Source organism: Moorena producens 3L (genome assembly GCF_000211815.1).
Classification (GTDB): Bacteria; Cyanobacteriota; Cyanobacteriia; order Cyanobacteriales; family Coleofasciculaceae; genus Moorena; species Moorena producens.
Map to the genome: position 1 here is coordinate 143,858 of NZ_GL890930.1, position 57,671 is coordinate 201,528.

The 57,671-nt window shown below is 43.0% G+C and carries 42 protein-coding genes and 5 pseudogenes (1 of these 47 cut by a window edge); 27 read left to right on the plus strand and 20 right to left on the minus strand.

From position 1 onward, the window contains the following. Window positions 1-318 precede the first annotated feature (318 nt). Complete coding sequence (locus LYNGBM3L_RS17255) at window positions 319-1,350, plus strand: glycosyltransferase family 2 protein (protein WP_048815269.1); 1,032 nt, start codon at window positions 319-321, stop codon at window positions 1,348-1,350. 495 nt (window positions 1,351-1,845) lie between these two features. Here LYNGBM3L_RS17255 and LYNGBM3L_RS17260 read toward each other — a convergent pair whose 3' ends face one another. Then, window positions 1,846-2,802, minus strand: a complete 957-nt coding sequence (locus LYNGBM3L_RS17260) for a putative 2-dehydropantoate 2-reductase (RefSeq protein WP_008185827.1) — start codon at window positions 2,800-2,802, stop codon at window positions 1,846-1,848. A 319-nt stretch (window positions 2,803-3,121) separates the two neighbouring features. Between LYNGBM3L_RS17260 and LYNGBM3L_RS17265 the strand changes: the two genes are divergently transcribed. Beyond that, entirely contained in the window at window positions 3,122-3,328 is a 207-nt protein-coding gene (locus tag LYNGBM3L_RS17265; protein ID WP_044493665.1) for an SPOR domain-containing protein, read from the plus strand. A 320-nt stretch (window positions 3,329-3,648) separates the two neighbouring features. On the opposite strand, the gene LYNGBM3L_RS17270 is transcribed toward LYNGBM3L_RS17265, so the two are convergent. Further along, entirely contained in the window at window positions 3,649-4,626 is a 978-nt protein-coding gene (locus LYNGBM3L_RS17270) for an NAD(P)-dependent alcohol dehydrogenase (protein WP_008185833.1), read from the minus strand. Between the two features lie 111 nt (window positions 4,627-4,737). Here LYNGBM3L_RS17270 and LYNGBM3L_RS38495 point away from each other — a divergent pair. From LYNGBM3L_RS38495 to LYNGBM3L_RS17290, 3 genes and pseudogenes are all read left to right on the plus strand, one after another. Next, window positions 4,738-5,871: pseudogene (locus LYNGBM3L_RS38495) on the plus strand (IS630 family transposase). Window positions 5,872-6,393: 522 nt separating this feature from the next. Next, window positions 6,394-6,618, plus strand: a complete 225-nt coding sequence (locus tag LYNGBM3L_RS17285) for an AbrB/MazE/SpoVT family DNA-binding domain-containing protein (RefSeq protein WP_008185840.1) — start codon at window positions 6,394-6,396, stop codon at window positions 6,616-6,618. Further along, window positions 6,615-6,998 (plus strand): type II toxin-antitoxin system death-on-curing family toxin, encoded by a 384-nt coding sequence (locus tag LYNGBM3L_RS17290; RefSeq protein ID WP_008185843.1) that lies wholly within the window; start codon window positions 6,615-6,617, stop codon window positions 6,996-6,998. Before LYNGBM3L_RS17285 ends, LYNGBM3L_RS17290 begins: the two co-directional genes overlap by 4 nt. Window positions 6,999-7,308: 310 nt before the next feature. Here LYNGBM3L_RS17290 and LYNGBM3L_RS17295 read toward each other — a convergent pair whose 3' ends face one another. The 5 genes and pseudogenes from LYNGBM3L_RS17295 to LYNGBM3L_RS17310 form a co-directional block, all read right to left on the minus strand. Then, window positions 7,309-10,620 carry an NACHT domain-containing protein gene (locus LYNGBM3L_RS17295; protein WP_008185849.1) on the minus strand — a complete coding sequence of 1,104 codons (3,312 nt, stop codon included), beginning with the start codon at window positions 10,618-10,620 and terminating at the stop codon, window positions 7,309-7,311. Window positions 10,621-10,643: 23 nt separating this feature from the next. Continuing rightward, window positions 10,644-10,787, minus strand: coding sequence for a hypothetical protein (locus tag LYNGBM3L_RS43785; protein ID WP_154659834.1), 144 nt, complete (start codon window positions 10,785-10,787; stop codon window positions 10,644-10,646). Between the two features lie 79 nt (window positions 10,788-10,866). Further along, window positions 10,867-11,973, minus strand: a complete 1,107-nt coding sequence (locus tag LYNGBM3L_RS17300) for an alkene reductase (RefSeq protein WP_008185851.1) — start codon at window positions 11,971-11,973, stop codon at window positions 10,867-10,869. A gap of 799 nt (window positions 11,974-12,772) precedes the next feature. After that, a pseudogene (locus LYNGBM3L_RS17305) lies at window positions 12,773-13,195 on the minus strand (Uma2 family endonuclease); the annotation flags it as partial. 242 nt (window positions 13,196-13,437) lie between these two features. Then, window positions 13,438-13,965, minus strand: a complete 528-nt coding sequence (locus tag LYNGBM3L_RS17310) for a hypothetical protein (RefSeq protein WP_008185855.1) — start codon at window positions 13,963-13,965, stop codon at window positions 13,438-13,440. Window positions 13,966-14,638: 673 nt separating this feature from the next. Between LYNGBM3L_RS17310 and LYNGBM3L_RS17315 the strand changes: the two genes are divergently transcribed. The 5 genes and pseudogenes from LYNGBM3L_RS17315 to LYNGBM3L_RS34020 all read left to right on the plus strand — a co-directional run bounded on the left by LYNGBM3L_RS17315 (window position 14,639) and on the right by LYNGBM3L_RS34020 (window position 19,465). Beyond that, window positions 14,639-14,953, plus strand: a complete 315-nt coding sequence (locus LYNGBM3L_RS17315) for a recombinase family protein (RefSeq protein ID WP_229414555.1) — start codon at window positions 14,639-14,641, stop codon at window positions 14,951-14,953. A 56-nt stretch (window positions 14,954-15,009) separates the two neighbouring features. Beyond that, window positions 15,010-15,677, plus strand: a pseudogene (locus LYNGBM3L_RS38500) (helix-turn-helix domain-containing protein); the annotation flags it as partial. 325 nt (window positions 15,678-16,002) lie between these two features. Beyond that, window positions 16,003-16,599, plus strand: a pseudogene (locus tag LYNGBM3L_RS17325) (zinc ribbon domain-containing protein); the annotation flags it as partial. A 799-nt stretch (window positions 16,600-17,398) separates the two neighbouring features. Beyond that, window positions 17,399-17,833 (plus strand): hypothetical protein, encoded by a 435-nt coding sequence (locus tag LYNGBM3L_RS17330; protein WP_008185865.1) that lies wholly within the window; start codon window positions 17,399-17,401, stop codon window positions 17,831-17,833. Window positions 17,834-18,079: 246 nt separating this feature from the next. After that, window positions 18,080-19,465, plus strand: a complete 1,386-nt coding sequence (locus LYNGBM3L_RS34020; RefSeq protein ID WP_048815270.1) for a PI-PLC domain-containing protein — start codon at window positions 18,080-18,082, stop codon at window positions 19,463-19,465. Window positions 19,466-19,766: 301 nt separating this feature from the next. Here the strand turns inward: LYNGBM3L_RS34020 and LYNGBM3L_RS17340 are convergent, their stop codons facing one another. Next, complete coding sequence (locus tag LYNGBM3L_RS17340) at window positions 19,767-21,977, minus strand: phosphoketolase family protein (RefSeq protein WP_008185869.1); 2,211 nt, start codon at window positions 21,975-21,977, stop codon at window positions 19,767-19,769. A 403-nt stretch (window positions 21,978-22,380) separates the two neighbouring features. Between LYNGBM3L_RS17340 and LYNGBM3L_RS17345 the strand changes: the two genes are divergently transcribed. Next, window positions 22,381-23,766 carry a cytochrome P450 gene (locus LYNGBM3L_RS17345; protein WP_008185871.1) on the plus strand — a complete coding sequence of 462 codons (1,386 nt, stop codon included), beginning with the start codon at window positions 22,381-22,383 and terminating at the stop codon, window positions 23,764-23,766. A gap of 96 nt (window positions 23,767-23,862) precedes the next feature. Here the strand turns inward: LYNGBM3L_RS17345 and LYNGBM3L_RS45860 are convergent, their stop codons facing one another. Next, entirely contained in the window at window positions 23,863-24,132 is a 270-nt protein-coding gene (locus LYNGBM3L_RS45860) for a hypothetical protein (protein WP_143764219.1), read from the minus strand. Window positions 24,133-24,263: 131 nt separating this feature from the next. Then, window positions 24,264-24,758, minus strand: a complete 495-nt coding sequence (locus LYNGBM3L_RS17350; protein ID WP_229414557.1) for an ATP-binding protein — start codon at window positions 24,756-24,758, stop codon at window positions 24,264-24,266. Window positions 24,759-24,929: 171 nt separating this feature from the next. On the opposite strand from LYNGBM3L_RS17350, the gene LYNGBM3L_RS41020 reads away from it, so the two are divergent. Both LYNGBM3L_RS41020 and LYNGBM3L_RS17355 read left to right on the plus strand, forming a co-directional pair. Beyond that, window positions 24,930-25,145, plus strand: a complete 216-nt coding sequence (locus LYNGBM3L_RS41020; protein WP_008185876.1) for a hypothetical protein — start codon at window positions 24,930-24,932, stop codon at window positions 25,143-25,145. A gap of 175 nt (window positions 25,146-25,320) precedes the next feature. Beyond that, window positions 25,321-26,466 (plus strand): PP2C family protein-serine/threonine phosphatase, encoded by a 1,146-nt coding sequence (locus LYNGBM3L_RS17355; RefSeq protein ID WP_008185878.1) that lies wholly within the window; start codon window positions 25,321-25,323, stop codon window positions 26,464-26,466. Window positions 26,467-27,186: 720 nt separating this feature from the next. Here LYNGBM3L_RS17355 and LYNGBM3L_RS17365 read toward each other — a convergent pair. Next, entirely contained in the window at window positions 27,187-27,513 is a 327-nt protein-coding gene (locus LYNGBM3L_RS17365) for an STAS domain-containing protein (protein WP_044493677.1), read from the minus strand. Between the two features lie 383 nt (window positions 27,514-27,896). On the opposite strand from LYNGBM3L_RS17365, the gene dapB reads away from it, so the two are divergent. Next, window positions 27,897-28,724 carry a 4-hydroxy-tetrahydrodipicolinate reductase gene (gene dapB, locus LYNGBM3L_RS17370; RefSeq protein ID WP_008185885.1) on the plus strand — a complete coding sequence of 276 codons (828 nt, stop codon included), beginning with the start codon at window positions 27,897-27,899 and terminating at the stop codon, window positions 28,722-28,724. Between the two features lie 152 nt (window positions 28,725-28,876). Beyond that, window positions 28,877-29,575, plus strand: a complete 699-nt coding sequence (locus LYNGBM3L_RS17375; protein ID WP_008185887.1) for a DUF8619 family protein — start codon at window positions 28,877-28,879, stop codon at window positions 29,573-29,575. Window positions 29,576-30,405: 830 nt separating this feature from the next. Here the strand turns inward: LYNGBM3L_RS17375 and prfC are convergent. After that, on the minus strand, window positions 30,406-32,067 hold the full coding sequence (gene prfC, locus LYNGBM3L_RS17380; RefSeq protein WP_008185889.1) for a peptide chain release factor 3: 1,662 nt from the start codon (window positions 32,065-32,067) through the stop codon (window positions 30,406-30,408). Between the two features lie 486 nt (window positions 32,068-32,553). Here prfC and LYNGBM3L_RS17385 point away from each other — a divergent pair, with 486 nt between their 5' ends. The 9 genes from LYNGBM3L_RS17385 to LYNGBM3L_RS17430 all read left to right on the plus strand — a co-directional run bounded on the left by LYNGBM3L_RS17385 (window position 32,554) and on the right by LYNGBM3L_RS17430 (window position 43,286). Continuing rightward, the gene (locus LYNGBM3L_RS17385; protein ID WP_008185891.1) at window positions 32,554-32,916 is read left to right on the plus strand and encodes a DUF4870 domain-containing protein; all 363 of its coding nucleotides are present in this window, start codon (window positions 32,554-32,556) and stop codon (window positions 32,914-32,916) included. A 172-nt stretch (window positions 32,917-33,088) separates the two neighbouring features. Continuing rightward, window positions 33,089-34,567, plus strand: coding sequence for a 15-cis-phytoene desaturase (pds, locus tag LYNGBM3L_RS17390; protein ID WP_008185893.1), 1,479 nt, complete (start codon window positions 33,089-33,091; stop codon window positions 34,565-34,567). Window positions 34,568-34,609: 42 nt separating this feature from the next. Further along, the gene (gene crtB, locus LYNGBM3L_RS17395; RefSeq protein ID WP_044493683.1) at window positions 34,610-35,539 is read left to right on the plus strand and encodes a 15-cis-phytoene synthase CrtB; all 930 of its coding nucleotides are present in this window, start codon (window positions 34,610-34,612) and stop codon (window positions 35,537-35,539) included. Window positions 35,540-36,253: 714 nt separating this feature from the next. Then, entirely contained in the window at window positions 36,254-37,009 is a 756-nt protein-coding gene (locus LYNGBM3L_RS17405) for a phosphoadenylyl-sulfate reductase (protein WP_008185900.1), read from the plus strand. Between the two features lie 270 nt (window positions 37,010-37,279). Then, window positions 37,280-37,522 carry a hypothetical protein gene (locus tag LYNGBM3L_RS17410; RefSeq protein ID WP_229414561.1) on the plus strand — a complete coding sequence of 81 codons (243 nt, stop codon included), beginning with the start codon at window positions 37,280-37,282 and terminating at the stop codon, window positions 37,520-37,522. A 187-nt stretch (window positions 37,523-37,709) separates the two neighbouring features. After that, complete coding sequence (locus LYNGBM3L_RS17415) at window positions 37,710-38,957, plus strand: NAD-dependent epimerase/dehydratase family protein (protein ID WP_008185904.1); 1,248 nt, start codon at window positions 37,710-37,712, stop codon at window positions 38,955-38,957. 224 nt (window positions 38,958-39,181) lie between these two features. Further along, window positions 39,182-40,042, plus strand: a complete 861-nt coding sequence (locus LYNGBM3L_RS17420) for a Uma2 family endonuclease (RefSeq protein ID WP_008185905.1) — start codon at window positions 39,182-39,184, stop codon at window positions 40,040-40,042. A 432-nt stretch (window positions 40,043-40,474) separates the two neighbouring features. Next, entirely contained in the window at window positions 40,475-41,623 is a 1,149-nt protein-coding gene (locus LYNGBM3L_RS17425) for an NAD(P)/FAD-dependent oxidoreductase (protein ID WP_044493687.1), read from the plus strand. Continuing rightward, complete coding sequence (locus LYNGBM3L_RS17430; RefSeq protein ID WP_008185910.1) at window positions 41,586-43,286, plus strand: nucleoside recognition domain-containing protein; 1,701 nt, start codon at window positions 41,586-41,588, stop codon at window positions 43,284-43,286. Before LYNGBM3L_RS17425 ends, LYNGBM3L_RS17430 begins: the two co-directional genes overlap by 38 nt. A gap of 156 nt (window positions 43,287-43,442) precedes the next feature. Here LYNGBM3L_RS17430 and LYNGBM3L_RS17435 read toward each other — a convergent pair whose 3' ends face one another. From LYNGBM3L_RS17435 to LYNGBM3L_RS17455, 5 genes are all read right to left on the minus strand, one after another. After that, window positions 43,443-44,324 carry a mechanosensitive ion channel family protein gene (locus tag LYNGBM3L_RS17435; protein ID WP_008185912.1) on the minus strand — a complete coding sequence of 294 codons (882 nt, stop codon included), beginning with the start codon at window positions 44,322-44,324 and terminating at the stop codon, window positions 43,443-43,445. 581 nt (window positions 44,325-44,905) lie between these two features. Further along, window positions 44,906-46,012, minus strand: a complete 1,107-nt coding sequence (locus LYNGBM3L_RS17440; protein ID WP_008185917.1) for an AI-2E family transporter — start codon at window positions 46,010-46,012, stop codon at window positions 44,906-44,908. A gap of 516 nt (window positions 46,013-46,528) precedes the next feature. Beyond that, window positions 46,529-48,220, minus strand: coding sequence for a sodium:solute symporter family protein (locus tag LYNGBM3L_RS17445; RefSeq protein ID WP_008185918.1), 1,692 nt, complete (start codon window positions 48,218-48,220; stop codon window positions 46,529-46,531). Between the two features lie 276 nt (window positions 48,221-48,496). Continuing rightward, window positions 48,497-48,745, minus strand: a complete 249-nt coding sequence (locus LYNGBM3L_RS17450) for a DUF4212 domain-containing protein (RefSeq protein WP_008185921.1) — start codon at window positions 48,743-48,745, stop codon at window positions 48,497-48,499. A 534-nt stretch (window positions 48,746-49,279) separates the two neighbouring features. Continuing rightward, window positions 49,280-50,101 carry a pentapeptide repeat-containing protein gene (locus tag LYNGBM3L_RS17455; protein ID WP_008185924.1) on the minus strand — a complete coding sequence of 274 codons (822 nt, stop codon included), beginning with the start codon at window positions 50,099-50,101 and terminating at the stop codon, window positions 49,280-49,282. 680 nt (window positions 50,102-50,781) lie between these two features. Between LYNGBM3L_RS17455 and LYNGBM3L_RS17460 the strand changes: the two genes are divergently transcribed. Next, entirely contained in the window at window positions 50,782-51,867 is a 1,086-nt protein-coding gene (locus LYNGBM3L_RS17460; RefSeq protein ID WP_008185926.1) for an FAD-dependent oxidoreductase, read from the plus strand. 90 nt (window positions 51,868-51,957) lie between these two features. Then, the gene (locus LYNGBM3L_RS17465; protein WP_131827083.1) at window positions 51,958-52,389 is read left to right on the plus strand and encodes a hypothetical protein; all 432 of its coding nucleotides are present in this window, start codon (window positions 51,958-51,960) and stop codon (window positions 52,387-52,389) included. A gap of 281 nt (window positions 52,390-52,670) precedes the next feature. Here the strand turns inward: LYNGBM3L_RS17465 and LYNGBM3L_RS17470 are convergent, their stop codons facing one another. Then, on the minus strand, window positions 52,671-53,705 hold the full coding sequence (locus LYNGBM3L_RS17470) for a methyltransferase (protein ID WP_008185931.1): 1,035 nt from the start codon (window positions 53,703-53,705) through the stop codon (window positions 52,671-52,673). A gap of 784 nt (window positions 53,706-54,489) precedes the next feature. After that, window positions 54,490-55,104, minus strand: a pseudogene (locus tag LYNGBM3L_RS17475) (DALR domain-containing protein); the annotation flags it as partial. 87 nt (window positions 55,105-55,191) lie between these two features. Between LYNGBM3L_RS17475 and LYNGBM3L_RS17480 the strand changes: the two are divergent. Further along, on the plus strand, window positions 55,192-56,067 hold the full coding sequence (locus LYNGBM3L_RS17480) for a sulfotransferase domain-containing protein (protein WP_008185935.1): 876 nt from the start codon (window positions 55,192-55,194) through the stop codon (window positions 56,065-56,067). 433 nt (window positions 56,068-56,500) lie between these two features. On the opposite strand, the gene cysS is transcribed toward LYNGBM3L_RS17480, so the two are convergent. Further along, on the minus strand, window positions 56,501-57,671 hold the 3' portion of the coding sequence (gene cysS, locus LYNGBM3L_RS17485; RefSeq protein WP_008185939.1) for a cysteine--tRNA ligase. It continues 314 nt past the right edge of the window; the window shows 1,171 of its 1,485 coding nt (coding positions 315-1,485); its start codon lies beyond the right edge, outside the window; its stop codon occupies window positions 56,501-56,503.

The following is a 57,671-nucleotide window of genomic DNA, read 5'->3' on the forward strand; positions in this document are numbered from 1 at the left end:
GTGCGCTTGACCTATTAAGAATTAAATTCGCCACGGGTCGCACCTGAAAAAGCGCTGCATCGCTTTCTTATCCCCCACACCCGGTCACCCCACACCCGGTCACCCCACACCTGAGGTCAAAGTAAAAAACCTACCCTGATGGGGAGATAGGGAGATGGGGAGTCAGAATTACTATAAGAACGGCGATAATTATCCAGAATTTCTTGATTTAGTAATACTAAAGTAGTGGGCTTTTTTTGCTTGTAACTGATACACTTTAAGCACATCATAACGTGGTTAATCTATCAGCTTATGGGTTTATCTAAGGTAACATTAATCGTGACTCAGAGGGAGCGGTTTAGTTTAACAAAGCCTTCCCTAGACAGTATTATTGCTGATTATTCCTCTTATCCTTTTGACCTAATCTATGTAGATGGTAATGCTCCATCCCAAGTGCATGAGTATCTGCAACAGCAGGCAGATAAACACGAATTCATGACTTTGATCCATCGCGGACGCTATTTGAGATCGAATGTTGCTCGTAACATAGCTCTACCGTTTGTTAAGGATGCGGATTACATTGTTTTTATTGACAATGATGTGATTGTAGAGCCTGGTTGGTTAAAACGTTTGGTTGAGTGTGCTGAACAAGAGCAAGCTGGTATTGTTGCTCCTCTAATTTTACAGGGGCAACCAGGCTCTCCGGATATTGAGGTACATGTTGCTGGGATTAAAACCAAGTTTCACCAAAGAAAGCATGGTAAAAAGTGGTTTGAGCAAAAGCAGTTGCTCTATGGTACTCAATTACGGGATGTTGAGCAGGATTTACATCGTACCCCAGTAGATTCTGTAGAGTTTCATTGTATCCTAGCTCGTCATTCTCTGATCAAGTCTATTGAACTGGATGAAATCTTTGATAGCTTGGCGAGTCATACTGATTTATGTATGCAGGCAACGGACTTAGGCGAGACAATTTTCCTGGAACCTAAATCTAGAATCACTTTCCTCAATCCTCGACAGATCACTCGGTTTGACCAGGATGATGTGCCATTTTACGTATTTAAATGGAATGAAGAATCTGTACGAGATGTGTTCAATCGTCAAGTCAAAAAGTGGAATTTGGGTAAGGATGATCCTTCAATGTGGTCGATTTGGAGGTGGGTGATTGAGAATCGTCAACTCCCGGCTAAGTGGTCAACTCAAGAGGGGAGTTTCGAGAGAAAGTTATTGGAGTTCTGTCAGCGTCGCTGGTGTCCAAGTTGGCTGCGTACATTGTTAGAATCCTATGTGATTAAGCGCGCATTTCCTGAGACTGGGATTGCTGACAATTTAGTGGAAAATGTCAGTAATAAACCTTCGGTGACTGTGTAGGTAAAAGGGAATAGGGAGTAGGGAGTAGGGAACTTCGGATCAGGGAACAGGGAACAGGGAGTAGAGATACCCTCTCCCTTAATAAGATGGGGATATGATTACTTTAAACCCCTTTGCCTATTGCCTATTGCCTATTGCCTTTTGCCTATTGCCTTTTGCCTTAATTTGTGGCCAATAGGGTGAGATTCGGTAGAGATTTTATTGATACAGTCTCTACTTTTTTTTGATTACCAAATCTAGATTAGGAATTACCTTTAACTGAGCTGTATAACCATTGTGATTCATCCTATGGTGGCCAGTGCCTATCAATCAAATGGCAAGGTTTGGAATCTATCTGATGCACTGCCCACCCTACATAAACTACTGAGCTGTATAACCATTATGATTCATCCTATGGTGGCCAGTGCCTAGCAAACCGATGGCAAGGTTTGGAATCTATCTGATGCACTGCCCACCCTACATAAACTACATAAACTATTCGCTTAGCGCATATGCTTAGCTATGGTGGCCAGTGCCTAGCCGATTCCTAACATCCAAAAACTTCAACTGTCGATAAAGCATAGAAATCATGGGCAAATCAACTCCTGCTTTCCTTGCCATCCGCAAAGGATTGCCCACAATTGCCTCAACTTCCAAGGGTCTTTTTCCATCATAATCCAGTTTCATGCTGGTTAAATAAGATTTCATGTTTTCGGTATGGTCGAGCATTTTTTGGATAAAGTAGTCGCCTAGTATCCGCCCGCAACTCTTTGCCCCTGCTAGCACTTCCCCCATTATTTGTTCTGCTAAACGCCGCGTATCGGGATTCGCCATGATTTCATCTGTTCTGGCATTTAAAATCACGGAAAGACTATTATACGGAATATTCCACACTAACTTTTTCCACCTAGCTAACAGCAAATCTTCGCTCAACTCAATAGGAATCCCTGCGCTTTCAAAATCCCTAGCAATTTGGCTCATTTGTTCTGTAATGCCAGTAGCTTGATGGTTAGGAGCATATTGTCCTAGGGTAATGATACCATAGTCGATGTGGTGAATCTGACCCTGCCCTATTTTATTAGAACAGACAAAACATAACCCACTGATTAGGGTATTTTCTCCTATAAATTTGGAAATTTCTGGTTCAACATTGATGCCGTTTTGTAAGAGCAACACTACGGTATTTTCATTTATTAATGGCGGCAATAGCTCTGGTAAATGATGATTTTGGGTCGCCTTCAATGCTACTACGATTACATCGCAATTGGGCATTTTTTTGACATCGTTGTAGGCATCGACTTCCGGCAGAGTAAAATCACCATCCACTGATTTTACAATTAAACCGTTTTCGGCGACATGGTGGTAGTCGCTACGGAGTAAAAAGCTGACTTGATGACCTGCTTTTTGCAGTTTGGCACCGTAGAATCCGCCAATAGCACCGGTGCCGATAATTCCATAGGTTCGATTGGACATTTTGAGAAGATGGGTCTGCTAGGGTGGCAAATTAGTTAGACAAGAAGAGGAGATAGGGAAGATGACTATAAATAAGTAAGCTCTCAAAAAACGATCGCATTTTTTTTATACTACCTCTAACTAGATCACAATATCACCAAAACCCAAAAAACTTCCCTACAAATTTGTTACAAAAATTTTCAAAATATGCTACAATAAAAGATTATTTGTGCTATTATAAAAGAGTGGTTGGTAAAACTTCCACCTCAAGAGCTAGCCCGGGAAACGTACAAATCTACGGGCTAGCCTTGGGTCCCCTATGACAGGAGATACTTTTATTATGACTTATTCTGAGCGCCTTCATCCATGGGTGATCATGCGGCTATTACCCAAGATGCAGCGAGTCGTTGTTGGTCGGTTCCGCAACCGGTCTGATGCCGACGGTCATTTAAAAGCTCTTAAACGGCTGATGCCGGATGCTAAATTTGTGATTGTTTTTGATGTCGGTAATCCGATAGATGAGGAATCGTTGGATGAGGAATCCTAGGGTTGTAATTTGGTAAGCGATCGCACAGGGAGCAGGGAGCAGGGAGCAGGGAGCAGGGAAGAGTTAAGAGGAAATAGGTCAAAAATCCTGTGTACCTCATAGCCATAAGAAAGGCTATAGTTGAACAATTCAGCTAATCAGCTATCAGCTTAAGCGCTACGCGCACGCGTGCGCGTTCAGCTATCAGCCAATTCTAGAAAATCTCGAACTATTAAATTCTCCCATTTCAGATTTATTTTAAGCATTAGGCTGACCGCTGACAGCTGACGGCTGAATGCTTACTCCCTACTCCCTACTCCCTACTCCCTACTCCCTACTCCCTAATCTTCCAACGTTATTACAACTTTACCTCGGGCGTGTCCTTGTTCAAGATATCTGATAGCTTCAGGCACTTTACTTAAGCTGTATCTTCTATCGATAACAGCTGCTATTTTGCCGGTTTCAAGAAGCTCCTTGATAAACACTAAATCCTTCTGGTTTGGTTCCATAAACAGGGACACAATTTTCTTACTCCCGGTCATGTAAATCCATGGTCCTAGGAACATAAGTTGGAAAAGTTGTGCCATGGAACCTCCGACAAAGACATAAATTCCGTTGGGAGTTAATATATTCTTGTAATCCAAAATGGAACGATAGGCTGCAGCATCAAGAATCAGGTCATAATGCTGACCATTTTTGGTGAAATCTTCTTGAGTGTAATCAATAACATGGTCTGCACCAATGGAGCGCACCATGTCTAAATTCCTGGTGCTGCACACCCCAGTCACTTCGGCTCCGAAGGATTGGGCAATCTGGACGGCAAAGGTACCGACACCACCAGAGGCACCATTAATCAAAACCTTTTGGCCTGGCTGAATCTGTCCTTGGTCCCGAAGACCTTGCAGGGCGGTGAGTGCGGCTGCGGGTACTGCTGCCACTTCCTCGAAGGTGATATTGGTGGGTTTCAAGACTAATGCACTTTCCCTAGCACATACATACTCGGCAAAACCCCCGAAACCACACTCGGATAGGTCCCCGAATACTTCATCACCTGGCTTAAACTGCTCTACGTTTTTGCCAACGGCTTCAACTCGCCCTGCTATGTCTGCTCCCAATATCTGGTTTTTTGGTTTTAGAAGCCCAAAGCCCATGATGCGGATCAAGAAGGGTTTTCCTCTTAGTAAATGCCAGTCACCTGCATTGGCGGATGCGCTATTAATTTTTACTAATACTTCATCCTCCTTAGGGATGGGTTTTTCTATCTCTTTGAGCTTCAGAACATCGGGTGATCCGTATTGTGTGTATAGAATTGCTTTCATAAGTATACTACTAATCTTATTATTATTTATAGCGTTTTTTATAGTAAGCTAAGCTGTTCGGCATTTAAATTGGTATAATAAAAATTAATAAATAACCCAATAATAGGAAATATGCCAGCAAAAAATTATCTGACAGCAAAAAACAATACTTCAAAAAGCCTTAAAAATAGAAGAAAATGGAAATATTAGAGAACGTATTTTAATTTTGCTGTTGTTGAATAGTGGAAAAACACAGTTAGAAATTGCTGAAGTTTTGGGTTGTTCAAAGAACACAGTCTGTTATTGGTGTGTCCACGGAGATCCAGATGACTTAGAGAGTCTTAAAGATAAAAGAATGAAAGGCAATCACCAAAAAGCAACAAAACAATATATAGAAGTATTATTAGAATTAGTCGAAAAAGAACCCGAAGAATTAGGATATGAATTTGGTCGATGGACAGCTCAAAAATTAGCCGTTCATTTAGAAGATACAACAGGCATCAAGTTAAGTGGGTCTCAAGTTCGTAGGATACTAGTCAAGAAAAAATATGTTTACCTTTGGTCAAAGTATAGCTTAGATTCTAAAAAAGACCCTAAAAAAAGGGAAGCATTTAAAAAGAAACTAGATGAGTATTTAAAAATAGAAAAAGAAAGCCCAGAGCGTCTTCAGGTATGGTTTTGGGATGAAAGCGGATTTAGTTTGAGAGTCATCAGAAGAAAAAACTGGTGTAAAAGAGGAAAGCGAAAAAAAGTTAGAGGAGACCGTTCGCGCAGCGTCGGGCTTTGCCCGAAAGGCAAGGGAGAGTTAATGTGATGGGAGCTTTGCGATATTCAGAGAAAAAAAGATTTGTAGATTTCCTCAAAAAAAGCAATAGTCAAACTTTTTATGAAGTTTTAAAAACCTTTTATAAAGAGCTAGAAAATGAATGGATGGAAGCGGGTAATCAACTAGAAGACTTTGCTAATAAAGGACCGAAAATCGTCATTATTTTAGACAATGCTAGTTTTCACAAAAAAGCCGAATATATTCATAAAATAGAAGAAGATATGCCGAATATTTATTTAGAATATCTTCCCGAGTATAGTCCTGATTATAACTTAATTGAATTGGTTTGGCATTCAGCAAAAGAATATATTGCCAATCGAGTTTTCAAATCAATTGAAGAATTAGAATGTTTGTTAAATCATCTTTTAAATGAAGGAGGGTTAATTATAAAATGGGTACGAAAAATAAAAAACAAAGGCAATGCTGTTATCACAGTTTAAATGCGCAACAGCTTATCAGTTATCAGCTATCAGCTATCAGCTTTAGCAAAGGGAACAGGAAACAGGGAACAGAATTGTATTTAACAGCTATTCCCTAGAGCAACTCAGAACAAAAATGTTTACGGATAAGTATTTGTTGACATCCAATGAGTTGAATGTTTTGAATTTGATTTTGTATCGTTGATAGGGAGTAGGGAGTAGGGGGAAGAGTTTGGGGCGGGGGCGCGGGAAGTGTGGGAAGTGTGGGGAGAAAGAATAGGGAATATTATATAGCGGTTTTTATAGTAATGATATATATATAATATAGCAATTTTCATAGCTATGAGGTACACAATTTCTGGATTTTAGGGAACAGGGAACAGGGAACAGGGAACAGAGAAGATGGAAGATGGAATAAGGAATAGGGATGTGCTGCATCAAGAAAGGGAATTAAAGTCAAAGAATACTGTATGTACCTCATAACTGCGAAAAACGCTATAATAGAATATAGGATTTTTACCGACTCCCGACTCCCTTTACAATATGTACAAGCTCACAATTAATAAAATTGGGAATTCCCTAGGCATAACTCTACCTGAAGAGATCCTACAACAGCTGAATGTTGTTGAAGGAGATACTGTATTTATCACACAAACCGCTGATGGTGTTGAAATCACCACGAAAGATCCTGAGTTTGAAAAGGTAATGGCAGCTTATCAGAAAGTCAGCAAGAGGTATGAAAATGCCTTGAGGGAGCTGGCTAAGTGAGGGAACCGCTGTGGATATCGGAAGCTATAACTAGAGCTATTCATGCTGATCAAATTGCACAACATGGGGGAAGTCCAGGGATTCGGGACGAAAATCTGCTATCGGCTAGTTTAGCCAGACCTAGACATCTATTTGTCTATGGTCAACCAACCTTATTTGATTTAGCAGCAGCCTATGGATATGGTTTGGCAAAAAACCATCCCTTTATAGATGGCAATAAAAGGGTCGCTTTCGCCGTGATGGCAACTTTCCTTGAAGTAAATGGATATTCTCTAGATGTCCCAGAAATGGATGTTGTGGTAATGATGGAAAGGTTAGCAACAGACCAAGAAAGCCAAAATGCCATTGCTAAGTGGCTAGAAGCAAATGTCGGTACTTAATTTGATGATCCATACTAATCAAATACCGATGCTAGACTGGGTTGAATATAACCTAAAATGACCCTCCCAAGGTTTTTGACGTTGGGAGTTTTTTACTGTCTGTTAACCATAACTCTGGTATATATATAGCGTTTCCATTTGAGATGTAAACGAATACAGTCTTTTTTTAGTTTACTAAAAAACTCTGGATATCTTGCCCCTCTTGCCTCTTGCCTCTTGCCTCTTGCCTTTTTCGACCATCGATGAATTTACAACTCGTTTGAAAACCTTCTACAGCGTTTTTCATAACTATTAGGTACACAGGATTTTTTCACTCTTGCCTCTTGCCTCTTGCCTCTTGCCTCAATTTGGCTAATTCGTCCTGAGCAAACTCCCGCAGTTTAGGATCGGAGTCATGGTCTGCTCTATCCTGCAATAAGGATTGGATTTGGGAATGGTTAGGATAATATTCCAGGATGGCCTTAAGGGCTGCTTGTCGAGGATTGTCATCCCATAATTTCTTACGCTCAAAAGGGTCATGGAGAGTGCGATCGCGTAAAAATTCCCATAACCAAGGCTGATTGTGCCAAGCTTGAGCTAACTGTTCAATTGCTATACCTCGCACATCCGAATCAGTATCAGAGCGAGCCAATTCTTGAAGTAGGGGTAAAGTATCTAGGTGGTCTTTGTAACCTTGAGCTAACTGTTCAATTGCTGTAACTCGCACCCACGAATTAGTATCAGAGCGAGCCGATTCTTGAAGTAGGGCTAAGGTATCTGGGTGGTCTTGGTAACCTTGAGCTAACTGTTCAATTGCTGTAACTCGCACCGACGAATCAGTATCAGAGCGAGCCCATGCTTGAAGTAGGGCTAAGGTATCTGGGTGGTCTTGGTAACCTTGAGCTAACTGTACAATTGCTGTACGTCGCACCCACGAATTTTTATCAGAGCGAGCCCATGCTTGAAGTAGGGCTAAGGTATCTGGGTGGTCTTGGTAACCTTGAGCTAACTGTTTAATTGCTTCACCTCGCACATCCGAATCAGTATCAGAGCGAGCCGATTCTTGAAGTAGGGCTAAGGTATCTGGGTGGTCTTGGTAACCTTGAGCTAACTGTTTAATTGCTTCACCTCGCACCCACGAATGTTTATCAGAGCGAGCCGATTCTTGAAGTAGGGCTAAGGTATCTGGGTGGTCTTGGTAACCTTGAGCTAACTTTATAATTGCTGTAGGTCGCACCCACGAATTTTTATCAGAGCGAGCCCATGCTTGAAGTAGGGCTAAGGTATCTGGGTGGTCTTGGTAACCTTGAGCTAACTGTTCAATTGCTGTAGCTTGCACATTCCCATCTTGATCAGAGCGAGCCCATTTTTGAAGTAGGGCTAAGGTATCTGGGTGGTCTTGCCAATGGGTGGCTACTGCTACCACAGCGTTAGTGCGAATATCACTATCACTGAATCTTTTTCTATTTTGATCATAATTAATTAAGTCTTTGACGCGATTCAGTAATGTAGTATCTGTTGATTTAATCTCATAGCGATTCCTCACCTCAGATAAAAAATCTGCTGCCAAAAATAAATTTCCAAACCTATTACTCTCTCCATATTGTGCTATCAAATACTCAATAATTTCTCCAGCTTTTCTGGAATCAATCATGCCCACAATCAACCTCAGCACTTCATGCCAAGATTCATCCCGCCAGTGCTGACCAAATACTTGGGTTTGTAACTGTTCTAGGTCAATCTTCTGGGTTTTCTCAAATTTCCTGACAAATTCCCAAGCACAGAAATATTCCAAAAATGTCCGATGCACAAAGGCGTAGTAATCTGCTCCCATGAAACACAAGATAAAATTGCGGGTGCGCAACTGATTAATCATTACCTTAGCCACCGCTCTTGGATTAGTAACTTCCCGTAGTTTCAACTCCTCGAAGATAATCCGTTCTAAATCCTCTGCACTAATCAGATTTCCCGCTAATCCTGCTTGATTACCCTGCATGAAATCTGCCACTTTTCCCAGCATCTGTTGCTTATCTTGATAATCAATTGTCTTGGGGTCAAGACGATTATCTTCTAGTAATGCTCGTTCCACATCCCATCGATGGAGCAGTAATCGAGAGGATTGGTTATAGAGTTCAGAGCGGTCACGAGGCAATTCTTGATTGCGATTCAGGATTGCCATCATGGTTAGTAATAGGGGATTTTGCGCCAGTTGTCGAATTGGGGAGGATGTCTTGATTGCGTTTTGTAAGCGCTCCCGTTTCCTAACTTTATCGGCTTGATCCGTAAAGGTTAATTCATGCCAGTGCTCGATAAAGGTTTGAATTTGTTCGGACTCCAAGTCTTGGAGCATAACATGACGAAATTCAGCATCCCGTAGCCGTTGGGGTTTATAACCAATTACCCGAGATGTCACAATTAATCTTACTTTAGGATAGGTATTGGTAAAGCGATGAATATCCGTAATTACATCTTCTCGTTTACCTGGCTCAAAGACTTCATCCAACCCATCAAACATCACTAAGGCATTACCAGCCTTTAACTGCTCATCAAGGTGATGTTGATTGAGATGACAGATATATCCACTGCTTTGATGACAGAATTCCAAGAAATTATGACACTGTCCACTATCGCGATTCCGGATATAGGTGCGTAATTCAATCAGTAAGGGAATTGGTAGAGAAAGGGCAGTAGTTAGATCGGTTCTTGCCCACTCCAATGCTAAATATTGCAACAAAGTAGATTTACCAGAGCCTGGGTCTCCTAAAACCACCAAATACCGATAGCCTTGAGAGTCCTTGATCACATCCAATACGGATTTTATCGGCTGTTGATAATAAAGCTTTTTAGCTCGTTGCAACTCCTTTTGGTCAATTTCCTGTTCTAGTTGACCACTCTCTAGCAGTTTTTGATAATAATCCTTAGGCAGTTCATGAATCGCCTCTGGCATCAAGTCATGAACCTCTCGCACATTTTGGGGGATAAATATCGTCCAGAGTTTTAGTTGATTATAGGCAGAACCATCGGTATCTAAACTATCTAGTTTAACATTACCGTAGCTCTCTAGGAGTGCTTCTTGATACTCCCTTAAGTTAAAATCAGGGATAATGCCTGCTGTAGCGTTAGTGTTTTTTGCGATCGCATCTAACGTTTGGGAATCCCAGATAGGCCGTAACTTATCCGATTGCTTGATTATAGTTTGTACTTGCTTGAGATACTGTTTACCAATATACTTCCAACGAAATTCTTCCGGTAATGATAATAACTTCAGCTCAACCCAAGTCTTGGCTAATGTATCGGTATCTATTTCTTTACAGCCATAGTTAAAGGCACTTCCCAGGATAGCTTTAACGGATTGGTTCTTAATATACTGCTTGAGGGGTTTAGTATATTGTTTTATTTCTTGCTTAGATAGGTCAGCAACCTTTAATTCTTGTCCAACTAAAGCTACAAAAGCTTTTAAGGCTTTAACCAAGAGTTTTTTCTGGGTATCTTGCTCCGATAGTCCGGTATAATCTTTGATAGATTCTTTGAAAAAATCTTTAGTGTAGTCTTCTAGAGCGTCTTTGGCCAAGGGACCGATCACTTCTTTGGCGAGATAGCCACCAGCACTAGAAATTCCCCACAGTGCTAACCAATCTAGCATGATCTTGGTAGTTGTTTTTTGGTTTATCTATTATTATAGATCTTTAGGGAGTAGGGAGTAGGGAGCAGGGAGCAGGGAACAGGGAACAGGGAGCAGGCAAGACGCAAGACGCAAGACACAAGACGCAAGACGCAATAGTTGGGACAGCCTGCCCCGTAATGAACCACTGTTCGCTCAAAAAATTGTAAACCCTAAATGCCTTTAGGGTTAAGATTTCAGGCTAGACCGCACTTAGTAAGAGCCTCGCTAGTTTTCCGCATTATAAGTAGGAAAGTCAGTATAACCTTCTTTACCTGGAGAATACCAAACTTTAACATCTGGAATAGGATTAAGAGGCCAATTATTAGCGAAGCGATCAACCAAATCTGGATTACTCAGAATCGGTCTTCCGAAAGCAATTAAATCCGCCACACCTTCTTGAATTGCCGCTTCTGCTGTTTCTTTACTATAGCCGCAATTACCAATAATTGGACCATCAAAAACGTTTCTAAGCTCAGCCAAAGTCATCGGTTCTCCTAATTCATGAAATCCAAACGCCAACCCATCTAATACATGGATATAAGCTAACCCATAACTGTTTAACTCTTTAGCTACATAAAGAAATGTTTCACGATAATCCACAGACCCCATATCATTAAATAAACCATTAGGAGACAAACGAACCCCCACTCTATTGACTGGGAAAACAGTTATTACAGCTTCGATTACTTCTTTGAGTAAACGATATCTATTCTCAATAATACCACCATAGTTATCTGTTCTTTGGTTGGTTTTAGATTGCAGAAAAGAGTCCAGTAAATAACCATTAGCTGAATGAATCTCTACCCCATCAAAACCTGCATGTTTGGCATTTTCAGCCGCTTTTTTATACTCTTCTACTATTTGGGGTATTTCTTCAGTTTCCAGGGCTCGTGGAGTTTCGTGAGGCTGTTTTCCCTGAGGGGTATGAACATATTCTTCGTTAATTTTAATGGCTGAAGGAGCAACAGCTAGCTTACCATCATGGAAACTACTATGAGAAGCCCTACCACAGTGCCAAAGCTGCAAAAATAATGGCGTATTCTTAGAGTGTACACTACTAACAACTTTTTTCCACCCTTCAGTTTGTTCCAGAGTATAAATACCAGGAGCATTTACCCAACCGTTAGCTTGAGGGGAAATAAAAGTACCTTCAGTGATAATTAGACCTACTCCAGTTCTTTGAGTATAATATTCCACCATTAAATCATTGGGAATACCCATATTAACTGCTCTCCCTCTAGTTAAAGGAGGCATTACTACTCGGTTTTTTAAAGATAAATCACCTAATTCAAAAGGGCTTAGTAGTTTGGACAAAGAGAGTGGAGCCGTCATTTATTGTACCCCTCAATGTAAATTGACTCAAATCCATTTAAACAAAATATAGCAATCCTAAATGATTTGTGACAAGTTAGGGGCTTGGTATGTTTTGCTCAAGCGCCAGGGTTAGGTTGCTGCCCGTAACGCACCACTGCTGGGTCAAACAACTTTTAGGAGATGCACCCGATGGGAGAGTGTGGGAAGAAAGAATAGGGTATATTATATAGCTGTTTTCATAGTAATAATATATATATGATATAGGTTTTTTCCCGGGTGGATATCGGAACCTATAGCCAGAGCTATTCATACTGATCAAATTGCACAACTGTTTTCTTGGATGGGGGGAAAGGTTAGCAACAGACCAAGAAAGCCAAAATGCGATTGACCAAAGGTCACGCTACGCGATTGGCCGTAGGCCACGCTAAAAGCGAACGCGCTTGTGGCTGGGTGCATCTCCTAAAAGCTGTTTGACCTGGTGGTTGGAATGGGCATCAGGCGTGGAACGGGCATCTTGCCCGTTTCATTTCCGGACGGACTGTCCCAACACTGGCTACCGATAAAATCAGGGCGAGCCCGTCCCTAAAGCACCACTAGCCACTAAATTCTAAATTCTTCATTCTAAATTCTTCATTCTAAATTCTTCATTCTAAATTCTTCATTCTTCATTCTTCATTCTAAATTCTTCATTCTAAATTCTTCATTCTAAATTCTTCATTCTAAATTCTTCATTCTAAATTCTTCATTCTAAATTCTTCATTCTAAATTCTTCATTCTAAATTCTTCATTCTAAATTCTTCATTCTAAATTCTTCATTCTAAATTCTAAATTCTAAACTAAACCCCAGTAACACCTCATTTCCTGTTAACACTACAGGCATTGCTACTACTTCCACAGGTTGATTTGCCAGATAAATTTCTACTAGTTTATCCTGAGGATTAATCAACCAACCCAAACGCAAGCCACTGGCTAGATACTCTTGGATTTTCTCCTGTAGGGGCTTTAATCGATCTGTCCGTGAGCGCAACTCAATCACAAAATCGGGGCAAATGGGTGGAAAACCTTCTCTTTCTGTTTGACTCAGTGCTTTCCATCTTTCCAGCGCTACCCAAGCTACATCGGGAGAGCGATCGCCACCACCTGGTAAACTAAACACAGTCTGAGAGCTAAACACAACCTTAATATTTAAAAAACCAGCGATGCACAGAATTTTTTCTCTGTTCCCGATTCCCGACTCCCCAGGGCTGTTTCATTCTAAATTGCAATATTTTATGCATTGACGAGGATACGTCTTTTCAGCCTTCGAGCATTCAGGTATGTGATGGCTGAAAGCCTTTAAACTCGTTACCTAGATCCAGAATGAAATAACCCTGCCGACTCCCGATTCCCGACTCCCGATTCCCGATTCCCGATTCCCGACTCCCGATTCCCGACTCCCGACTCCCGATTCCCGACTCCCTAAAATAAATAGATTATCCGCCCCTAACGCTGATTCTGCAATTTTCTCATTTCCTCTTGCACCCCCACTGCCACCTGCAAGGCTTGATCTAGCACTCGTCCATACTCACTGGCCTGATCACTCAAGTGCAGGGCAGTCAAGGTGGTTAAATTAGTAGTAAATAGCTGAGGATTCTTAGTAATAAACTGCTTATTCTCTCTGAGAATTCGTTCTGTCTTCAAGGCACGCACTAAATCCGTTTTCATCACCTTAAGGGCTTCGAGCACTCGCTCCCGATTGCTGAGACCAACACCTGGATTACCAGCTTCTTCCAATTGATCATTAATGTATACAGCTCTAATCACCGTATTGTATCGATCCACTTCTTTCACCAGCCGTCTAACTGCCTTATATTTCAACCATAGAAAGGTACCTCTACCCAATTTGATCAGGAAATCTCCTGGTTCTTTTGGTTTCTCTAGGAAAAAACCTCTGACTCGGTCTGGCTTCTCCCCAATCAAATTGCTGAGATAATCCTCTGAAATCACCAAGTCCTGCAAATCAGGTCGCATAGTTGTCCGTGCCTATGATAAGATAGTGGTCGAGAGCCTTCTAGTCTATAAGCTTAACATGGTATTAATACCTTACCGTTAAGTTCAGGAGACCTGTTAGGGGTCAGGGGCATGACTGGGTATATGGTAAGCATTCAGCGGTCAGCGTTTAGCGGTCAGCCTTTGGCCAATGGCACCTCAAGTAGTGTGCGTGTAGCGCATAAGCTGATACGCGACACGCTGATAGCTAATAGCTGATACCTGAATAGCTACGGTATATGACCACATAAAACAAGGATGCGATCGCATTCCCAATACTAATCATAAAAAGCCAGTTAACTTACTAACACAAACGAAAACTTAGCTAAAACTGCACCAAGCAATACTAAGTTTCCTCAATACACTGCAAGTCTCTGGCCTTAAAACGCACTGGCATCCCATCAGACGGATAAATCAAAAGGTTTGTATACAGTTATAAAAAGTGTCACATAGTCTAGCAATCTCTACAACTATTTGGTATACTTAAGGGAGGTTACTGATACCACTACGTAAGGCGGTCGAACTTACGGGACTCTCCAGAAATACCTTTCGCAAGTATGCAGATAATGGCACGATCAAATGCGAACGCACCCCAAGTGGTTACAGACTCTTCGATACAGAAAGCTTACTCACCTTCGGAAAGGCGGGCAAAACTGTGGTTGCTACTATCTGTTACTGCCTCCTCAGCAGCCAAAAACAAAGGAATGACCTTAATCGACAGGTTGCTTATATGCACTCCCTCTATCCAGAAGCGGAAATCATCTTTGACATCGGATCAGGACTTAACTACAAAAGATTTGGGCTTAAAACCATACTGGAGCGACTTATGCGTGGGGATCAGCTCACAATTATTGTTGCCTGTCTCGACAGACTTACCCGGTTTGGGTTTGAACTCTTTGAGTACTTGGTTAGAAGTTACCGTAAGAGTAGTGCAGCCTTTATAGTTGGTAAATTATGCAGCATAGGGTAAAGGTTTTGTAGTAAGGCTGCACTACTCTAAGGTTTCATCTCCGGTCAGTCTCAACGGTGGAAAAATCATGGGATCCGACAACCCTGAAAGCTGTCTTTGATCAGAATTTACCGCCGATATTCTCTCAATCATTCACGTCTGCTCTTGTAGAGTCCAAGGACTCAGGAAATACGGTTCAAAAATCAAAAAAGATCCGACTATTCCTAAAAGCTGACCAACGTCAATTGATTAATCGCTGGTTTGGAGTGTCCCGTTATGTTTTCAACAAGACCGTAGAAATCCTCAAAAATGGCGAAGTTAAAGCTAACTGGTTGGCCATCAAGACTGACATCCTTAACAGTCTTCCTGAATGGTGTAAAACAGTACCTTATCAAATTAAATCGATAGGGATAAAGGATGCCTGCACTGCGGTCATAGAGGCTAAGAAAAATACAATTTGACTGGGCAAATTAATCGAGTTCGCTTTAGGTCTCGAAAAACTCCTGTTCAGTCTTGCTACATCCCAAAATCCGCTGTTTCAGTAAAGGGGATCTACCCTACAAAATTAGGAGAGTTAACCTTTGCTGAAAGCCTACCAGATCACCTATGTGACTATCGATTAATTAGCACCAATGGGGACTATTATTTAGTAGTCCCTTACAAAGCAACTCGAAACAAAGCCGAGAATCAAGGCAAGGTAGTTGCTCTCGATCCTGGTGTTAGAACTTTTTTGACGTTTTTTAGCTGTCCGGCAAAAGAAGCCCCACACCTAATGCGTAGCATAGGTGTGGGATGAATTTTGCACAGGGTATTATAAAATTGCTATAATATATGTACTGATAAACAAAGCCGTTCGCGTAGCGTGGCCTACGGCCTTAAATGCTGGGCAAGTCAGCCACTTACGTGCCTAAAAAATAGAACTTATTGTATTGTTCCGGTGGGTCGGGGCATCCCGTGTCGTTAATAAAGTAACCCGTGTATCCGAACGCGCCCCGCGTCGGCGAAAGCCGATAGTGATGGCTGGAGTTGGTAAGAAGCCCACACTGTAATCTTCGATGAGCGTGTGGGAGTATGTCACCGAAAATTCTGTAGGAAAAATTGGTGAAGGGGACTTTTCTCGAATTCAGCGTCTATGTTTACCTTTTGATAGGCTGATTTCAAAAATCAGCCTATCAAAAGGTAAACAAAAACGTCGAATCAGAAAGGCGGCCAGAATAATCACTATCAGAATACAGAACTTGATCAATGAATTGCATCACAAAGCTGCCAGATTTTTGGTTGACAATTTTGACTTTATTCTGCTTCCCACTTTTGAGACATCTCAAATGTCAAAACGACAAGAGCGAAAGATTCGTTGGCCAAAAGGCCACGCTACGCGAACAAAAACAGTCCGAAACCTACTCTCTTTTGCTCATTACAGGTTCAAACAGTTCCTTAAGCATAAAGCTTTCGAGACAGGAAAGCTCGTAGTTGATGTATGTGAAGCCTACACCAGCCAAACTGTCAGCTGGACAGGTGAACTCGTCAAAATTGGTGGAAGCAAAATCATTAAGTCCAAAATTGATGGTCAAAAAATGGATAGAGATATAAATGGCGCTCGTGGGATATTCCTGAGAGCTTTGGTAGATACACCCTGGATGCGAGAGCATCTTGCCTTGGCGGGCTAATTTCTACCTTGGTAGACTTTGGTAGCTAAAAAGTATCGGAATACAGTTGATCACAGACTTAATTATTGAAAATAGAGTCAGTAAATTTAGGTGCTATAGGTATCTTCAATGAATTGTGAAAATTTTTGATTCCTACTCCCTGCTCCCTGTTCCCTGCTCCCTTTCCTATGGGTATAACCCTGGCAATTTATAGATCCTGTAAGTATTACACAACTAGCGATTGAGCGTAGGTCACGGGACGGGAATGCCATAGGATCCTAATCATTAATCCAAACTAGGCTCAAATCACTTAATCCTTCTGAGGATAAAGGTTGTATAAATTAGCGGCTCCGAAAGGGTAAAAAAATATAGTTCATAGAACATACCACATTATAGCACCAGCCAAAAGCAAATCTGAATTGGGTCTAAAAAAAAGGCTTGACAAATTATTTTTAAGATATTAGTATGATTAAGTAAAACCAGAGCTGTGATGATTCAATCTGCCTATTATAACATAAAACTTCTGGTCAAAATGCTTATGGGTAAAGCTTGGCCAGGATTTAATCAGATAGGCAAATCTAAAGCTTAGATGCGCAACAGCTTATCAAAAATTTAGGGTGCTTAAAAAAATGAGAGCTAACCGGTTGTGTGCTAGGTCTGTTTAAGGATATACCTGCCACAATCACCAGCTGGTTTCTATAGCTATTTGCAGCTTAAAGGTTAAAGGTTAACTACCTCTGGACGTGTTGTTCACAGCCCTCTGTCAGCAAGAGGGTAATAACTTAGATACACATTAGATACACACCAACGAGGTAAATTAATGTTCAAATTCATCAAGCAATTGTTCTTAGCTGGTCTACTCAGCATTCTGATTACCAGCGGTATTTTTGTACCGAAAGCCTATGCTCAGTTTCCTTGTCAACCTCCTGGTCCTGATAACGGTACTCTATGTGCTGTTGTCTTCTCTGAAAAAGGTCCCCAAGATGGTCAAAGCTGGCGTAGCAGTGATAATTTCAGCACAGGATATTGCCCAGGAACTCAGATGATGTGGATCGCCCAAGGTCCGGATGCTGAAAACATTGAATTTGGTCTTGCAAAAGATGTAAGTGGAAGTGACCCTACTTTACAGGATCCAATTGTATACTGTGGAATCACTACTATGTTCCAAGATAACAATCTGTACCTAGGAAATCCAAGGGGAGCGGGTCAAACGTTCTCAGTGCATGTTTACACTAATGAACCCATGCCTCAGTAAAGTTCAAGTTGGCAGATTAGAGTAATCCAGAATTAGAGTAATCTAGTTTACCTTCTGTTCTGGCTTTCTAGAATAAAGAGATAGATGCAAGGGAATCATAGAATGAACTACCTTGTGTCTATCCTCCTGTGTCTATCCGCCTTTGTAGAAATCATACTCTAATTGACTACTCTAATTCACTAACGTTCTAGACAGTTACTGTTGAAAACACTGTTGAAAATACTGTTGAAAAACAAAGTGATTAAGATGTTCAAAACCCTTAAGCAATTTTTCATAGCTGCTTTACTGAGTCTGATTATTACCAGTCTCATCCCTGTACCGAAGGCTTATGCCTCAGCTTGTGAACCTCAAGGCGAGATCTGTTTTATTGGCTGGTCAGAATCAAGACCCCAAGATGGTCAAACTTGGCGTAGCAGTGATAATTTCAGCACACGATATTGCGAAGGTGACCTGATACAATGGCAGATCGAACTGACAGATGAAGCTGATCAGATTGAATTTAGTGTTGCACAAGATCAACCCGGTTCTGACCCCACAATTTTTCGAGACCTGCGTGATTGTTCTTTTACAGAGCTGGTAAAAGACCCTAAAATGTACATAGGAAATCCCAATGGTGCTACTCAACTTTTTCAAGTATTAGGTTATACTTCCACTTGCGAAGACAATGGTGGGGGAAATCAAAATACTACCTGTGACTATAGTGACTCCCTTAATATTGGTCAGGTTTTTAAACCAATGAGTCACAACAGTTACGAGCTACAATATGCCAATAGTTTGGCGGAAGTCCTAGACCAGGTAAAAGCGATCGAGATTGATATCTTTGATTCGCCTTTCGGAATTGGTGGTGGTGGCTCAGTACCAGGAAATTGGTTCGTATTTCACAACCCGACAGATTTCCCACGCAATAACTGTAGTGGTAAATTCCTATCAGACTGCCTGAATGATGTCAGACAATGGCACGAAGAAAATCCCGAACACGAGCTTGTTACTATCTTGATTGATAAGAAACAAGGTTGGGGGCAAAAGGGCGAACAAAGGGGTCCCCAGGATCTAGATGCTCTAATTATAAGAATACTATCTCCAAATAATGCAGATATTTTTTACGAACCCACTGACTTACTAGAAGGGGAGGGCTGCTTACAAAACAGCGAAGGACTATCATCTATGCGAGTTGCTGCACAAAATAATTGTTGGGGCAAAGAGGGTGATTATAAAGGACAATTCATGGTAATCATTGGCGGTAGTGGACCGGCAGGAGGAATAACAGGAAATCCTAACCCAGTAATTGCTCAATATGTTCGAGATACAAACTACAATCAAGGGTTGATATTTGCTTGCCCTGATGTAGAGACACTAGAAGAGATTACTGGAATACCAAAGAGTTTCGATGCCAAGACGGCGGAGTCTGTAGTCTGCGATAATTTCATTTTCGAAAGCATGTCTAGCAGTTTAGGAGAGGCTGTCAGAAGCAATAACTATGTATCCCATGTTGGAGTGATTTCCCCAGAGAATGATTGTTCCTACAGCACTGCAGTTAATAGCTATGGACTTAGCTACATTGGAATAGATAATTTTGAAATAAAAGACTGGAATGATGGTAGAATGAAAGGCGGCTACAATTGCGAGCAGTAGGATAGGGCAGCATTCCCTAATATTCCTAGGGGGGCTTAATTGGTGTAGCCCGATGTTAGCTATCAGCTATTAGCCGTCAGCTTATTTTATTAAAAAGCTGAAAGCTAATGGCTGATAGCTCAAGGCTTACACTCAGATTAAACGTTCCCGTAGCGTGGCCTTTGGCCTTAGCTTATCTCTTTTATTCAAAAGCACCTCAAGTAGCGTGGGCATAGCCCATTAGCTGATAGCTGATCGCTGATAGCTGACAGCCCCATCCTTAAGGATAGGGCTACACCAAAAAATGCTAACCAACTAAATTTTAACTAACCAACTCAGTGGCCCGTTTGGCCAAAGCCTCAGCAGTCAAACCATTAAAGGCCATAATTTGACCAGCACTGCTAGCAGTTTCACCACGCTTCCAAGAAACCACATCCCGCTTGCAAGTACTACGTAACATAATCGGTTCCAGCATGGCACTGGTACCACCAGTAACACCAATCAATCCATCCCCACCAAACAGCCGTTCAAACCCCTGATCATCTAAGAAACCCCCATCAGCTTCACTACAGGTTTTCCAAGCCGTATCATCAGGACGGTACAAACGGCGGGGACTGATTACCGAAACAATCCGCACCCCAATCCCTTGGTCTTCCAAATTAGAAGCAGCATCAAACACTGGTATCAGGCTCATATCCCCAATCACCGCAAACACAACGGTTTTACTGCCTTTAGTTTCATGCAAAACCACTGCACCATCTTGCAAGCCTTGACGGGTTTGCTCAAAGGTCGTGCGCACCGGTAAGGGTGACTTACTAGCAGTAATGGTAATTCCTTTATTCTTAGTACTCAGCGCCCACTCATAACACACTTGGATACTATTAGCATCACAGGGAAACAACGGGAAAATATTGCCATTGCGCATCATAGCAGCAAAGTAATTTTCAATTTCAGGACGCTGGTGAGTCCAACCATTCCGTCCTTGCTCCAGTGCCCCAGCCGTAAATAATGTAATAGTAGAGGGAGTAGGACGGCGCAATTCTGCCATGGCTTGGGTAACGGTTTGCCAAATGGGTAACCCATTGATAGCAAAAGATTCATAAGAACACCACAGAGTACGAGCTCCAAACAAAGCTAACCCTACCGCTAATCCAGCACAAGCATCTTCACTCAAGGGTTCATACACCTGACCTTTTGGGCCTTGGAAGTAAATTTCATCCGGGGTGGGGTGGATAATTTTTAGGGCTTGGTTAATATTATTAATTCCAGAAGCAGCATTCCCATCAGCATTGGAAATAATAAAATTAGGGTCTTTTTGCCCCACATGAGCAACTATCGTTCCCATCGCGGTAGTTGCTATTTTTTTATCGCCATCAATCACAAATTCCTCTAAAGGCAATTTACCTAAATCTGGTAAAGGCAATTCCTTTTCTGTGACTACAGTATGAGCCGCTGGCCCTCCTCCAGAACGCTCAAAATTTATCCTCACTAATTCCCAGGCTTGAGACGGTAACGCCCGAGCTTTAAGGGCACTAACAATATAATCTTTTTCCAGGGTATCTCCTGGGTAAAGATTGTGAGCTTTAGCTCCCCGTTTGTGGACTCCCGCTCCTTTTAGTTGTTTAACAATCAGCACCGTTAACTTACCACTCAAAGCTGATTTAGCCGCTTTATCCGTAGCTTCCAAAACCCCTTGGGTAAATGCCAATCGCTTCTGCAAAGAAAACTCAGTGCTATCGACATACTCACCAGGTTGGTCAGCATCATCGTAATCCTTAGCATTGATTAAGATTACTTCTTGGAAACCATTGCCCTGCCAGTATGCAATCATCTCTTGATTGGACTTTGTGGAAACCATACTATGGTGTTCCTGGCTGTAACCATTCCACACTAAGATGGGCAGAAAATTAGTCACCTGGGGATAGGCCGTAGAGAAGTGACCAAAACTGCTCATGATATAAGGTTCACCCAAGCCCCCATCCCCAATCGTAACTGGGAATAGTACCCCTGGATGAAGCAAAGCCCCGGCCATGGCAAAGTGTTGCCCTTGTCCGAGGGGACCAGCCGGATTGAGGAGTCCAGGAATTTGACCAGAAAGGTGTCCGAGCAATCCGTGCATTTCTCGGAAGCGTTCCCCCATCTGTTCTACAGTCTTAATACCCATCTCCTCTAGGGAGCCGTCCAGAAACATGTTACTGTAGAAGCCTGGGGCATGGTGTCCCACTTCAGTAATAATGTTTTTGTAACCCAGCATGACCAAAGCTGCAATCCCTTCCGCAATGCTGGCAAATCCCCCTGGATGACCAGAGGCTTTACTAGCAGTGATGTGCAGGGTTAGGTAGCGTAGGGCATCAGCAGCTAGTAAGGTCTGGAAGACAGCTGCTGGATCATCAGGAGATGGGATGGCTTTTTGCCCCAACGCGATCGCATCTCGTTGACCGTATTGGTCCAAAGTCGCTTCAAAACCCGGTATGGTATTCTCAAAATACTGAATTCCTTGACAGAATGTCGAAACCCTGCTACCAACTGTCATAGTGTCAGAAACCTTTTCTAATTATTACGAGTAATAAACAAATATTACAATCAGCTCGCTGAGTGCGGAATTAGTATATTGGCGAAATTTGGGTTTTAAACCAGTGAAATGTCTTATGGATTACATTGATTGAGACTACTATTGAGACTACTAGAGAACCTGCAACTCTACATCTATTGTTCTACCTACCTTGTAGAGATTCTAATCAAATCTTGCTTTATTTTAATTCCCAAAGACTAACAGAATAGGATTAATCGACTAGTTTTGATTACCATTAATCTTATTGATAGCTTGTCAATAAGCGGATTTCTGATAGTAATCAGGTAACCGAAGGTTTTGTTGCCATATGGCAGTTAGGTTAGATAATGAATTTGTCTTGAGAAAGTAACAGAGGAAAACGAGTGTGAGTAAATTACCTGATGGTCCTCAAATCCCTGACTGGTTACAGTTAATCTATTGGATTGCTAACCCCCTCAAGTATTTGGATCAGTGTGTAGAACGCTATGGAGATACATTTACCATACGGCTAACTGGTTCGAGAACGTTAGTCATCCTCAGCCACCCCCAAGCAATTCAGGAAGTCTTGACCGCTCCTCCTAGCCAGTTTAAATCTGGTGAACGAAATAAGCTGCTACAACCCTTGGTGGGGGAAACCTCAATGACTTTACTCGATGGTAAACCACACCAGCGGCAGCGTAAACTCTTGATTCCTCCCTTTCATGGGCAACGAATTAATTCCTACAGTCAATTGATTTGTGATATTACCCAGCAAGTAGCGAGTCAGTGGGTAATCGGTCAAGCCTTTACTGCCCGTACTGCCATGCAAGACATTACCATCCAGGTAATCATGCAGGGGGTTTTCGGTCTAGGTGAGGGTACCCGTTACCAAAAACTCAAGCTACTGCTGGCAGCCATGCTAGAGGTGACTGCTTCCCCCCTGCGCTCTAGTATGCTGTTTTTTAAGTTCCTGCAACGAGATTTAGGAGCTTGGAGTCCTTGGGGCAAGATGGTGCGGCGTAGGCAGGAAATTTATAACCTCCTTCAGGAAGAGATTAATCAGCGCCGAGAGCAACCCGAGCTAATGGGCAATGACATTCTTAGTTTAATCATGTCCACTCGGGACGAAAATGGTGAGTTGATGAGTGATCAGGAGTTACAAGATCAGTTGATGACTTTGTTGTTTGCGGGTCATGAAACTACTGCAAGCGCTTTAGCTTGGGCATTCTACTGGATTCATCGATTACCGACAGTGCGCCAAAAACTGCTAGAGGAAATTGATAGCTTAGGGGATCATCCAGACCCGATGGCCATTGCCCAACTGCCCTATCTCACAGCAGTTTGCCAAGAAACCCTGCGGATTTACCCAGTGGCGTTTGTGATCTTCGCCCGCATTACCACATCCCCAATTACTATTATGGGTCACCACTATCAGGCCAATACTGCCCTTTTTGCCTGTCCCTATTTAACCCATCGTCGAGAAGACCTCTATCCAGACTCCGATCAGTTTAAACCAGAACGATTCCTTGAGCGTCAATACTCTGCCTATGAGTATGTTCCCTTTGGTGGTGGAAACCGACGCTGTATTGGTGCTGCTTTGGCGATGTTAGAAATGAAACTGGTTTTGGCTAAGGTATTGTCTGACTATCACTTAGCCTTAGCACAAAATACAATCATTAAACCAACTCGTCGTGGAGTAGGAATTACTCCGGAAAATGGGGTTCCGATGGTGATGAGAGGTCAACGTGTTGCTAAGGAGCCAAAAAAACCTGCTACCGTAAATTCTCTTTAGGATCAAAGCAATTGTCCCATAGCAACAGAAACGGTTATCCGTGATCACCGAGAGTCTTTGCCGCCAGTAAGGTCACCGAAAAAGGCCGCTGGATGATCACCAGATGCGATCGCATTGTAAGCATTCAGCTATCAGCCTATGCGCTACGTCACAGGCTTCTAGCCTATGCGCTATGTCCCAGCGTCGTTCGCACAGCGTGGCCATTCGCGTAGCGTGGCCGAAAGGCCAAGGCCAAAGCCTGTGCCACGCTACACGGAACAGCTTTTGAATAAAATAAGCTGACGGCTGACTGCTGACTGCTGACTGCTGAATACTTACATCGCATTTTGCCAGCATACTCTTCCCAACCCGGTATGGTGTTACCAAACAAAATAGTGAATTACTCAGAATATTAAAGATTTTGTGTTCTACAAGGGCTGAGTATAAATAAATGTCAACAAAAGTCTAACTAGCACAGCATCAGAGTTTCAGCCACTGAGGTCACCAATCTGATCATGCTAATCCATCGGTCTGACAATTGGTAATCGAGACTCCTTAACATTTTCTTTACAAAAAGTTTTTAAATCCCTGTTTCCCAATTCCTGATAACACTTCACAATTAACAAACAGTTCCGGTTGTTATCGGTACGGGTATAGCTGAGATGATCAGCGATTTTTTGTAGTATAGCGATGCCACGTCCACCACCAGATTGAGGGTTCATTTGCTGCTTGAGGTCTCTCAGCTGCTGTTCTAAATCAAAGGGAGGGCCTTTATCCCAGATGCGTAACTCTAAACACTCAGGTAATAAAGTAACTTCGACATCAATCGAAACTTCTTCTGGCAAATCTTTGTGAGCATGACGAACGGCATTGGTAAATCCTTCAGCGAGAGCTAATTGGCACTGCAACCAGACTTTTTGGCGAACAGACGATGGTTTGAACTGGTCAAACCATCCCAAAGCGTTTTCTAACGCCTTAAGGTCGCTAGGAAATTGTTGGATAGATGTTTTCAATTTTTTCAATTCCTCAAAATCTTTTACATCAACCACATACATCAACCACATACATCAACCACATTGAAGCCTGATTCTCTTCCATTGGGTACTCTAAGATCAAGGAATCCAGTTTAACCTAGATTTATATCTCCCTGTACCATGGACTAATACTCAATTGCCTTTAAAGAATTGCCTTCAAAGAAAATTTTTTCTAGAAGCTTTGCCAGAAGCACTGGGAAAACCATTGGCGCAAATGGGGTTTCTTTTCCCCTTTTCTATCAAGCCAGGGGGTCTTGCCCTCTAGGGGGTCTTGCCCTCTATAAGCTGTTGCCCAAAATGGCAAAAATTGATGGAGATTTAGAAAAGGGGGAAGAAACCGGAAGCGGTGCAAGACAGAGAAGTTAGAACAAATAAATCCGATACGCCAATAGGGAATGCCATCAATAAAAGTAACTCAGTCTAACTTGTCTTGGGGTCTGATCTAGGTTTCGTGAAATTCAGCCCACAGAATATACTGGCTATCCTAATTGTAAGTCAGTGTATTGATAAATCCTAAAGTAATTTGTAGAACCTCAGTGCCATGAACCAAATTCTGATTATTGATGATGATCCAGCCATGCAAATGTTACTGAAACGGGCCCTTTGCCACCAGGGTTATGAGGTAGCTGTAGCTAGCAACGGTGAAGAAGGTTTGGTGCAGGTAGAAAAGTTACGTCCAGCGCTAGTCATTTGCGATTGGATTATGCCCGGTATGAATGGATTGGACGTCTGTCGTCAACTCAAGGTAACGCCGGGACTCTCAACCACCATATTTATTCTGGTGACATCTCGAAATTCCATTGAAGACCGGGTAGAGGGGTTAGATGCTGGAGCAGATGACTTTCTGTGTAAGCCGATCGAAATAGCAGAGTTGAACGCACGAGTCAGGGCTGGCTTGAGGTTACACCAACTAAGTCATGATTTGCAGCACCAAAAGCAGTTGTTGGAGGGAGAATTAGCAGAGGCAGCAGAGTATGTTAGTTCAATTCTTCCAGACCGGATGATCAAACCATCGGTGACCATTGACACCCGATTTATTCCCTCCCGGAAACTGGGGGGTGATGGCTTTGACTATTATTGGCTAGACTCAGAGCATTTAGCAATTTATCTGCTGGATGCTGCTGGACATGGCTTACGAGCTGCCTTGCCCACACTTTCAGTGCTAAATTTACTCAGGTCGCGGGCTCTAAAGTCGATTAACTACTATGAACCGAGTGATGTTCTACGAGGGTTGAACCAAACCTTCCAGATCACTGAGCGAAATGATAAGTACTTCACGGTCTGGTATGGGGTATATAACCAGGTCAAGCGTCAACTGGTCTATGCTAGTGCAGGACATCCACCCGCAATATTAATTGCTCAGACCCATGGTTCCTTGATGGAAGTACAACGTCTAAAAACCCCTGGCTTACCCGTTGGTATGTTCCCAGATGCCGATTACATTGATCAGTGCTGTGAAATTACTGAATCGAGCACCCTATATATATTCAGCGATGGGATTTACGAGATTAACCAATCCAATGGGAACGTTTGGGGACTTGAGCCCTTCATCAGGTTACTGGCAGAGTGTAAGCAAAATCACAATGGTGCTTGTCACCTAGATTTGATTTTGAAATCTCTGGAAGCCGTGAACCCTAAACACTATTTTGATGATGATTTATCGTTACTGGAAATCAATTTTGTATGAACACCTTTCCCAGGGTAAGCGCAAGAAAAAATTGCCCATAATGTGCATTGGCTGGATATCGGTTGATCGTGGCTCGAAACCCCTATAATCTCGTAGAACTTGATTCTCAATAGAGTTTAATAGTTGAGAATGAACCCAGTTTTTTCTCAATAAGCTACAGCTTATTGATTCTTGCGCTTACCCTGACACCTTTCCCTGGAGTAATCAACCTCAGTTTCCGTAGCGTCGGCCGTTCCCGTAGCGTGCGCCCATGGGCAATGGGCAATGTCAAAAATTGGCAGCTTTTGAAGATAATACAGGAGACTGAAAGGCAGTAAATCATCAGAAGCATTCAGCCAGCTTAGTAGGAGTATAAACAAGGATTGGTGGATTCTTTCGCCAATTTTTTCGAAAAATTCCTGAAAAATCAATTATCATGAATCGAAGCTCCTGAATCGAAGCTCCTGACTCCTGAATCGGAGGATAGTTGGTTATGTCGAATTAATCAAGCTTTAGGGAATTCTCATAAAACATCTTCCTAGCTTCATTAAGCTGGTCTTCATTTAAATTTCATGGTTATGACAGCAGGGAACCAGCGAACCAGGGGAGCAGGGGAGAGGGTTTGAGTTTTTTTTTCCTAACTGAATAATATCCAATTTAAATGCCCAACAGCTGAAAACAAAATCTAGGATTGGAAAAGGGCTACGCCCAACAGCGTTCGCCCTATAGACTTCCCGAGAATTATCTTCTAGAAAGCACCTCGCTTTCAAAATCTTCTCGTGTAGAAAATATTTCAAAAACTCTGTCCATGCTGGTCAGTTCAAATAACATTTTGATTTGCTCATTAACTGAGCAGATAGACATGGTGCTCCCAGCAGCACGAACAGTTTTAAGAGCAAGTACCAACGCTCCCAAACCAGAACTATCCATAAAAGTAACATCTTGAAAATCAATCAAAATAATATCTCCTCCAGCTTGCACCAGCTGATTAACCTCTTCACGAAAACTGGCAGCTTTTGTACCATCTAGAATGCCGGAGGGTTGAACTACTTTAAGAGTACTACTCATATACCAAGTTAAGCTAGTTACAAACATATACTGACTTTGCTAGTATAGCCGTGACAATTCATTTCAGCCAGACTTTGTTTGCAGAATAGGTATTGAGCTGACCCACGCCCTACCCTACTACTACAGCACTAATCGCTTCTTTCAGGATTAGCCTCACCGATAAAGAGCATAGTAAACTTGAATTTGGGATGAATTTGGGGGCTAATAACGGGGGCTAATAACGGGGGCTAATAACGAAAAGCAAGATTTGAACCCATCTACCCTTAGTGCTATCCGTGGTGTCCGCTCGGGTCTTCACGGTTCCATCCCCTAAGCCCACTCCCCCAAGAACTCCCAATATACACTAGAATTCCCTTGACAGAGCCCCAAACTATCCTGAAACCATGTCCAATTCAAATCCCATTCCAGTAGTTGTAAACGGTGCCGCCGGAAAAATGGGTCGAGAGGTGATTAAGGCTGTATCTGTTGCCCAAGACATAACCCTAATCGGTGCCATTGATACCAATCCTAAGTATCTAGGTCAAGACGCCGGAGAAGTTGCCGGGTGCGAACCAGTTGAAATTCCCATTCTCAATGACCTGCAAGCCAATCTAGTTCTGGCTACCCAAGAAAAAACCCAAGGGGTGATGGTAGACTTTACCCACCCTGACAGCATATACGACAACATCCGAACTGCGATCGCATACGGTGTCCGGCCTGTAGTTGGCACCACTGGTCTGAGTCCCGACCAAATCAAAGACCTCTCGGAATTTGCTGAAAAAGCCAGCACTGGCTGCCTAATTATCCCCAACTTCTCCATTGGTATGGCATTACTGCAACAAGCAGCTGTGCAAGCCTCCCAATACTTTGACCACGTAGAAATCATCGAACTCCATCACAACCAAAAAGCCGACGCTCCCAGCGGTACTGCCATTCAAACCGCCCAACGCATGGCTGGAGCAGGTAAAACCTATAATCCGGCAATGGTAGAAGAAACCGAAAAACTAAAAGGTGCGAGGGGAAGCATTGCAGAAGACAACATTCGGATTCATAGCGTGCGTTTACCTGGCTTAATTGCTCACCAAGAAGTCATCTTCGGTGCCCCTGGTCAAATCTACACCCTACGTCACGACACCAGCGACCGTTCCTGCTATATGCCAGGAGTACTGCTCGCGATTCGCAAAGTTACCCAGCTCAAGGGTCTACTATATGGGTTAGAGAAAATTTTGTGACCAGTTATTGGTTATTGGTTATTGGTCATTAGTCATTAGTCATTAGTCATTCGTGATTTGTCAAAATTGAGATCAATCACAACAAATCTAAAAACTAAATACTAAATACTAAGTAACTAAAGACTAAGGACTAAGAACTAAGTACAAAACCCATGCTAATTCCCATCACTCGCGAGAAGTTTGAACAAATCGTTCCCGTCCTAGCTACAGGACTCCAGTATCGCTACTACTGGGGTAAGTTTCGAGATTTTTTAAGGCGACTGTTAATTTCTCTAATCGCAGTCGTTGTGATTTTAATTTTAGCTTTGATTCTTGGTTCAGGTTTTGCTCCCTTCCGCGTGTTATTCGAGATCACTGCAGGGCTTTACTGGTTGTGGGGTCCTGTATATTGGGCAAGTATGCGGAACCTGAAGCTGCGCCGATATGCCTATAGCGGATTCTGGCAGGGTCGAATCGAGGATGTATTTGTGACGGAGGAGTTGATTGGTACAGAAGAACAAGTCAATCAGCAGGGTGAGTTGGTAATTGTGGAACACCGGGAGAGACGGTTAAATCTAGAAGTGGAAGATGAAACTGGATTTATGAGTCAGCTGCAAGTTCCCCTACAACGCCTCCACAAAAATATTTCACCTGGACAAATTGCTCAGATGTTGGTCATGTCCAATCAGCCTGACTTAGGCAAGATTGCCCAGACCAGTGATATTTATATTCCTAGCTTAGACATTTGGGTAAATGACTATCCTTACCTGCAACGAGATGTCTTTGTCCAAGTTAGTCGTAAATTGAGGGATGAAGAGCGCTCTTATTCGAGACAACGTCCCCGTAGTTCTAGGCGTCGAAGGTCTTATTAAGGATTAACGGTGTGCGGCTCGTTCGTGCCTAGGATCCTCTAGTTTCTAGAGGGGTAGTGGGATTCGTTGGCTAGAAACCATACCCTACACCCCACACCTAGTAAGGCTAACAAGGCTGCTTATCACCCCGTCAGATAAATGCTATTTGACATCTCCCCCGGTTAAAATACGGGGGATTCTACAGCGATGCAGCGCGGTCTTGGGGGTTTCCCCCATGAGCGACTGCATCAAGAAAGGTTGTTACGAGGCGGGTTAAAACCGCGCCTCTTCACTTCTTGTTCGGTCTAAACCGATATGAGAGTGTCAAACTCCCCTACCCACCTTGGTCAGAATTTAATCTAACTGTGTGGTTACTTTTCGCCATCAATTGCCTAGCCATTTTAAGTTATACCTCTTTTTTTGACGGTTTCCATCTTTTGGGTTTTTCACCATTTTTTTTGAGAGGTTAGTGGACAGTAGGCAAAAGTATCACAAAGCTTGGCCATTGCCTCAAGTAATTTGCGCTTACTTTAACTATGTTCTTAGTGCCACGATCTTGTGTCAATTAAATAAATTTCCCGAAAACCAAGGGTTTTGTAGTGACATTGGATCTGGTTTACGCACTTTCATGGCGCACGAGGAATATTTCTTCGTGAAGCGCGGAGATACCCCCTGGCGCTCGTAATCAGCTGGCATTGGCGGGCTAAGGTCTACCTTGGTAGATTTTGGTAGCTAAAAAGTATCGGCTATCGTCGTCAAGGTAAAACGCTTTACTGGTATACGACTTATTATAACTTATTCGCGCGCAGACACTGCGGGGTTTACCCCGTCGTGTCTGTTTAATCCTCCCTTTAGAAAAGGGAGGCTCTCACATTCCCGGATGTTTTGGTAGACTTGGGTTCAGAACCAGACACCACAGGAGCGCTAGAATTCAAATCCAACTCTGGATGGTCTTCTGCGACTTGCTGCAAATTCCACTGATTCTTAAACAATAGCACTGGACGTCCCCAATTATCTTTGACTGTCACGGTATTAAACAAACGCCCAGCCTTTTCCAAGGCTTCCCAGCCACCGGCTACCCAACGAGCCACACTATAGGGCAACATATCCAACCTGGTCTCTACGCCATACTCATTTCTGAGGCGAAACTGCACTACTTCAAATTGCAACTGTCCCACTGCTGCCAGAATTGGGTCCCGCTTCGACTCATCAACGGAATACATAATTTGCACAGCCCCTTCTTCCCGCAACTCCTTCACCCCTTTCTGGAACTGCTTAAACTTAGAGGGATTAGGATTCTTCAAATAAGCAAACAACTCTGGGGAAAAGCAAGGAATCCCTTCATACTCCAACTTCTTACCGTTGTAAATCGTATCCCCAATAGCAAACACCCCTGGATTATTCAAACCAATCACATCCCCGGCATAGGCAACATCAATGGATTCTCGGTCTTGAGCAAACAGCTTTTGGGGTCTTGACAAACGGACGGTTTTACCAGTGCGAGCATGGCTGACAGTCATATCCTTTTCAAACTTACCCGTACACACCCGCACAAAGGCCACCCTATCCCGGTGCTTGGGGTCCATATTCGCTTGCAGCTTGAACACAAACCCACTAAAGTCTGGATAAGTGGGAGGAATCTCGCCCACTGTGGATTTCCGACTTTCTGGTTTCATGGCATAGTCTAAAAAAGCATCCAGAAACAGCTGCACCCCAAAATTAGTCATGGCACTGCCAAAGAACACAGGGGTCATTTGACCAGAATGAATCAGCTCTAAATCCAGCTCTGGACCAACACCATCGATAATTTCCAACTCTTCCTTTAGTTGATAATATAAGTCTTGTTCTAGCAGCTGTTCAATCTGGGGGTCTCCCAAATTAACTACCGTATTCTTCGCCTCCCGGGAGCCGTGAGCGGTGCGTTCAAACAAGTGGATTTGTTGTTCTCGACGGTCAAAAACTCCTTTAAAACGATCGCCCATGCCAATCGGCCAGTTGACCCCATAGGTTTGTAACCCTAGTTCCTGCTCAATCTCATCGAGGAGTTCTAGGGGTTCTCGTGCGGGACGGTCAAGCTTATTGACAAAGGTAAATATAGGAAGCGATCGCATTTTGCACACTTCAAACAATTTGCGGGTTTGGGGCTCTAGACCCTTTGCCGCATCAATCAGCATCACCGCATTATCAGCTGCTGCCAGAGTGCGATAGGTATCCTCACTGAAATCTTGGTGTCCGGGTGTGTCGAGTAAATTAATCTGACAGTCCTCATAGGCAAACTGCAACACCGTCGAGGTAATCGAAATTCCCCGTTGTTGCTCCATTTCCATCCAGTCCGAGGTGGCCTTGCGCTGAGCTCGCCGTGCCTTCACTGCTCCGGCTTCATGAATTGCTCCACCATAGAGTAACAATTTTTCTGTCAATGTGGTTTTACCCGCGTCCGGGTGGGAAATAATCGCAAAGTTACGGCGGTGTTCAACAGCGTTGAGCAATTCTGCTTCAAGTTCAGTGGACATCCAAAAAGACTAGATAGGGGACTTTCGCTTAATTCTGACATAATTTTCTATATATTATAGCGTTTCTGATAGTAATGACCTACACAGGTTTGTTTCCCTATTCCCTACTTCCTACCTGAGAGGGGTATATTTTTTACTTCATGGTCAAACCTGAGACTTTACCTCAGGATATAAACCTGAAAACAACGAATAAATGATGATTTTTAACGACTAATAGGTATATTTCTCTATGCCCCACACTCCCGACTGGGTCAACCCACACTCACGTCTGTCTTAAAGACCGACCCAGCAAGCCAATTTACCTATTCCTGTTTTTCCATTTCCTTTTCCCTACTTCTGCTATAAGTATAGTCATTAATAACTCATCAATGTCGTGATATCATCCCTAATTTGGGACGGAATTTACGACCTATAGGATAGGCTTATAAACGCTACAATACTGGTAAATTAAAAATCAATATATTATCGAAATAAAGGAGCGATAATATGGTGTATGACCAGAGAAATAACATTGAGTATGACCCCGACAAGCGCAAGCTGTTATCAGCATTATGTCACGGAGCAATTTTCATTAGTGCCTCATTTGTATCCGTGTTAATTCCGCTAGCTATCTTGGTAATATCCGATGATAAAGTAGTCCAAGAGAATGCTAAAGAGTCCCTTAATTTTCACTTTAATGTATGGTTATACGGGATAATTTTTGGGGCTTTGACTTTTATCCTAATTGGTTGGCTTTTCCTGCCTCTGTTATTTCTGTTCAGTTGGGTACTACCGATTATGGCAATTCTCAAGATTCTTGGGGATCCCAATGTATCCTACCGCTACCCATTTATTTTCCGTGTGATTTAAACTAGCGCTATGGTTTGTGGGAATCCTGTTGGGGTGACTGGCTATGGGGTGAGCGGGTGTGGGGTGTGGGAAAACTGAAGAAAATCCTGGGATCGAGGGGTGAAATGTAACGAAATGCAAAGTATAATTAAAACAACACCCCTAAGCGAAAAATTTACAGTATTACCATCACATGCGAGTTGCGATCGCTGGAGCCGGACTAGCAGGGCTTTCCTGTGCTAAATATCTAATAGACGCTGGTCACACCCCGATTGTCCTAGAACGTCGAAATGTTTTAGGCGGTAAAGTGGCAGCCTGGAAAGATCAAGATGGAGACTGGTATGAAACTGGTCTCCATATATTTTTTGGTGCCTATCCCAATATGCTGCAGCTAATTAAAGAACTGGGTATTGAAGACCGGTTGCAGTGGAAAGAGCACACCATGATCTTTAATCAGCCAAATCAACCTGGAACTTACTCCCGGTTTGACTTCCCAGATATACCAGCTCCGGTCAATGGGATTGTGGCAATTCTGCGCAATAACGACATGCTTACCTGGCCCGAGAAGATTCGCTTTGGGATAGGGTTGATTCCGGCAATGCTTCAAGGGCAAAAGTATGTGGAAGCAATGGACAAATACTCCTTCTCCGAATGGCTGAAAAAACAGAACGTACCACCGCGAGTAGAGAAGGAAGTCTTCATCGCCATGTCTAAGGCACTAAACTTTATTGGGCCTGATGAAATTTCGTCTACTATAATTTTGACTGCTCTTAACCGCTTCCTACAGGAAAAGAACGGTTCCAAGATGGCATTCTTGGATGGTTCTCCCACCGAGCGACTATGTCAACCAATAGTTGATTATATCACACAGCGGGATGGAGAAGTACGTTTGAATGCCCCAGTTAAAGAATTTTTACTCAATTCAGACAACACTGTCAGTGGGTTCTTGATCCGGGGATTGAATGGAGCGCCCGATCAAGTTCTCACAGCGGATGCTTATGTATCAGCTATGCCGGTAGACCCTTTAAAGCTGATGATCCCCAAACCTTGGGGTGAAATGGAATTTTTCAAACAGCTGGATGGGCTAGAGGGGGTACCGGTAATTAACCTGCAGATGTGGTTTGACCGCAAGCTGACGGATATTGACCATCTGTTATTTTCCCGATCACCCCTGCTTAGTGTCTATGCTGACATGAGCAATACCTGCAAAGAGTACGCTAATCCCGACCGCTCAATGTTGGAATTGGTCTTAGCGCCTGCTAAAGATTGGATTGGCAAATCCGATCTCGAAATTGTTAATGCCACCCTAGCAGAACTGGAGAAACTGTTTCCCAAGCATTTTGGTACTGATAACTCAGCTCAACTGCTAAAATACCACGTGGTTAAGACTCCCCGTTCGGTATACAAAGCAACACCAGGACGCCAGAACCACCGTCCGTCCCAAGAAACACCCATTGCCAATTTCTTCCTAAGCGGGGATTACACCATGCAACGTTACCTAGCAAGTATGGAAGGAGCCGTACTTTCTGGTAAGCTGACATCGCAGGCAATAAATAACAACAGCACTAGGCTTTCACAAACCAGCGCTCAACCACTAGCCGGCAATCAGAAACCAGAGATTGACACCCCGTTAGTCTCTTCACCCATGCCAAGGGCGAGTACTGAGGGCTGAAGGATGAAAGTTGAAAGCTTCCAATCTCCAACGTTGCTAAGAATGCTCCAACTGCCCAAATCTCAGCCCATGAGAAACCTGGCCTCCCGGTCAAAATCCTACGAATTATGCCGCCAGATTACTGCGAAGTACTCTAAGACGTTTTATCTTGGCACCTTACTAATGCCAGAAGCCAAACGTCGAGCCATCTGGGCAATATACGTCTGGTGCAGACGAACTGATGAACTAGTTGATGGTCCCCAGGCGGCTTTAACCACCCCTGAAACCCTAGAACACTGGGAAGAACATCTGCAATCTATTTTTGCGGGACATCCCATCGATGACTATGATGTGGCTTTGGTCGATACCCTAGAACGGTTTCCCATAGATATTCAACCCTTTCGGGATATGATTGCCGGTCAGCAGATGGATCTCTACCGTAGTCGCTATGAAACCTTTGATGAACTGAATCTTTACTGTTATCGGGTGGCGGGTACGGTGGGGTTAATGTCTAGTGCTGTACTGGGGGTTGACAACTCCACTAGTAAAGCACCCTGGGATCAGCAAACAAACTCCTATAATCCGGTGGGAGAAGCGATCGCATTAGGAATTGCCAATCAGCTAACTAACATCCTCCGAGATATTGGAGAGGATGCTAGACGAGGTCGTATTTACATACCCTTAGAAGATATGGAACGGTTTAATTACACTGAGGATGATTTGTTCAAAGGTGTGGTTGATGACCGTTGGCAGGAACTGATGCGTTTCCAAATTCAACGGGCAAGGGATTACTATACCAAAGCAGAAAGAGGTATTAGAGCCCTAAGCCGTGACGCCCGTTGGCCGGTTTGGTCTGCATTGATGCTCTATCAGAAAATTCTCAATGTGATTGAACACAACCATTACGATGTATTTAGCCAAAGAGCCTATGTCCCCAAACTCCGTAAGATGTTATCCTTGCCGATAGCCTGGCTGAGGGCACAAGTTCTATAGCATGCGTCATGGCAAATCCTTCATGGCCAATCTGTCAAGAAATCCCCATCTTACATATCGATGGGTTTTTTTTACCCTTGACCAAGGGCAGCACAAGGCTGGGATACAAAAGTAAGCATTCAGCTATCAGTGGTCAGCTGTCAGCTAATCAACGGCAGCTAGTAAACAAGGTTATGGGCTGGTACCGCTGGTTTAAAATTCCTGCTCGTTTTGCTAATCTGACCCCGTGCAGTGAAAGGGCCTGCTAGTTGATAGTTTATAGCACCGATTGCGCTACGCGCATTAGCTGATAGCTGACGGCTGAATGCTTACATACAAAAGGAAAATACCTATCAATTATATTTAATTGTGGTACAAATGGTTGGGATTGGAAAAGCAGAAGGGGAAAGAAACAACCTCAAAGGGAAAGGGGGAAAGGAATATATGTATTACCCTTTAACCTTTCCCCACACTCTTTCTATTTACAGCAGACATTTATCGCGATTTATAATTAGCGCGGGTGGCAAAGCGCTATAAGTCTCTTTACAACGGATCTCCTTCAGTCATGGAAGCGCTACATATAGGCTATATATAATTTCTGAATGAACTATCGTGGAACTTCCCTTGGGTTGGATGACATAAGCTCAAAGCTGAAGGCTGACGATGGATAACGGTATCGATACGTCGTATAATCAGCAAGTCCAACCACTTTTGTCATATAGTAAGGAGATGTTAATGTTTGAACTGGATGTTGTTTATTTGGAATCCGAATACGCCCACAAGAGTCCTCAGGAAATCCTGAAACTGGCTCTTGACAAATTTGACAACATCGCTATCTCTTTCAGTGGTGCCGAGGATGTGGTTCTTGTGGATATGGCATCCAAGATTAAGCCAGATGTGAAAGTGTTCTCCCTCGACACGGGTCGCTTGCACTGCGAGACTTACCAACTACTTGAGAAAGTCAGACAGCACTATGGAATTCCACTGGAGGTGATTTTACCGGAAGCGGATGCAGTGGAAGCACTGGTTAAACAAAAGGGGTTGTTCAGTTTCTACCAGGATGGTCACAAAGAGTGCTGTGGTATTCGCAAAGTGGCTCCCTTGCGTCGCCAACTGGCTAAGCTGGATGCTTGGATTACCGGTCAGCGCAAGGATCAGAGTCCTAGTACTCGTGCTAATATCCCTGTTGTCCAGGTAGACCAGGCGTTCTCGACCCAAGAACGAACCCTGATTAAATTTAACCCCCTAGCTAACTGGAGTTCTGAACAGGTGTGGAAATATATCCGCACTAATGATGTGCCTTACAATCAATTGCACGCTAAAGGTTTCGTTAGCATTGGCTGCGAACCCTGTACCCGCCCAACTCTCCCCAATCAGCATGAACGGGAAGGTCGCTGGTGGTGGGAAGGGCAGAAAGAAAAAGAGTGTGGCTTACACAACACTACAGAGCAGGTAATGAACAACAAGGAACACCAAACAGTAAGGGTTTGAGCAACCCTCACGGAAATTAACAGACTAGGTAAAGAATTTCTGTCTAGGTACTTAATCGTTGCGGCACAATCAATAAGTTGCGTTTGAAATCCTAATTTTTAGGTAGGAGTGGGGAGTGGGTTGTGATAATTTCTTAATTACGCTTTTGAAAAACAATTCAGTATTGAATACTACAGAATGAAAATCACGTTAGTAAAAAAAATCAACAAGGACGGTAATTTCTGTCGCAAGTGCGTCAATGTGGTAGAAAAACTTGAAAAAAAAGGACTGATGGATCGAATAGACCAAATTGTGGTTGCTGATGAGCGTAAGCAATCTAGCGAGGGACTAGATCTAGCTGTAAAGCACGGGGTAGAAGCAGCCCCTTTCTTCATTGTTGATCATGATGACGGTTCCACCCAAGTCTATAGCACTTATGTTCGTTTCTTCAAAGAAATCTTGAATCAGAAGACTTCTGAAAGGGAGGAGGTATCGGAGATCATGGATCGATACCCTGAACTAGATTTCATCTAAAAAACTGATTGCTGTAATCGTAACACTGGGGTGATCAGGTGATGTTAGCGTAGCTCGACGAAGTCCGGTGATGGAAATATATCGGTTCTCGATTGGTTCTCGGTTAATTCCCAAAGCGCGATGCTATAGTCGCAGCTCGCTGACCATTGCAAAAAAGACCATGTAAGCAAACAACCAGGAGATGATGATGAAAAAAGTTGTAGTTTTAGGCGGTGACGGATTTTGTGGTTGGCCCACAGCTCTTCATCTATCTGATAGTGGTCATGACATTGTAATTGTTGATAACTTGTCACGACGCAACATTGATAATGAGTTGGAAGTGACTTCTTTAACTCCTTACCAGCCGATGTCCACTCGTCTGAAGACATGGCTTGAGGTTTCTGGCAAACAAATCCAGTTCTATAACTTCAATGTAGCGAAAGACTATGATCGCTTACTGAATCTATTCCTAACCTATCAACCGGATGTGGTGATTCATTTTGCCGAACAGCGGGCTGCACCTTATTCGATGAAGTCATCTAGCCATAAGCGTTACACGGTAGATAATAACTTGAATGCGACCAATAATCTGCTAGCTGCGATTGTGGAGTCGGGTTTGGATATACATGTGGTTCATTTAGGAACCATGGGAGTCTATGGTTATGGTACTGCTGGGATGAAGATTCCGGAAGGGTATTTAGATATCCAGGTGACTACGGATGAGGGGAAAATGGTACAGCAGCAAATCTTGTACCCAGCCAATCCGGGCAGTATCTATCACATGACCAAAACTCAGGACCAGCTGTTTTTCTATTACTACAACAAGAATGATGGGGTCCGCATCACTGACCTGCATCAGGGGATTGTTTGGGGAACTCAGACCAAGCAGACAAAGCTGGATGAACGGCTAATTAATCGCTTTGATTACGATGGAGACTATGGCACAGTCCTAAATCGGTTCCTGATGCAGTCAGCGATTGGTCATCCGTTGACGGTACATGGAACAGGGGGTCAAACCAGGGCATTTATCCATATTCAAGATACGGTGCGGTGTATAGAGTTAGCGATCGCAAATCCTCCGGCTTCTGGGGACAGGGTGAAAATCTTGAATCAGATGACCGAAACCCATCGGGTCCGGGATTTGGCACAGATTGTGTCTGATATCACTGGGGCGGAAATTGCCTATCTAGAGAACCCGAGAAACGAATCAGCGGAAAATGAACTGGCTGTGGAGAATAAATGCTTCTTGGAAATGGGTCTGAAACCAACCACCTTGGTTAAGGGTCTGATGCAAGAGGTTATCGAGATTGCCTCTAAATATGTCGATCGTTGCGATCGCTCGAAGATTATCTGTACATCACTGTGGCGGCAGAAGGGCAATGGGGTGAGTATGGCTGACGAAACTCCTGCTCAAACCACATCCGACAAAACGGCGGTGGGTGTAGGTGCCAGTTAAGAATTAGGTAGCGCGTAAGTGGGAGCACATCTTACCTTGAGCGGTCAGCTTTTTATGGTCAGTCTGGTTCTGTTGGCCTTGTAACTAATAGCTGATGACAAGGACAGCATGGGCGTAGCACCATTACTGACTGCTCAACGTATCTGAAACTCTGGCAATTTTAATAAGTTCATCAGTAGTCAAAGGTGTTGCTACCCTAAAACTAGTTGATCCCATTCTCTGTTATGTATCAAACTGACCCCCCTCGTCCGGCCAAGGAAACCCTACCGACGATGTATGATCTCCCTAGTGAAGATCCAGAGGAACCAGGTTTGCCAGACGAGTTTCACGATTTTCAACCTCAGCTATTACGGGAGACTTTCTGCCCACCGAGTTACCCAAGGGATCAGATCTTTGTGGGGACTGACTTGAATCTGTACTATGATGTTCGTCATCCTCAATGGTACAAGCGACCGGATTGGTTTGGAGTAGTTGGGGTGTCTCGGTTTTATGAACAGCGAGACTTACGGTTGAGTTATGTGATGTGGCAGGAAGGGGTCAGTCCATTTATCGTAGTGGAGTTGCTCTCTCCAACGACGGAATCAGAAGATTTAGGGCAAACCCTACGGGATATCGATCAACCTCCAAGTAAGTGGGAGGTTTATGAACGTATACTTCGTATTCCTTATTATGTGGTGTTTAGCCGATATACCAATGAGTTAAGAATTTTTGAGTTGAAAGGCTTAAACTATGAACAGGTAAGATTGGAAAACGAAAGATTTTGGCTGCCAGAATTAGGACTTGGCCTAGGAGTATGGTCTGGGTCATACCAAGAGGTTAATGGTCGATGGTTACGCTGGTATGATGAATTAGGGAACTGGATTCCCACAGGCTCTGAACAGGCTCAACAGGCTCAGGATCAGTTGCAGCAGACTCAGCAACAGTTGCAGCAAGCTCAGCAACAAAAGGAGTTGGTTCAGCAGCAGTTGCAGGAGGCTGAACAAGAAGCTCAACTCGAACGCCAGGAAAAGGAATTGGCTCAACAGCAGGCAGCGAGATTAGCAGAACGTCTGCGACAGCTGGGGATTGACCCAGGAGAGGTGTAAAAGGTGCCGTTGGCAGCAGAATAGAAAAGCCGATGCTCGGTACGATCCGCTACTTGAGGTGCATATAGCAATAGCCGTCTCATACCAAATCCTGTTCCCAAACCCCCTTATCTGCATAGCCATAGATTCGTGGCATACAAAGATTTGGTCGATTTTTATAAAAGGGTTTTGACAAACGGATTTGATATAAGTCCACTTATACGCTTAGTTCAGTTCTGGAGTATTTAGTTTAAATATTCTAATTATACGTCCAGCGTTGTTTTTTGTCCATTTGCTCTCGCAACGCCCTATAGCGACGTAAGGAGTTTAGCGGTGGGAGGATGTCAATCATGGTTTACCACTGCCTCACTAATATTGTTTGTTAGAAAGCTAGCTTTTTTTTTATATAATGATTATAATTGTCATAAAGTATCTATTCGAGATTGTCTGCTGGTGAACAAAACTAACGATCGTTTTGAAGTTGTAATTGTGGGGGCTGGGGCTGCTGGAATTGGCTGTGGAGTAGTCTTAAAAGATTTAGGAATTGAAAACTTTGTCATTGTAGAACGACATCAAGTAGGGGCTTCTTTTAGGCGTTGGGCTGAAGAAATGCGATTCATTACGCCGTCGTTTCCCAGTCATGGTTTTGGATTGCTGGATCTCAACGCAGTAGTTTTAAATACTTCTCCTGCCCTCAGTTTCAGAAAGGAACATCTTTCGGGGAAAGAATACGCTCTATATCTAGAGACTGTAGCAGAGCATTTTCAACTACCTATAAAAACCGAGACAAATGTGAAAACTATGGCAGCTTTACCTCAAGGCAAAGGCTTTGTCTTGGAAACTTCTAAAGGCGAGTTGCGTTCACGCAGTGCCTCAGCTTCGCTGAGATCGCAGTTTGTGATTTGGGCAGCAGGAGAGTTTCAATATCCCAATCTTAATCCTTTTCCAGGGGCGGAATTATGTATACATAATTCCCAAATACGTTCTTGGACAGAGCTTAAGGGGAAAGAATTTGTAGTTGTGGGAGGCTATGAAAGCGGTGTAGATGCAGCGTCAAATTTGGCAGAATTAGGGAAAAAAGTAAAGTTAATCGATCGCCAGAGTAGCTGGTCAAACTTAGACTCAGATCCTAGTGTTTCTCTGTCTCCTTATAGTCTAAAACGTTTAGAAATAGCTTATTCTATGGGTCGGGTCGAACTAATTGGAGAACAGCACATTGAAGCAGTCAAAGCAGTAAAAAAAGGATATGTGGTGGAGAGCGAGTACGAACAGTGGTTTAGTTCTACACCGCCAATTCTCTGTACGGGGTTTGATAGCAGTTTAAAACAAATCGCACCTCTATTTGACTGGTCAAATGGCTATGCAGCCCTGACTCAAGAAGATGAGTCTACCCTAACTCCAGGATTATTTGTCGTCGGTCCTTCGGTGCGTCACGGCGATATAATTTTTTGCTTTATTTACAAATTTCGGCAGCGATTTGCTGTAGTCGGTAATGCGATCGCTCAACGTCTGGGAATCGATCCAACTCCATTGGAAGCCTATCGCCGAGAAGGTTTGTTCTTAGATGACCTTTCTTGCTGTAATAACGATTGTGTTTGTTAAAAAGTCAGCGGTGGTTATTGGTAAAGAGAGTACGGGCAAGTCCCAACTAATTGCGGCTCTTACAGGACAGACTCCCTATAGTGCCAATTTTCGCGGTTCTACAGTGACTTGTGACACTTATCAATCTGAAGCCTATACCTTTATCGATACCCCTGGAATTCTCTATCGTTCCGATAGTGTAACTACTAAGAAAGCTTTAAGACAGCTACAAGAAAATGACACCGTGCTATTGGTAGTCAAGGCAACCGACGTAGATCGAGATTTAGCAGATCTACTACCTTTAGTAGCAGATAAAAGGGGCATTGTGGTGATTACTTTCTGGGATAAGGTATTCTCGACGGTTCATAACGGACATCTCACGGGTCTGGGGCAACCCCAGACCCCGTGTCCTCCTCAACAAGTGATTAGGGAATGGACGGAAACTTCTAACCTGAGCATTGTCACTGTAGATGCCCGCCACATTACTACAGAACAAAAAGACCATATTTTGGCTTCTCTGCAAGAACCTAATCCTTTTCCCGCCCAATGGATTCCTACAAGGGCTGGCTGGTATATAGAACCCCACCCAACACTGTTAGAACATCCTCGACTGGGCAGTTTATTGGCGATCGCTTTATTACTTATTCCTGCCATTATTGCTGTCTGGGGTGCTAACTCCTTTGCGACTTTAGCAGATCCTATAGTCCAAAGTGCGATCGCTCCTGTTATTAAACCTTTATCCCAACTCCCAATCTGGTTAAGAGAAATACTGATAGGTCAGTATGGACTGATAACTATGAGTCCGTTGCTGTTTATTTGGGCGATGCCCACAGTAATTCTCTATGCCCTATTCTTGGGCGCATATAAAGCTAGTGGGTTAATAGAACGAATTACCATTGCTCTCAATCCTTTACTCCGTCCGTTTGGGTTATCGGGACGGGATTTAGTACGAGTAATTATGGGTATGGGGTGTAATGTTCCTGCGGTGATTAGTACCCGTGCCTGTTCTAGTTGTTCTAGGGGAACTTGTATTTCCGCGATCGCTTTTGGTTCGGCTTGTTCTTATCAGTTTGGCGCAACTTTAGGGGTGTTTAGTGCTGCTAAGTTACCTTACTTGATAATTCCTTACCTGCTGTATCTAACCGCAACCACCTTGATATATACCTACATCATTTCTTCCCCTACAGCTAAATCGAATCAGAATCCCCTAGTAATCGAAGGAAGAGCATTTTTAGAATTTCCTCATTCGTCAGTAATTTGGCGCGAAGCTAAGTCAACTATTAATCAATTTTTGTTCAATGCAATTCCCATATTTTTAGTTATTACCGTTATTGCTTCTGTGTTGAATTGGTTAGGAACAATCGCAGTTTTAGCCAATATTATTAACCCTTTGATGGGATGGTTTAATTTACCCCCTGAAGCCTCATTGCCTATTGTTTTAGCTTCTATTCGCAAAGATGGACTGCTATTATTTGCCGAACCAGAAACCTTGGCTATGTTAACTCCATTGCAGGTTTTGACTGGGGTGTATCTAGCAGGAGTATTGCTACCTTGTTTAGTTACTCTGTTAACTATTACGCGAGAACAGTCTCTTCGATTTGCCTTATTGCTGTTAAGTAGACAGGCGATCGCTGCGATATTTTTTTCTCTATTACTTGCTTGGGGAGGATTATTAATCAAGTAATAATTAATACTAAATCCTGTCCCATACCCCCCTTATTCAAACAGCTATAGATTCATCGAATAATAAGGATTTGGTTTATTTTTTGTAAAGGGGGTATGGCAAGCGGATTTGGTATTAGTCATTGGCCTGATATCAAGTTCGCTATTCCCTTAACTATCAATTATTATCTGAAGTATTGTTTATTTGAACATTCCTGTGACTAGTACCATTGTGGCTAGTACCATTGTGGCTAGTACCATTGTGACTATTACCATAGGATTGTCTAGCCATCCACTTAGTCAATTCCTGAGATAGCTGAGTTAGGGACTCAATTAATTGGTGTGAAACGTCTACAGGAAAATTACCAGAACGGACGTGCAAATCTAGCTTAGGAAAGGGACTATCAACATGGTAATGACGTAGTATTTCTTCAATCAGAAAGTAAAGCTCACTTTTGATTTGGAACTGCTTGGGAGGGTCTTCAATCCAAACCAACAACTCAAACTTGAGGGCATTTTCTCCAAATCCAGTAAAAAATACATTAGGGGCTGGTTGATCTAAGATTTCTGGATGTTGAGAAGCTGCCTCAATCAGAGCACTACGTACTTTAATTGGATCTGAACCATAGGCGACCCCTACGGGTAATTTTAACCGGGATACTGGATTATTGTGAGTCCAGTTGACCACTTCAGCTTCAAGAAAGCGAGAATTGGGGATAATGATTGAGACTTGATCCAACGTCAGGATTTCTGTACTCCGAATACCGATATTTTCTACTGTTCCCATCAGTTCCCCAACATTCACAAAGTCCCCTACTTGGATCGGACGCTCAAAAATGAGTACCAAACCGCTGACACATTCTTTAGCAATTCCCTGGATTCCCAAGCCAATGCCCACACCCAAGACTCCGACAAATACAGCTAGAGAACTAAAGTCGATTCCCCACAACTGCAATAGGACAATAACACCGATAAAGAGTATGGCATAATGGATAATCAGGGCAATAGTCTCCTGCGCAGGGCGGCTGAGATTGGTGAGGCGAAGAATCCGCGATCGCAAAACTTTTTTTACTACCTTGGCTAGGAGTATCAGAGCAGCCTAGTGTTAACTGTACTTTAGTGTTAAGTTTCTAGCCAAGGTAGCATTACTTAAGACAGTTAATTGGTAGTTGGTAATTAGTAATTGGTAATTAGTAATTGGCTGACTATTTTCGTAAGCAGTCAGCCGTCAGCCGTCAGCCGTCAGCTTTTAGCTCACGCTGGGCGAACAGCCGTCAGCCGTCAGCTTATTTTATTCAAAAGTACCTCAAGTAGCGTGACCAATGGCCAATGGCTGATAGCTGATATAGCAGAAGTCATTTGTCAGAAGTCATTTGTCAGAAGTCAAACTCTTGCGCTTCTTGATGCAGTCGCTCATGGGGGAAACCCCCAAGACCGTAATGGTGCGCTTTCCGTTGGCGAATTAAATTCGCCACGGGTCGCACCTCTGCATCGCTTACAAAGGGTGTGAGACTAATGTCGATGTCCTAACTGCCCTGGCGACTGCTATAGCTGATTACTAATTGCTGATAGCTGATTACTAATTGCTGATAGCTAATTGCTGATAGCTAATTGCTGATCCCTCAAAGTATAGTTATCATACTATCCGTTGAAAGAAAGAGCATTTGAGGCGTCTGGTTCAGAAGCTGGCGAGATAGTAGCAGCATTTTGTTCCGCCTCCAGTTTCGGCTTCAAGTACAAATTTTCTAGTACCAGAGCTGCACCAGCTACCCAAGGGGGAACAATCAAAGCACCAAGAATCCCCAAAACCTTTGCACCACCTAGCACTGCCAACAACTGATATAAGGGGTGAACTCTCACAGAAGACCCCACCAGTAGGGGATCAAGAATATAGGTTTCCAGATTCTGAATAATCACAAATAGTAGCAATACCCACAAGAAAGTCCATCCCCCTTGAGCAATTGCCACAATCAATGCTGGAATTGCTCCCAAGACCGGACCAAAAAAGGGAATCAAATTGGTCACCCCAGCAATCACACCCAAACCCAAGGCAAACTCTGACAGTCCCAAAAATTTTAAACCAACAGTAATCGCCATCCCTAAAATTCCTGAAACCACCACTCGCCCCTGGATGTAACCCCCCATCCGTTGGCTGACTGGCTTGACCTGGGCTGCCAATTTTTCATCCCAGGGTTTGGGAAACAAACTTACCCCCCCTTTAATCAACTGTTCAGAGCCAGCTAACATATAACCAGACAGCAGTGTTGCCAGAATTACGGTAAACACTCCAGCAAAAAGACTCCGTGTCAATCCATAAGACTGCACTAGCAACTGCTGAGAGGAACGAATTACCCAAGAGGTAACGGTCCCAGCATCAAACATTTTACTCAGAGCTAGTTCAGTCATCCCTAGGCGAATCGCTAAAGCATCTAACAAAGAGGTTAAAACCTCCAAATACGTTGGCAGTTTCCGAAATAAACGCTGAATTTGCTCAGCTACTGTTGGTCCAATCACTAAGCCGATCCCTGTCAAACCAGCGATTAAGCCTAAATAAACCAGAATAACCGCTAGCCAGCGGGGAATCCTTAACTTTTCAGCACTATCAATAATTGGTGCTAGAGTAGATGCGAGCACTACTGCAATCATCAGTACTACTAGCAAAGCTCTAAGTTGCCACAGCAGGACTATTGTCAAGCCAGTAGCAACAATCAGCAGTAAGTTAGCTAAGGAGATTTTAAGGCGTAGCATAGACTTCCATTTGCATGTTGAGTGCCTGCAAATAGTCTACAGAGAAAACACCTGAATTAGTTGACGGTTGACGGTACGGTCTTCAACCTACCCTTTTGAATTAAGAATGTAGAATGTAGAATGTAGAATTTGAAATTTGGGCGTTGCTGAATAATGGAATGATTTTAAGAGTGTTTAGGTGCGCGCCTCCTAGGCCGGGGAACCCGGCCTTGGGTCGCACCTGTGGAATGGGCATCAGCCGTGGAACTGGCATCTTGCCAGTTTCATGCTTATTTTCGTGCGGGCAGGATGCCCACTCTACTCCTATTCAGCGCGAAGATTTAGCAACGCTAGAATTGGGAATTCTACATTCTTAATTCTACATTCTACATTCTCAAAGACACCCTACCCTATACCGAACGCCAAAGGCAAACAACCCCATAACCTTGGCCTATTGGCCACGCTTCGCGAACAACCTTCAACCTTCAACCTTCAACCTTCAACTTTTAACTTTCAACTTTCAACTTTCAACCTTGATCAATCCAACTCCTCTTCTCCCACATCATGAAGGGCTGGGGGAGCATCACCGGGTGTTCGCAACATTTCCACCATCTCCTGAATTTCTGCTGGAGGTGGGGGTGTCAGGCGAGAAACCACTACAGTCACAATGAAATTAAGCACCATCCCTACGGTACCAATCCCCTCAGGGGAAATACCGAAAAACCAGGGTGTCATACTATAGAACTTCACCCCAATGATGTAAACGGTGGTAAAAACTAACCCTACCACCATGCCAGCAATTGCCCCTTCTCGGTTGGTTCGCTTATCAAATACCCCTAGCAGAATGACTGGGAAAAAGCTGGCAGCGGCTAAACCAAAGGCAAAGGCTACCACTTGGGCTACAAATCCAGGGGGATTGATACCAAAGTAACCGGCAATGGCAATGGCAGCAATTACCATAATTCGACCCACCATCAATCGTTGGGACTCCGACGCCCTAGGATTAATGATGCGGTAGTAGACATCGTGGGCGATTGAGCTAGAAATCACTAGCAGTAAGCCCGATGCAGTGGATAGAGCGGCGGCTAGTCCTCCTGCTGCTACTAAGGCAATCACCCAGGGAGCAAGTTTGGCTACCTCTGGTGTGGAGAGTACAATGATATCTCGGTCAATCTTAATTTCATTGGTCTCTTTGTCCGGTTTCAGCTCAATCTTGCCATTGCCGTTTTTATCGTCAAACGCCAATAAACCAGTATTTTCCCATTTGGTTGCCCAGTCTAGCTGACGCACTTCCTCAATGGTATGGTCATGGAGGCTATCAATCAGGTTATAGCGGGCAAAGGCAGCAACGGCGGGAGCTGTGGTGTAGAGTATGGCAATGAATAATAGCGCCCAGCCAGCGGAATAACGAGCAGCTCTAGCATTGCGTACGGTGTAAAAGCGTACAATCACATGGGGAAGTCCAGCAGTACCGACCATCAAGGCAATGGTGATAAATAAGACATCCAGCATGGACTTGTTGGCAAAGGGTTTAGTGTATTCCTGGAAACCTAGATCTACCTGAATTTGATTGAGTTTCGGGATAATGTCACTGAAGGTGAATCCTAGCTGGGGAATCGGGTTGTCGGTCAGTAGAGTTGCGATCGCAATCGCTGGAATCAGGTAAGCCACAATCAACACGCCATACTGGGCCACTTGAGTCCAGGTAATTCCTTTCATCCCCCCCAGCACGGCAAAAAATGCCACAATTACCATGCCAATCACTACACCCTGACCGATATCCACTTGCAGAAAGCGGCTAAATACAATACCTACCCCTCGCATCTGTCCTGCGACATAGGTTAAGGAAACAAAAATAGCAGCAACTACTGCTACCAACCGAGCAATATTTGAGTAATAGCGGTCTCCCACAAAGTCCGGTACTGTGTATTTTCCAAACTTCCGCAGGTAAGGGGCTAACAATAGCGCTAGTAGGACATATCCTCCTGTCCAGCCCATCAGGTAAATTGAGCCATCATATCCTAAAAAAGATATTAGCCCTGCCATAGAAATAAAGGAAGCAGCAGACATCCAATCCGCCGCTGTAGCAGCACCATTAGCAACAGCGGGAACACCTTGATCTGCTACAAAAAACCCTTTACTATCGCGCACCCGAGAGCGCCAACCAATGTAAAGGTAGAGAATAAACGAAATAATGACCAATACACTGGTCCAAACTTCAACTGTCATAGATATTTCTTTGTCTAAATAATTGCTATAGCGCTGCGCCCAGGGAATAGGGAATCGGGAATCGGGAATCGGGAAAAAATACGATGTACATCATTACTATGAGAAACCATATCCAGGGATTGTTAGTAATGAAAAACAGTATTTTTTTATTTGTAAATAATATAGAATGTCCCTATTTACATTCCTAACCTTTAACTATTAATTGCTAACCATAAACAACTATAATTGATAGTATGGCTTGGTTAAGCAAAACCATTTATTTGCCAACCGTAAACATTACTTTTTGTATTTACGGTCAATTTTATCCATCTGTATAGCGTAGATAAAAATTAGGACGACAAAGGTAAAAATACTACCTTGTTGTGCCATCCAGAAGCCTAGGGGAATATTCCCTACACTGACATTGTTTAGTAATGTTACTAGCAGAATGCTACATACAACGGATACGAATGCCCAAACAATTAAGAGATTCCGAATTAATGCGATGTTGGCACGCCAGTATGCCTGACGCTTGTTCTGGTTCATAGTTTTATTAGTAATGCACTAAATTTACTATTTGCGCTTGACTAGTTTCTGGATATAGAGCAACCACCGACAATTGCCTTAACATGGCCTATCGGTATTGCAAAATGTGCTAATATATACAGAAAATTTGCCGGAGCTTAGGGATAGGTTACACCAAAGGTGAACAAAAACCGTCTTTTTGGGGTTTTCTTAATAAAACTAAACAATCCTGGGGATTTACTGGTGTCTTTAGGTTATGGCATTTCTAGATGCGCACCAGCATAGGCTGATCACATCTGTGAACTTTGGCACTGCCCCAGACCGCTTGTCCCGTTGTTTAAAGGAATATTAAATGAATTGTGGATATTATTTCGTCAAGAAACGTAAAGCTTAGAGCAAGATTATGTTAACTTTTGATAAAGTAAATCGTAACTTGATCACCAAACGCGATCGCTAAAATTAAACCTCCCCATCTCCCCATCTCCCCACACTTCCCACACTTCCCACCCTCCCTCTAATTATGAGTATTCAACCTGACTTGATATAAGAGTATCCCTATTGATTGGTGCTACCATCGGGCATAATAGTATTGGTTAAGTTCGCCCCCTTGAGGTTAGCACGGTAAACTTTGTTGGGATAACCCCAATCAGTAAGATCGAAGGTATAGTCTAGTTTTGCTCCCTTGAGGCTAGCGTCGGAGAGGTTGGCATCGGAGAGGTCAATTCCCCTCAAGTCAGCCTGTTCAAGATTCGCTCCCATCAAGTTAGCCCCCCTGAGATTGGCACTGACTAAATAGTGGTCGATTGGCAATGAAGCACTTATCTCCATATCAGCCAGATTTGCTTCTTGGAGATTCGCTTTCTCTAGGTTAACTCCACTAAGATTAATACCTACCAGATTGGCTTTTGATAAATTAGCTTCCCTGAGGTTAGCTCTTTCGAGCTTAATTGCTTTGGCGGAACGATATGATAAGTGGGCTTCTTGGAGATTAGCTTGTTCTAAGTTAGCTTCTGTGAGGTTGCTCCTTAGAAGGTCAGCATTTTTCAGGTTAGCTCTACGCAGATTAGCCCCACTGAGGTTAGCTTTTTCCAGGTTAGCGTTTTCGAGGTTAGCCCCTTCTAAGTTGACCCCTACCAAATATGCCTTTTCTAGATTCGCTCCCGCTAAGTTAGCCCCTGCTAAATTAGCCTTTTGCAGATTCACTCCTTGTAAATCCTCTCTGGAAAGTTCTAGCCCTGCTAAATTACAGTTTTGACAATTTTTTGTTTCCCGTAACTGTTCCAGAGGATTGTCTTGATTGAGAATGAGCCAAGTAATTCCCACAAGGGCAAGCAGTCCCAAAGAAATTCCCCAGATAAACGATTGTCTAAGTTTCATTGATGTGACCTATGGTAGTTTTTGCTATCTCTGTTTTATCAAACTTGCTTTAAAACCTTGATTTTTGCCGCTGAAAAGGCGGACTATTGAGTAGACCTCTTGCAAAAGTCTTTCGTGGTACAATTAGTTTGGCAAATTTTGATTTATGCTACGCTTAAGACTAACAAACTTGCTTTGTCCCCAGGGTAAGCTCATCTAATTTGGTATAAATTGTAACTTAAAAAAAATATAATTAAACCAATTTTTAGTAAAAGTGGAAAAAATCTAGGTCAAACTCAGTACGTTTGTTCTACTAAATCCCTGAACTTTCAACGTATTTTGAGCCAGAAAGCCTAAACCCTTGGGATTACTATGAGGATTTTTCAGATTTCTCAAATTACATTATCAATCATCTCGGGATTTTTGATAATAAAGGGTCCTTATTGACATTGAGGCAGCAGATTTTAGGTTTGTGATACTATCAAAAAACTTTTATAGCAATCCTAAATCAATTGAGAGAATGTTTGTTCCCTGTTCCCGTCTTGATGCAGTCGCTCATGGGGGGAACCACGGCAGCGCGGTCATGGGGGGGACCCCCAAGACCGCGCTGCCTCCCCAAGACCGCGCTGCATCGCTACTCCCTGCTCCCTGCTCCCTCCCTGTTCCCTTTGCTATATCTGTAGTGTGTGATACGAATTTAGATGAGCTTACCCTTATATACTAAGCTTTTTAGTGCTAATTTCACCCCTGAAGAGTCTCACTACAAAGTTGAAGAGATGCCAAAAACGAAAATACCATTCCATGTATCTCCAAAAGAGCAACAAAAAATAGCAATTATTGGCGCGGGTGCTATGGGTATATCAATAGCATCTATTCTAGCTAGATTAGAACTGGCTGAAGTGACCATTTTTGAAGCAGAATCAAAACCCTTTAATAGTAAAAGTGCTTCGACTAACAACACAGGTATTTTGCATCACTTTATTTATGGAGGACACAGAAATACCTTAGAAATGTTGTTTAAGCAAACTGTTTTATTTAGAAAGCTAATGCCCGACTATATTTTTGGGGATAGTAAGATAAATTACTTGGTTCCAAATGAGCCAAATAATACGGCAATAAATCGAGAAGGAGTAACATTCAAAGAAGTAGCTATTTTTCTGATAGATTTTTATAAAAAGTATTTAATAAAACACCCATATGATAATTATTTTGGCAAACCAGAAGAAATAGCAAAAATAATAGATGAAGAGAGTATCAAGTATTTTTTACATAGTCTAGGTTTATCGATAAATCAAGAAAATAATTGGTTTGAGCAAAGCACAATAAGAACTTTTTGTGGAGCAGTTCAAGTCAAACAGCCTGTGTTAAACATGGGGGAATATTGTAGTCATATGATTAACTTAATTGACTTGTTAATCAATAATAATTTGTTGAGTTTTAAAGGTAATACTAGAGTCAAAAGTATTGGTATAAATGACCAGGGATTTGATTTAAAAATCAAAAACAGTAACCAACTTTATTTTGATACCGTAATCAATGCTGGTTATGGTGGAGGCTTAGAAATTCCTAGTCCATCCCTTCAAGGTGAAATAAAGAAAGAGGGGAATATAGCTAAGCTTAAAGTATATGGATTATATAAGATTACTCAAGGGCTTAAATCACAAATACCAGGACTGGCAGAAAGTTTTTCAAGTACTCTACTTATCCGAGGTCAATACGGAGGAATTATTAAAGTTGGTTATGATTTTATTGCCATGTTTTATGGCCCAGAATATAACCAAGCATAATTACACTTTCCTATAGATACAAATTCCCATCAGTTTTATGAACAATGGCATAATAATTTGCCCCAAATAATGGGAAGGAGTGAAAAAGAGATGATGAAAGCCATCAAAGATGGTATTTCTAGGTGGATTCCTTGGGCTAAAGAACTTGAAGATGTAAAACTTAAGAAAGCTGTTCAAGTTTATCCAGGTCGCCAACCTGCTAATGATTTAGAGGCGGCTAAACGAGATGATGAACCGGTTCGCTATAGGTATAAACATCAAAATGGGGGGATGTATATTCACATTACTGGGTCAAAATTGACATCAATTCCCTATAATGCTTTTAAGATTGTCCGAGAAATATTATCAACATATATAGCCAAAGGGATTTTAACCCAAGAGCAAGTTAATCAACACATAGCCATAGACGAAAGTCATGAAATAACTATTTCACCGCACATGGAATACGCACTTGGGAAAGATTTACCTCAAATGGACAGTTCAGAAAGAGAAAAAATTATACAAGAGTGGAATGTCTACTAACAATCTGACTTTTCACGGGATGTGGAAAGTTAGATTGTTAGTAAGCATTCAGCTTAAGGGCTACGCGCACGCTACTTGAGGTGCTATCATAAAGTAGGGTGGACAAAGTTCTATTATCTAGAATTCTGAAAAGAACTAAACGGTTTTTGCTAACCCTACAAGCTCACGGCTAACCGCTGACTCGCCCTAGGAGGCGCGCACCTTGAGCAAATTTAATTCGCCACGGGTTGCACCTAAAAGAGACATGCTGCTTTGGGCGCGACCTTGGAGGTTGTCGGAATTTATGGTTTTCTAGCGCTAACAAGTGAGTAATAACCGTAAGTTTGAACTATTAATATTTCTTCAAACCCAGCTTCTTGCAAAAGTTGCTCAAGCTCCGCTGCACTAAATTGCTTACCCTCAGTAACCCAAAATAGGCACAGGGAAAATGAAGTAGCAATTAGGGGACTGTCTTTAGTATCTGCTAGTAGTATTTCATGTAAATAAATTCGACCTCCATGGGGTAAGGCTTCAAAACTTTGCTTGGCTAAGTATAAACATTTTTCCCATCCCCAGTCGTGAAAAATATTACTGAATAAAACTGCATCGTAGCCAGCAGGAAAAGGGTCTTTGAAAAAATCCCCCACACATGTATCTACTCGGTCAGATAATCCAGATTCTGCTATGTATTCTTTTGCTATCTTGCATATTGTTGGTAATTCTAAAATAGTGCAGTGAATTTGAGGGTAACGCTGAGCTAAGGCAAAACAAAAAGCACCAGAACCTCCTCCTACATCAAGAAGATGTTTTACATTATAAAAGTCACCTTTACTTGCAGCACCAATCGCAGGAGAAACGGTTTGACTGTGCATATGCCTGGTAAAAGCTTTAGCTTTTTCTTCTTCTACTTCATGGGTTTCCCAAACATCCTTGTTGTTGTAAATGCTAGCCTTATCATTACGAAAAGCTTCTAGGAGAGAGGAATGGGATAGAGGATTTTCTCTTATGAAATGTAGTATGCCGCCCCAGTAATAAGGACTATGAGGGAGTAAAAAAGTTTGTGATACCTGGGTAAGGTGAAATTTTCCATTGAGCTGCACAAGATAACCTAGTGATGCCATTACTCCCAAAAGCCCTTCGGTAGCACGAGACCCCAAAGACAAGTTTATTGCTACCTCTTGAGCGGTTGCAGGTGATTGATCTAATAGAGAGAAAAGCCCTAGTTCGTCAGCGACGGTAAGTGTGGGAAAGTGGAACATTGACAACCATGTATCCCAAAGTAGTTTATCATCACAAGTTAATATTTCTAGTTCCTGATTTTTATCTGAGATTGACATGATATTGTCCTCCCAAAAGTGATGTCCCTGCACAGAGTAGCGATCGCACTAATCAACCAATTGATCGAGCAACTCGGAAAGCTCCAACTGGTCTTTGTTGCGGTTATGATTGTAAATCATTAGACATCTCCAATGTCAGGATAAACCCATCTAATTTTTTAAATTCTATGTATAGTGTTTTTGAAATTAAATAAACACTATATGTGGAAAAGCCATTGTCAATAAGCACAAGAAGGCCGGTTTATTGAGAAGTATCCCCGCTTACCCAACAAGATGCGTTTACCCTGTCTCCAATGTAAGCATTCAGGTGCTGGGGTTGACAAAAGGGGAAAGATGAGTAATATAGCGCTACGCGCAAGGCAATAGGAATCCCCCCTAACCCCCCTTAAAAAGGCAATAGGCAACAGTTGACTACAACAGCTTAGGTGCGCTTGACCCATTAAGAATTTAATTCGCCACGGGTCGCACCTTTTGCTGCTTTTATCAATGTCCTAACTTTAATGCGTAGTGCTATATTTTAGAACCATGGAAATTAAACCACCGCTGGGTGGTAGTCGAACCCGAAAGCTGTCCGTTATCTCAGGGAAACCACTGGGGAAGTAAGTGTGAGTCAACCCGAAGCTATGTCGTGGCTCAGCTGGTAGAAAGTCCCATCGCAATTGTAGTGGATTCACCATTCTACATTCTTAATTCTACATTCTGGAAGACCTTCACAATTCACCCTCAAGTCTTCACAATTAAGCCGAAACCTTCACAATTCAGCTGTAGTTTTCACAATTCAGCCTTAATTGCGATGCCATGTGGTAACGCCACCACCCTGGTCAATCAACGTAATCCCTTGAGCTTGCAAGTCATCGCGAATGCGATCGCTTAATTCAAAGTTCTTGGTTTTCCGTGCTTCAGCCCGCTGCTGAATCAGTGCTTCAATTTCCCCATCACTCAATCCATCCGTAGAAACTTCAGCTTCTTCTTCCGGTTGTGCTTCTAACCCTAATACCTCGGCTAATTCCACGAGACTACGCCATTGCTGCTCTAATTCTGAAGCAGGAGTCTCGGTTTTACCCTGATGTACGAGGATATTGCCTTCCCGGCGTAACCCTTTGGCCACTTCAAACAATACCGCTAACCCTCCAGCAAAGTTTAAGTCGTCATCTACGGCTTCTTGGAACTGTTGCGCTATGGTTTTATTTGATAAGTCATCCTGCAAGGGTTGTGATGGTTTGGGTGTGGCTGATTGGTCTTGCCATCCTAATTGTATACCATAGTTATGACCAAACAGCAAGCCTTCTTTGAGAGTTTGCCAGCCATTGGTAGCAGATGCGATCGCATCATCAGTAAAATCTACTGGCTTACGGTATTGCGCCATTAACACAAATAGCCGCACTGCCATCGGGTCAATATGAATACGGCCTCTGACTACTGTTCCGGTGATCCGCTGTGAAATACTGTTTATTTAGCATAACAAGTACGGAAGAGCCTGTAATACATGGCAGACTATAAGCAAGCACTGGTAAAAGACGGTAAGAATCCAGAAGGTCTAATTGTCTTTCCAGCTTTCATTACCCAGAAGGAAATCGATGCCCTTAAGGACTTTAGAGTCGGGGATCGGGATACCTTTGTTGTCGCCTATCCTAAATCTGGTACGACATGGATGGAGCAGATTGTTCACTTGCTTGCTCACAATGGAGAGCAAGGGGACAAAGTATTGAGTGAAGCAGTGCCTTGGTTAGAAGGTGCAGCAACTCGTTATGGAGGTTTAGAGAATCTGATTAAAACTTCTGGCGATCGCCGTTACTTTCACACTCATTTCCCGTTGTCTTTGATGCCAATGTTTGGCGAAACTAAAGCAAAGTATATTTATGTTGCTCGCAATCCTAAGGATAATGCTGTTTCCTATTATTATCATGCATTGAGCAAAATGGGATACGAGGGGAGTTGGAGCGAATTTATTACGCTATATCGTGAAGGCAAGGTGGCCTATGGCTCAATATTCGATCACGTTTGGGAATGGTGGAAAGCAAGCCAAGATTCAGATAATGTCATGTTTGTCAAGTACGAAGACATGAAAAAGGATTTAGCTCAAGTCGTTACCGATGTTGCTAGCTTTATAGATATTCCCTTAACCTCCGATTTACTCGATGCTGTGGTTGCTGGTAGTGAATTTTCGGCAATGGCAATCAATCCCAAAGCTAATCTGGATTGGGTGCCTCAGCGAGAAGGTATCCCCAAACATATGCGCAAAGGAATTGTAGGAGATTGGAAAAACCACTTTTCTTCAGAAGAGACTAGTATTTTTGATGCTCTATATCAATCAAGAATGGTACATTTTGGTCTGGAATTTGAATTTGAGTTAACCTATTAGAATTTAGAATTTAGAATTTAGAATTTAGAATTTAGAATTTAGAATTTAGAGGATATCTGAAAAGTTTTTTGATATTGAATTTTGCCCCCCTAGCCCCCCAATTCTGGGGGGAACAAGAATCAATTGGCTGGTAAAAGTCCCCCAAAATTGGGGGATTTAGGGGGCTTGGATGTAGCAAATGAGACTTCTCAGACAACCTCTAAGAATTTAGAATTTAGAATTTAGAATTTAGAATTTAGAACTAAGAATTAAGAATTGGTAATTCTACATTCGGAATTCTTCATTCTACATTTGGCATCCTATATTCTACATTTGGAATTCTACATTCTACATTCTACATTCTGCATTCTGAACAACCTTCACAATTCAGCCTGCCATCTTCACAATTAAGCCGAAACCTTCACAATTCAGCTGTAGTTTTCACAATTCAGCCTTAATTGCGATGCCATGTGGTAACGCCACCACCCTGGTCAATCAACGTAATCCCTTGAGCTTGCAAGTCATCGCGAATGCGATCGCTTAATTCAAAGTTCTTGGTTTTCCGTGCTTCAGCCCGCTGCTGAATCAGTGCTTCAATTTCCCCATCACTCAATCCATCCGTAGAAACTTCAGCTTCTTCTTCCGGTTGTGCTTCTAACCCTAATACCTCGGCTAATTCCACGAGACTACGCCATTGCTGCTCTAATTCTGAAGCAGGAGTCTCGGTTTTACCCTGATGTACGAGGATATTGCCTTCCCGGCGTAACCCTTTGGCCACTTCAAACAATACCGCTAACCCTCCAGCAAAGTTTAAGTCGTCATCTACGGCTTCTTGGAACTGTTGCGCTATGGTTTTATTTGATAAGTCATCCTGCAAGGGTTGTGATGGTTTGGGTGTGGCTGATTGGTCTTGCCATCCTAATTGTATACCATAGTTATGACCAAACAGCAAGCCTTCTTTGAGAGTTTGCCAGCCATTGGTAGCAGATGCGATCGCATCATCAGTAAAATCTATTGGTTTACGGTATTGCGCCATTAACACAAATAGCCGCACTGCCATGGGGTCAACGGGACGGTCGAGTAAGTCTCTGATAGTAGTAAAGTTGCCTAAAGACTTAGACATTTTCTCTCCATCCACCTTGACCATGCCATTGTGTAACCAATAACGGGCTAGGCTTTTACCAGTTACTGCTTCCGATTGAGCAATTTCATTTTCGTGGTGGGGGAAAACCAAGTCAGAGCCACCAGTATGAATATCAATCGTTTCCCCGAGCATATCTCGCACCATCGCCGAGCATTCAATATGCCAACCTGGACGACCAGGTCCCCAAGGGGATTCCCAGGATGGTTCCTCTGGCTTAGCGCTTTTCCAAACCGCAAAATCAAAGGGGTCTTTCTTCTTAGGCCCAACCGAGTCGGCTACATCTACCCGTCCACTGGCTCCTGCTTGCAAATCCTCTAACTTGCGGCCAGAGAGTTTGCCATACTCCTCAAACCGACGCACTGAATAGTACACATCCCCATCGGCTTCGTAAGCATAGCCTTTTTGTTCCAACTCACACACCAGTCGCTTGATTCCATCTAAGCTATGAGTCGCGCGGGGGTAAGCATTAGCCTCTTGGACA

Bases quoted from the DNA above. Each gene is read 5' to 3' on its own strand.
- LYNGBM3L_RS17405 (WP_008185900.1), top strand. From the start codon at position 36,254: ATGTTTGAACTGGATGTTGTTTATTTGGAATCCGAATACGCCCACAAG.
- LYNGBM3L_RS17465 (WP_131827083.1), top strand. From the start codon at position 51,958: ATGATGAAAGCCATCAAAGATGGTATTTCTAGGTGGATTCCTTGGGCT.
- LYNGBM3L_RS17445 (WP_008185918.1), bottom strand. From the start codon at position 48,220: ATGACAGTTGAAGTTTGGACCAGTGTATTGGTCATTATTTCGTTTATT.
- LYNGBM3L_RS17470 (WP_008185931.1), bottom strand. From the start codon at position 53,705: ATGTCAATCTCAGATAAAAATCAGGAACTAGAAATATTAACTTGTGAT.
- LYNGBM3L_RS17295 (WP_008185849.1), bottom strand. From the start codon at position 10,620: ATGCTAGATTGGTTAGCACTGTGGGGAATTTCTAGTGCTGGTGGCTAT.
- LYNGBM3L_RS17440 (WP_008185917.1), bottom strand. From the start codon at position 46,012: ATGCTACGCCTTAAAATCTCCTTAGCTAACTTACTGCTGATTGTTGCT.
- LYNGBM3L_RS17450 (WP_008185921.1), bottom strand. From the start codon at position 48,745: ATGAACCAGAACAAGCGTCAGGCATACTGGCGTGCCAACATCGCATTA.
- crtB (WP_044493683.1), top strand. From the start codon at position 34,610: ATGCTCCAACTGCCCAAATCTCAGCCCATGAGAAACCTGGCCTCCCGG.
- LYNGBM3L_RS17420 (WP_008185905.1), top strand. From the start codon at position 39,182: ATGTATCAAACTGACCCCCCTCGTCCGGCCAAGGAAACCCTACCGACG.
- LYNGBM3L_RS34020 (WP_048815270.1), top strand. From the start codon at position 18,080: ATGTTCAAAACCCTTAAGCAATTTTTCATAGCTGCTTTACTGAGTCTG.
- LYNGBM3L_RS17300 (WP_008185851.1), bottom strand. From the start codon at position 11,973: ATGACGGCTCCACTCTCTTTGTCCAAACTACTAAGCCCTTTTGAATTA.
- dapB (WP_008185885.1), top strand. From the start codon at position 27,897: ATGTCCAATTCAAATCCCATTCCAGTAGTTGTAAACGGTGCCGCCGGA.
- LYNGBM3L_RS17265 (WP_044493665.1), top strand. From the start codon at position 3,122: ATGACTTATTCTGAGCGCCTTCATCCATGGGTGATCATGCGGCTATTA.
- LYNGBM3L_RS17355 (WP_008185878.1), top strand. From the start codon at position 25,321: ATGAACCAAATTCTGATTATTGATGATGATCCAGCCATGCAAATGTTA.
- LYNGBM3L_RS17330 (WP_008185865.1), top strand. From the start codon at position 17,399: ATGTTCAAATTCATCAAGCAATTGTTCTTAGCTGGTCTACTCAGCATT.
- LYNGBM3L_RS17310 (WP_008185855.1), bottom strand. From the start codon at position 13,965: ATGCGACCTGATTTGCAGGACTTGGTGATTTCAGAGGATTATCTCAGC.
- LYNGBM3L_RS17260 (WP_008185827.1), bottom strand. From the start codon at position 2,802: ATGTCCAATCGAACCTATGGAATTATCGGCACCGGTGCTATTGGCGGA.
- LYNGBM3L_RS17410 (WP_229414561.1), top strand. From the start codon at position 37,280: ATGGATCGAATAGACCAAATTGTGGTTGCTGATGAGCGTAAGCAATCT.
- LYNGBM3L_RS17270 (WP_008185833.1), bottom strand. From the start codon at position 4,626: ATGAAAGCAATTCTATACACACAATACGGATCACCCGATGTTCTGAAG.
- pds (WP_008185893.1), top strand. From the start codon at position 33,089: ATGCGAGTTGCGATCGCTGGAGCCGGACTAGCAGGGCTTTCCTGTGCT.
- prfC (WP_008185889.1), bottom strand. From the start codon at position 32,067: ATGTCCACTGAACTTGAAGCAGAATTGCTCAACGCTGTTGAACACCGC.
- LYNGBM3L_RS17340 (WP_008185869.1), bottom strand. From the start codon at position 21,977: ATGACAGTTGGTAGCAGGGTTTCGACATTCTGTCAAGGAATTCAGTAT.
- LYNGBM3L_RS17415 (WP_008185904.1), top strand. From the start codon at position 37,710: ATGAAAAAAGTTGTAGTTTTAGGCGGTGACGGATTTTGTGGTTGGCCC.
- LYNGBM3L_RS17385 (WP_008185891.1), top strand. From the start codon at position 32,554: ATGGTGTATGACCAGAGAAATAACATTGAGTATGACCCCGACAAGCGC.
- LYNGBM3L_RS17480 (WP_008185935.1), top strand. From the start codon at position 55,192: ATGGCAGACTATAAGCAAGCACTGGTAAAAGACGGTAAGAATCCAGAA.
- LYNGBM3L_RS17430 (WP_008185910.1), top strand. From the start codon at position 41,586: ATGACCTTTCTTGCTGTAATAACGATTGTGTTTGTTAAAAAGTCAGCG.
- LYNGBM3L_RS17365 (WP_044493677.1), bottom strand. From the start codon at position 27,513: ATGAGTAGTACTCTTAAAGTAGTTCAACCCTCCGGCATTCTAGATGGT.
- LYNGBM3L_RS17455 (WP_008185924.1), bottom strand. From the start codon at position 50,101: ATGAAACTTAGACAATCGTTTATCTGGGGAATTTCTTTGGGACTGCTT.
- LYNGBM3L_RS17375 (WP_008185887.1), top strand. From the start codon at position 28,877: ATGCTAATTCCCATCACTCGCGAGAAGTTTGAACAAATCGTTCCCGTC.
- LYNGBM3L_RS17285 (WP_008185840.1), top strand. From the start codon at position 6,394: ATGTACAAGCTCACAATTAATAAAATTGGGAATTCCCTAGGCATAACT.
- LYNGBM3L_RS17460 (WP_008185926.1), top strand. From the start codon at position 50,782: ATGAGCTTACCCTTATATACTAAGCTTTTTAGTGCTAATTTCACCCCT.